58 protein-coding genes (2 of these 58 running past the window's edge) are annotated in these 54,481 nt (G+C 63.8%); 25 read left to right on the top strand and 33 right to left on the bottom strand.

The genetic code is table 11. The annotated features are described in order from the left end of the window. The 3 genes in view from ILT44_RS02130 to ILT44_RS02120 are tightly spaced (each overlapping or abutting the next) and all read right to left on the bottom strand, a layout consistent with a single transcriptional unit that may run on beyond the window. Window positions 1-461 carry the 5' portion of an ABC transporter permease gene (locus tag ILT44_RS02130; RefSeq protein WP_204237906.1) on the bottom strand. It extends 313 nt beyond the left edge of the window, so only the first 461 of its 774 coding nucleotides appear in the window; the start codon lies at window positions 459-461; its stop codon lies off the left edge, out of view. Then, a complete protein-coding gene (locus ILT44_RS02125) occupies window positions 458-1,264 on the bottom strand; it encodes an ABC transporter ATP-binding protein (RefSeq protein ID WP_204237905.1) in 807 nt (268 codons plus the stop codon). The genes ILT44_RS02130 and ILT44_RS02125 overlap by 4 nt, the downstream gene beginning before the upstream one ends. Further along, window positions 1,264-2,238, bottom strand: a complete 975-nt coding sequence (locus ILT44_RS02120; RefSeq protein WP_204237904.1) for an ABC transporter substrate-binding protein — start codon at window positions 2,236-2,238, stop codon at window positions 1,264-1,266. The genes ILT44_RS02125 and ILT44_RS02120 overlap by 1 nt, the downstream gene beginning before the upstream one ends. A 345-nt stretch (window positions 2,239-2,583) precedes the next feature. Between ILT44_RS02120 and minD the strand changes: the two genes are divergently transcribed. From minD to ILT44_RS02100, 4 genes are all read left to right on the top strand, one after another. After that, window positions 2,584-3,393, top strand: a complete 810-nt coding sequence (gene minD, locus ILT44_RS02115) for a septum site-determining protein MinD (protein WP_204237903.1) — start codon at window positions 2,584-2,586, stop codon at window positions 3,391-3,393. Next, window positions 3,390-3,668, top strand: coding sequence for a cell division topological specificity factor MinE (gene minE, locus ILT44_RS02110; RefSeq protein WP_204237902.1), 279 nt, complete (start codon window positions 3,390-3,392; stop codon window positions 3,666-3,668). Before minD ends, minE begins: the two co-directional genes overlap by 4 nt. A gap of 87 nt (window positions 3,669-3,755) precedes the next feature. Continuing rightward, a complete protein-coding gene (locus ILT44_RS02105) occupies window positions 3,756-4,691 on the top strand; it encodes a DUF5996 family protein (RefSeq protein ID WP_204237901.1) in 936 nt (311 codons plus the stop codon). Between the two features lie 235 nt (window positions 4,692-4,926). Beyond that, window positions 4,927-5,622 (top strand): ComEA family DNA-binding protein, encoded by a 696-nt coding sequence (locus ILT44_RS02100; RefSeq protein WP_204237900.1) that lies wholly within the window; start codon window positions 4,927-4,929, stop codon window positions 5,620-5,622. Between the two features lie 113 nt (window positions 5,623-5,735). Here the strand turns inward: ILT44_RS02100 and ILT44_RS02095 are convergent, their stop codons facing one another. Both ILT44_RS02095 and ILT44_RS02090 read right to left on the bottom strand, forming a co-directional pair. Continuing rightward, a complete protein-coding gene (locus ILT44_RS02095; RefSeq protein WP_204237899.1) occupies window positions 5,736-7,400 on the bottom strand; it encodes a tannase/feruloyl esterase family alpha/beta hydrolase in 1,665 nt (554 codons plus the stop codon). Between the two features lie 226 nt (window positions 7,401-7,626). Then, the gene (locus tag ILT44_RS02090) at window positions 7,627-8,796 is read right to left on the bottom strand and encodes an ABC transporter substrate-binding protein (protein ID WP_204237898.1); all 1,170 of its coding nucleotides are present in this window, start codon (window positions 8,794-8,796) and stop codon (window positions 7,627-7,629) included. Between the two features lie 268 nt (window positions 8,797-9,064). Here ILT44_RS02090 and pepT point away from each other — a divergent pair, with 268 nt between their 5' ends. Next, window positions 9,065-10,300 (top strand): peptidase T, encoded by a 1,236-nt coding sequence (gene pepT, locus ILT44_RS02085; RefSeq protein WP_204237897.1) that lies wholly within the window; start codon window positions 9,065-9,067, stop codon window positions 10,298-10,300. 66 nt (window positions 10,301-10,366) lie between these two features. Here pepT and ILT44_RS02080 read toward each other — a convergent pair whose 3' ends face one another. Further along, window positions 10,367-11,788, bottom strand: a complete 1,422-nt coding sequence (locus ILT44_RS02080) for a sensor histidine kinase (protein ID WP_204237896.1) — start codon at window positions 11,786-11,788, stop codon at window positions 10,367-10,369. Between the two features lie 386 nt (window positions 11,789-12,174). Between ILT44_RS02080 and ILT44_RS02075 the strand changes: the two genes are divergently transcribed. From ILT44_RS02075 to ILT44_RS02040, 8 genes are all read left to right on the top strand, one after another. Next, window positions 12,175-12,411, top strand: coding sequence for a hypothetical protein (locus ILT44_RS02075; RefSeq protein ID WP_204237895.1), 237 nt, complete (start codon window positions 12,175-12,177; stop codon window positions 12,409-12,411). Window positions 12,412-12,530: 119 nt separating this feature from the next. Further along, window positions 12,531-13,337 (top strand): class I SAM-dependent methyltransferase, encoded by an 807-nt coding sequence (locus ILT44_RS02070; protein WP_204237894.1) that lies wholly within the window; start codon window positions 12,531-12,533, stop codon window positions 13,335-13,337. Window positions 13,338-13,666: 329 nt separating this feature from the next. Beyond that, window positions 13,667-13,876: a cold-shock protein gene (locus tag ILT44_RS02065; RefSeq protein WP_204237893.1), complete on the top strand. Its 210-nt coding sequence runs from the start codon at window positions 13,667-13,669 to the stop codon at window positions 13,874-13,876. Window positions 13,877-13,981: 105 nt separating this feature from the next. Next, on the top strand, window positions 13,982-14,182 hold the full coding sequence (locus ILT44_RS02060; protein ID WP_204237892.1) for a hypothetical protein: 201 nt from the start codon (window positions 13,982-13,984) through the stop codon (window positions 14,180-14,182). 26 nt (window positions 14,183-14,208) lie between these two features. Further along, a complete protein-coding gene (locus ILT44_RS02055) occupies window positions 14,209-14,556 on the top strand; it encodes a DUF6481 family protein (RefSeq protein ID WP_307826276.1) in 348 nt (115 codons plus the stop codon). Between the two features lie 63 nt (window positions 14,557-14,619). Beyond that, the gene (locus ILT44_RS02050; protein WP_204237890.1) at window positions 14,620-14,814 is read left to right on the top strand and encodes a hypothetical protein; all 195 of its coding nucleotides are present in this window, start codon (window positions 14,620-14,622) and stop codon (window positions 14,812-14,814) included. A gap of 87 nt (window positions 14,815-14,901) precedes the next feature. After that, window positions 14,902-15,207 carry a 30S ribosomal protein S21 gene (rpsU, locus tag ILT44_RS02045; RefSeq protein ID WP_204237889.1) on the top strand — a complete coding sequence of 102 codons (306 nt, stop codon included), beginning with the start codon at window positions 14,902-14,904 and terminating at the stop codon, window positions 15,205-15,207. 152 nt (window positions 15,208-15,359) lie between these two features. Next, entirely contained in the window at window positions 15,360-16,085 is a 726-nt protein-coding gene (locus ILT44_RS02040; protein ID WP_204237888.1) for a lysophospholipid acyltransferase family protein, read from the top strand. Window positions 16,086-16,096: 11 nt separating this feature from the next. Here ILT44_RS02040 and ILT44_RS02035 read toward each other — a convergent pair whose 3' ends face one another. From ILT44_RS02035 to ILT44_RS02015, 5 genes are all read right to left on the bottom strand, one after another. Continuing rightward, window positions 16,097-17,587: a TrkH family potassium uptake protein gene (locus ILT44_RS02035; RefSeq protein ID WP_204237887.1), complete on the bottom strand. Its 1,491-nt coding sequence runs from the start codon at window positions 17,585-17,587 to the stop codon at window positions 16,097-16,099. 3 nt (window positions 17,588-17,590) lie between these two features. Next, window positions 17,591-18,985, bottom strand: coding sequence for a Trk system potassium transporter TrkA (gene trkA, locus ILT44_RS02030; protein WP_204237886.1), 1,395 nt, complete (start codon window positions 18,983-18,985; stop codon window positions 17,591-17,593). 198 nt (window positions 18,986-19,183) lie between these two features. Continuing rightward, the gene (locus tag ILT44_RS02025; RefSeq protein ID WP_204237885.1) at window positions 19,184-19,846 is read right to left on the bottom strand and encodes a DUF6766 family protein; all 663 of its coding nucleotides are present in this window, start codon (window positions 19,844-19,846) and stop codon (window positions 19,184-19,186) included. A 150-nt stretch (window positions 19,847-19,996) separates the two neighbouring features. Then, window positions 19,997-21,010 (bottom strand): magnesium/cobalt transporter CorA, encoded by a 1,014-nt coding sequence (gene corA / locus ILT44_RS02020; RefSeq protein WP_204237884.1) that lies wholly within the window; start codon window positions 21,008-21,010, stop codon window positions 19,997-19,999. A gap of 87 nt (window positions 21,011-21,097) precedes the next feature. After that, window positions 21,098-21,370, bottom strand: a complete 273-nt coding sequence (locus ILT44_RS02015; RefSeq protein WP_204237883.1) for a hypothetical protein — start codon at window positions 21,368-21,370, stop codon at window positions 21,098-21,100. Window positions 21,371-21,696: 326 nt separating this feature from the next. On the opposite strand from ILT44_RS02015, the gene ILT44_RS02010 reads away from it, so the two are divergent. Then, the gene (locus tag ILT44_RS02010) at window positions 21,697-22,236 is read left to right on the top strand and encodes a hypothetical protein (RefSeq protein ID WP_204237882.1); all 540 of its coding nucleotides are present in this window, start codon (window positions 21,697-21,699) and stop codon (window positions 22,234-22,236) included. A gap of 27 nt (window positions 22,237-22,263) precedes the next feature. On the opposite strand, the gene ILT44_RS02005 is transcribed toward ILT44_RS02010, so the two are convergent. The 10 genes from ILT44_RS02005 to ILT44_RS01965 all read right to left on the bottom strand — a co-directional run bounded on the left by ILT44_RS02005 (window position 22,264) and on the right by ILT44_RS01965 (window position 31,451). Next, on the bottom strand, window positions 22,264-22,509 hold the full coding sequence (locus tag ILT44_RS02005; RefSeq protein WP_204237881.1) for a hypothetical protein: 246 nt from the start codon (window positions 22,507-22,509) through the stop codon (window positions 22,264-22,266). After that, window positions 22,506-22,634, bottom strand: a complete 129-nt coding sequence (locus tag ILT44_RS31385; RefSeq protein ID WP_255549657.1) for a hypothetical protein — start codon at window positions 22,632-22,634, stop codon at window positions 22,506-22,508. The genes ILT44_RS02005 and ILT44_RS31385 overlap by 4 nt, the downstream gene beginning before the upstream one ends. A gap of 4 nt (window positions 22,635-22,638) precedes the next feature. After that, window positions 22,639-23,379 carry a Crp/Fnr family transcriptional regulator gene (locus ILT44_RS02000; RefSeq protein ID WP_204237880.1) on the bottom strand — a complete coding sequence of 247 codons (741 nt, stop codon included), beginning with the start codon at window positions 23,377-23,379 and terminating at the stop codon, window positions 22,639-22,641. Between the two features lie 277 nt (window positions 23,380-23,656). Next, a complete protein-coding gene (locus ILT44_RS31675; RefSeq protein WP_204237879.1) occupies window positions 23,657-25,948 on the bottom strand; it encodes a putative bifunctional diguanylate cyclase/phosphodiesterase in 2,292 nt (763 codons plus the stop codon). A 356-nt stretch (window positions 25,949-26,304) separates the two neighbouring features. Continuing rightward, window positions 26,305-27,525 (bottom strand): multidrug effflux MFS transporter, encoded by a 1,221-nt coding sequence (locus ILT44_RS01990; RefSeq protein ID WP_204237878.1) that lies wholly within the window; start codon window positions 27,523-27,525, stop codon window positions 26,305-26,307. A 228-nt stretch (window positions 27,526-27,753) separates the two neighbouring features. Beyond that, window positions 27,754-28,131 carry a hypothetical protein gene (locus ILT44_RS01985; protein ID WP_204237877.1) on the bottom strand — a complete coding sequence of 126 codons (378 nt, stop codon included), beginning with the start codon at window positions 28,129-28,131 and terminating at the stop codon, window positions 27,754-27,756. Between the two features lie 125 nt (window positions 28,132-28,256). Then, on the bottom strand, window positions 28,257-28,505 hold the full coding sequence (locus ILT44_RS01980) for a DUF6894 family protein (RefSeq protein ID WP_204237876.1): 249 nt from the start codon (window positions 28,503-28,505) through the stop codon (window positions 28,257-28,259). A gap of 281 nt (window positions 28,506-28,786) precedes the next feature. Continuing rightward, window positions 28,787-30,214 carry a sensor histidine kinase gene (locus ILT44_RS01975; protein WP_204237875.1) on the bottom strand — a complete coding sequence of 476 codons (1,428 nt, stop codon included), beginning with the start codon at window positions 30,212-30,214 and terminating at the stop codon, window positions 28,787-28,789. Beyond that, on the bottom strand, window positions 30,211-30,873 hold the full coding sequence (locus tag ILT44_RS01970; RefSeq protein WP_204237874.1) for a response regulator transcription factor: 663 nt from the start codon (window positions 30,871-30,873) through the stop codon (window positions 30,211-30,213). Before ILT44_RS01970 ends, ILT44_RS01975 begins: the two co-directional genes overlap by 4 nt. Beyond that, the gene (locus ILT44_RS01965) at window positions 30,873-31,451 is read right to left on the bottom strand and encodes a PepSY domain-containing protein (protein WP_204237873.1); all 579 of its coding nucleotides are present in this window, start codon (window positions 31,449-31,451) and stop codon (window positions 30,873-30,875) included. Before ILT44_RS01965 ends, ILT44_RS01970 begins: the two co-directional genes overlap by 1 nt. Before the next feature lie 143 nt (window positions 31,452-31,594). Between ILT44_RS01965 and ILT44_RS01960 the strand changes: the two genes are divergently transcribed. Both ILT44_RS01960 and ILT44_RS01955 read left to right on the top strand, forming a co-directional pair. Further along, window positions 31,595-32,260, top strand: a complete 666-nt coding sequence (locus tag ILT44_RS01960; RefSeq protein WP_204237872.1) for a hypothetical protein — start codon at window positions 31,595-31,597, stop codon at window positions 32,258-32,260. 173 nt (window positions 32,261-32,433) lie between these two features. Next, window positions 32,434-32,874: a hypothetical protein gene (locus ILT44_RS01955; RefSeq protein ID WP_204237871.1), complete on the top strand. Its 441-nt coding sequence runs from the start codon at window positions 32,434-32,436 to the stop codon at window positions 32,872-32,874. A gap of 9 nt (window positions 32,875-32,883) precedes the next feature. Here ILT44_RS01955 and ILT44_RS01950 read toward each other — a convergent pair whose 3' ends face one another. From ILT44_RS01950 to ILT44_RS01940, 3 genes are all read right to left on the bottom strand, one after another. Further along, the gene (locus ILT44_RS01950) at window positions 32,884-33,357 is read right to left on the bottom strand and encodes a VOC family protein (RefSeq protein ID WP_204237870.1); all 474 of its coding nucleotides are present in this window, start codon (window positions 33,355-33,357) and stop codon (window positions 32,884-32,886) included. Between the two features lie 75 nt (window positions 33,358-33,432). Then, entirely contained in the window at window positions 33,433-34,980 is a 1,548-nt protein-coding gene (locus tag ILT44_RS01945) for an MFS transporter (RefSeq protein WP_204237869.1), read from the bottom strand. 248 nt (window positions 34,981-35,228) lie between these two features. Further along, window positions 35,229-35,366 (bottom strand): hypothetical protein, encoded by a 138-nt coding sequence (locus tag ILT44_RS01940; RefSeq protein WP_204237868.1) that lies wholly within the window; start codon window positions 35,364-35,366, stop codon window positions 35,229-35,231. 195 nt (window positions 35,367-35,561) lie between these two features. Between ILT44_RS01940 and ILT44_RS01935 the strand changes: the two genes are divergently transcribed. Both ILT44_RS01935 and ILT44_RS01930 read left to right on the top strand, forming a co-directional pair. Further along, window positions 35,562-36,149 carry a hypothetical protein gene (locus tag ILT44_RS01935; RefSeq protein WP_204237867.1) on the top strand — a complete coding sequence of 196 codons (588 nt, stop codon included), beginning with the start codon at window positions 35,562-35,564 and terminating at the stop codon, window positions 36,147-36,149. Window positions 36,150-37,713: 1,564 nt separating this feature from the next. After that, window positions 37,714-39,486, top strand: a complete 1,773-nt coding sequence (locus ILT44_RS01930; RefSeq protein WP_204237866.1) for an adenylate/guanylate cyclase domain-containing protein — start codon at window positions 37,714-37,716, stop codon at window positions 39,484-39,486. A gap of 387 nt (window positions 39,487-39,873) precedes the next feature. On the opposite strand, the gene ILT44_RS01925 is transcribed toward ILT44_RS01930, so the two are convergent. Continuing rightward, window positions 39,874-40,125 (bottom strand): hypothetical protein, encoded by a 252-nt coding sequence (locus ILT44_RS01925; protein ID WP_204237865.1) that lies wholly within the window; start codon window positions 40,123-40,125, stop codon window positions 39,874-39,876. A 572-nt stretch (window positions 40,126-40,697) separates the two neighbouring features. Between ILT44_RS01925 and ILT44_RS01920 the strand changes: the two genes are divergently transcribed. Then, window positions 40,698-41,351: a hypothetical protein gene (locus tag ILT44_RS01920; protein ID WP_204237864.1), complete on the top strand. Its 654-nt coding sequence runs from the start codon at window positions 40,698-40,700 to the stop codon at window positions 41,349-41,351. Between the two features lie 320 nt (window positions 41,352-41,671). Here ILT44_RS01920 and ILT44_RS01915 read toward each other — a convergent pair whose 3' ends face one another. Continuing rightward, window positions 41,672-41,995, bottom strand: a complete 324-nt coding sequence (locus ILT44_RS01915; protein ID WP_204237863.1) for a hypothetical protein — start codon at window positions 41,993-41,995, stop codon at window positions 41,672-41,674. 173 nt (window positions 41,996-42,168) lie between these two features. Between ILT44_RS01915 and ILT44_RS01910 the strand changes: the two genes are divergently transcribed. Continuing rightward, the gene (locus ILT44_RS01910) at window positions 42,169-43,164 is read left to right on the top strand and encodes a DUF2865 domain-containing protein (protein WP_204237862.1); all 996 of its coding nucleotides are present in this window, start codon (window positions 42,169-42,171) and stop codon (window positions 43,162-43,164) included. A gap of 143 nt (window positions 43,165-43,307) precedes the next feature. Here the strand turns inward: ILT44_RS01910 and ILT44_RS01905 are convergent, their stop codons facing one another. After that, on the bottom strand, window positions 43,308-43,898 hold the full coding sequence (locus ILT44_RS01905) for a helix-turn-helix domain-containing protein (protein ID WP_204237861.1): 591 nt from the start codon (window positions 43,896-43,898) through the stop codon (window positions 43,308-43,310). A gap of 267 nt (window positions 43,899-44,165) precedes the next feature. Between ILT44_RS01905 and ILT44_RS01900 the strand changes: the two genes are divergently transcribed. Further along, window positions 44,166-45,095, top strand: a complete 930-nt coding sequence (locus ILT44_RS01900) for a DMT family transporter (protein WP_204237860.1) — start codon at window positions 44,166-44,168, stop codon at window positions 45,093-45,095. A 3-nt stretch (window positions 45,096-45,098) separates the two neighbouring features. Here the strand turns inward: ILT44_RS01900 and ILT44_RS01895 are convergent, their stop codons facing one another. Beyond that, window positions 45,099-45,989, bottom strand: a complete 891-nt coding sequence (locus tag ILT44_RS01895) for a LysR substrate-binding domain-containing protein (protein WP_204237859.1) — start codon at window positions 45,987-45,989, stop codon at window positions 45,099-45,101. 216 nt (window positions 45,990-46,205) lie between these two features. Here ILT44_RS01895 and ILT44_RS01890 point away from each other — a divergent pair, with 216 nt between their 5' ends. Further along, window positions 46,206-46,532 (top strand): DUF1127 domain-containing protein, encoded by a 327-nt coding sequence (locus ILT44_RS01890; RefSeq protein WP_204237858.1) that lies wholly within the window; start codon window positions 46,206-46,208, stop codon window positions 46,530-46,532. On the opposite strand, the gene ILT44_RS01885 is transcribed toward ILT44_RS01890, so the two are convergent. From ILT44_RS01885 to ILT44_RS01875, 3 genes are all read right to left on the bottom strand, one after another. Further along, window positions 46,529-47,272, bottom strand: coding sequence for a DUF937 domain-containing protein (locus ILT44_RS01885; RefSeq protein ID WP_204237857.1), 744 nt, complete (start codon window positions 47,270-47,272; stop codon window positions 46,529-46,531). The two genes, ILT44_RS01890 and ILT44_RS01885, sit on opposite strands and share 4 nt — an antisense overlap. A gap of 124 nt (window positions 47,273-47,396) precedes the next feature. Then, window positions 47,397-48,776 carry an MATE family efflux transporter gene (locus tag ILT44_RS01880; protein ID WP_204237856.1) on the bottom strand — a complete coding sequence of 460 codons (1,380 nt, stop codon included), beginning with the start codon at window positions 48,774-48,776 and terminating at the stop codon, window positions 47,397-47,399. Then, window positions 48,776-50,623 (bottom strand): monovalent cation:proton antiporter-2 (CPA2) family protein, encoded by a 1,848-nt coding sequence (locus ILT44_RS01875; protein WP_204237855.1) that lies wholly within the window; start codon window positions 50,621-50,623, stop codon window positions 48,776-48,778. The genes ILT44_RS01880 and ILT44_RS01875 overlap by 1 nt, the downstream gene beginning before the upstream one ends. 500 nt (window positions 50,624-51,123) lie before the next feature. Between ILT44_RS01875 and ispH the strand changes: the two genes are divergently transcribed. Genes ispH through rnhA form a run of 3 tightly spaced genes read left to right on the top strand, consistent with a single transcriptional unit; the run spans window position 51,124 to window position 53,516 of the window. After that, a complete protein-coding gene (gene ispH, locus ILT44_RS01870; RefSeq protein WP_204237854.1) occupies window positions 51,124-52,083 on the top strand; it encodes a 4-hydroxy-3-methylbut-2-enyl diphosphate reductase in 960 nt (319 codons plus the stop codon). Between the two features lie 3 nt (window positions 52,084-52,086). Then, window positions 52,087-53,052, top strand: a complete 966-nt coding sequence (locus ILT44_RS01865; RefSeq protein WP_204237853.1) for a homoserine kinase — start codon at window positions 52,087-52,089, stop codon at window positions 53,050-53,052. Beyond that, window positions 53,049-53,516: a ribonuclease HI gene (gene rnhA / locus ILT44_RS01860; protein WP_204237852.1), complete on the top strand. Its 468-nt coding sequence runs from the start codon at window positions 53,049-53,051 to the stop codon at window positions 53,514-53,516. Before ILT44_RS01865 ends, rnhA begins: the two co-directional genes overlap by 4 nt. 145 nt (window positions 53,517-53,661) lie before the next feature. Here the strand turns inward: rnhA and ILT44_RS01855 are convergent, their stop codons facing one another. Then, entirely contained in the window at window positions 53,662-54,144 is a 483-nt protein-coding gene (locus ILT44_RS01855; RefSeq protein ID WP_204237851.1) for a peroxiredoxin, read from the bottom strand. A 39-nt stretch (window positions 54,145-54,183) separates the two neighbouring features. Next, window positions 54,184-54,481: the end of a protein-disulfide reductase DsbD domain-containing protein gene (locus tag ILT44_RS01850; RefSeq protein WP_204237850.1), read on the bottom strand. 530 nt of this gene lie beyond the right edge of the window; the window shows 298 of its 828 coding nt (coding positions 531-828); its start codon lies beyond the right edge, outside the window; it ends in the stop codon at window positions 54,184-54,186.

Genomic DNA, 54,481 nt, shown 5'->3' with positions numbered 1-54,481 from the left:
ATGGTGCGGGCCGCACGGGCATAGATCGGCGGGATGTTGCGCGCGCCATGGTCGGTGGCGAGGATCACGGACCACACGGTGCCCATGATGACGACGAACAGCATCGCCCCTTCCGTCTGCCCGAACCAGACCAGGGCCAAAGGCACCCAGCACACGCTCGGCAGGGTTTGAAAGCCGAGGGCCAGAGATCCGATCGTATCTTCGAGGATTTGGGTCGTGCTGGTCAGCAGGCCCAGGGGCAGACCGATGATGACGCCGGCGGCATAGCCGATCAAAAGCCGCTTGAGGGTCACCCAGGTGGACTCGAGAAGCGTGCCGTCGAGCAGCGCTCCCCAGATGTACTCGGCCACGAAGATCGGGGAGGGGAGCAGGACAACGGACCATCGGCCGCTGCGGACTGCGAGTTCCCACGCGCCGATGAGAAACGCAAAGAAGAGGAGAGCGACAGCCGTGCGCTTCATTCGAATGCGGCCTCCTTCAGCGTTCCCTTGAGAGCCGCAGCGATGGTGGACGTGTCGCCGGCGAGATCGCGGCTGTTGATGTCGCGCGGATGGGGCAGGGCGATATCGAAAATGGTCGTGATGCGCCCCGGCGACGGCGACATCAGAACCACGCGGTTTCCGAGGCAGACGGCTTCGCGCACGTTGTGCGTGACGAACACGATGGTCTTGCGGCTCTCTATCCAGATGCGCTGGATGTCGTCGTAGAGCTGATCGCGGGTGAGCGCATCGAGAGCGGCAAAAGGCTCGTCCATCAGCAGCACCTGCGGATCGGGGGCAAGCGCGCGGGCCAGTGCCACGCGCTGCTTCATGCCGCCCGAGAGCTCATGCACATGCGCACGCTTGAACTTCTCGAGGCCGACGAGCTGCAGGAAATGATTGGCGATGTCCTTGCGCTCGGCCCGCGTGAGATCGGGCCGCAATTTAAGTCCGAACATGACGTTGCCGAACGCATCGAGCCAGGGAAAGAGAGCTGATTCCTGGAACATCACGAGCCGCTGGCGCCCGGGCCCTTCCACGACCTTGCCGTCGGCGAGAACCCGGCCGGAATCCGGCTTGGTCAGGCCGGCGATGATGTCGAGAAGGGTGGACTTGCCGCATCCGCTCGGCCCGATGAGGCAGACGAATTCGCCATCCGCGATGGTCAGCGACACATCGTCCAAAGCCTGCACCAAGGCTCGCGACGAGGTGAACCGCTTGGAGACGCCCTCGACGATGAGCTTGGCCGGGTTTCCTGTAAGGGAATCCGTGCTGGGAGACTCCATCAAGGCGCCTCTATCAGGCGCGACAGATCGGGCGTGTCACGCAGGAACCCCACTTTCTGAGCGCTCGTCACGAAGGATTGGAACGCTTCGCGCGTCGTGTCCGGCGTGATGACCATGCGGCTCCAGGCACGGGCGACAAGTTCTGGCGACATGTCGAGACGGAACGAGGCCTGCAGCTCCTCGCGGGCGAGGCGCTGGGCCTCGTCGGGGTTCTTTCCGATCCACTCGGTCAGCTCGCGATGGGCCGCCACGAAGCGCTTCGCGAGATCCCTGTTCTTGTCCAGAAACCCGGCGCTCGAGACGAGCACGGTGGTGATGGCCTCCTTCTCCTCGACCAGCACCTTGCCGCCGGCCTCGGATTCGAGCCGCGAGACCCAGGGTTCCACGGTCCAGACCCCATCGAGCTGCTTGCTCTGGAACAGGGAGAGCTGATCGGGATTGCTGGTGGGCACCACATGCGCATCGCCTCCGGTCTGGGTGATCCGCAATCCGCCGGCGACGAGCCAGGCCCGCGCTGCCACGTCCTGCGTGTTGCCGAATTGCGGCGTGGCGATGCGCTTGCCCTTGAAGTCGGCAGGCTTGGACAGGGTGGAGTCTCCTTGCACGACAAGGGCGGAGCCTCCATTCACGGCCCCCGCGACCACCCTGACCTCGCTCCCCCGGGAACGGGCATAGGCGTTCAGCGCCGGGTTGGGGCCGACATAGGTCAGGTCGAGGGAGTTGGCGAAGATCGCCTCCATCGCGCTGGGGCCGGCGTTATAGGTGTACCACTCGATCTTCACCCCAGGGCCGAGCCGTTCCGCGAACCACCCGCGCCCCTGCCGCTCGAAGGCGCGGGCCACCAGGGCCTGGACGTGAGTGATGTTGGGAAAATGCCCGACGCGAACCGTCGTGCCCTGCTGGGCGAAGGCCGGGGCCTGTGCCGCAACCCATGAAAAGACCGACAAGAGAAGAAGCCGCCATCCGTGCCGCATCGGGTGCTCTCCAGTGCCATCGGATCAAGGCTAGGGGTTCCTGCCAGAAGGTCAATGGAGAGCCAGTTAGCGGCCGGAGGGGCAGCTTGGTCCTGAGCAGGAGAAATCTTTCCTTTCGGGCCCTCGGACGTCTCAAAACCCTTGTTTTCCGCTGAAAAATGCATCTTTCGCTGCATTTCTTAACCAGCCGGTAACCATAATGGGCGCCGAATAGCTCCATACCGTTGCGTTAAGAAATCGCGACAGCTCAATCCGCCTCCGCTCTCCGAACATGTTCTGCGGCCTCCCGGAGAACCTGCTGGTGATGGCGTCGCAACAACAGTCTCGAAGGGTAGGAGAATCAGGATGGCAAAAGTTCTTGTGGTGACATCGGGCAAGGGAGGGGTCGGCAAGACGACGTCGACCGCGGCGCTGGGGGCGGCGCTGGCGCAGACCGGCCAGAAGGTGGCCGTGATCGATTTTGACGTCGGCCTGCGCAACCTCGACCTGATCATGGGCGCCGAGCGGCGCGTGGTGTTCGATCTGATCAACGTGATCAAGGGCGACGCGAAGCTCGAACAGGCGCTCATCCGCGACAAGCGCGTCGAGACGCTCTCGCTGCTTCCTGCCTCGCAGACCCGCGACAAGGACAACCTCACCGAGGAGGGCGTCGAGCGCGTCATCAACGGCCTGCGCGAGAAATTCGACTGGATCATCTGCGACAGCCCGGCGGGCATCGAGCGCGGCGCGACCCTCGCCATGCGCCACGCGGATGTGGCCGTCGTCGTGACGAACCCTGAAGTCTCCTCCATCCGCGATTCCGACCGCATCATCGGCATGCTCGACTCCAAGACCGAAAAGGCGGAGAAGGGCGAGCAGGTGGAAAAGCATCTGCTGCTCACCCGCTACGACGCGGCCCGTGCCGCGCGGGGCGAGATCCTGAAGGTGGAGGACGTGCTCGACATCCTCTCGATCCCTCTTCTTGCCATCATTCCGGAAAGCACCGAGGTGCTGCGCTCGTCCAACCTCGGCGCGCCCGTGACATTGGGCAGCCCGAATTCCGCGCCCGCGCGCGCCTATCTCGAGGCAGTGCGCAAGCTGCAGGGCCAGACGATCGTCGAGGTGCAGAAGCAGCGCGGCCTGTTCAGCAAACTCTTCGCACGGAGGGCCGCATGAGCCTGTTCAACTTCTTCAAACGCAACGCAACATCCGCGCCCGTCGCCCGCGAGCGCCTTCAGGTCCTCCTCGCACACGAGCGCACCATCGTCGGCGGTGGTGAGTCCGATCTTGTCGCCATCCTGCGCGAGGAGATCATGGCCGTGATCGCCAAGCATATGGCGGTGCCGCAGGACAAGGTGCAGATCAAGATGGACCGCGGCGCTTCCGTCTCGACCCTGGAAGTCGACATCGAGATCCCGGCGACCCTCGCCACCATGCGTCCGGCCGCCTGACAATCCTGCTCGCAGGCTGCACTGTCCAGCCTGCGAGCCTTCCGCTATGCTCGTCATCGGTGATCCTGCTCCGCATGGAGGCGATTCATGGATGACGCTGTCTGGCCCGAACTCTCCTATCCCGCATGGCGCGAGACGGCTGCGACCCTGCAGCTATGGACGCAGATCGTCGGCAAGATCCGGCTCTCGCTGACGCCATGGCTCAATCACGGCTGGCATGTGCCGCTCTATGTCTCGGCGCGCGGCCTGAGCACTTCGCCCATGCCCGCAGGCCGCGAAATCCTGGAGATCGAGTTCGATTTCATCGCCCATCGCCTGCTCGTGCGCACGAGCCGCGGCGATGAGCGCGCCCTGCCGCTTCGCCCGCAGAGCGTTGCGCAATTCCATGAAGACCTCATGAAACTTCTCGGTGACCTCGGCATCCCGGTGTCGATCAACGAGATGCCGAACGAGGTGCCGGATCCCATCCGCTTTTCGGAGGACCGGGTTCATGCCTCTTACGATGCTGATGCGGCGCATCGCTTCTGGCGTGTGCTCGTGCAGGCGGACCGGGTGTTCAAGGTCTTTCGCAGCAGCTTCCTGGGCAAGGCTTCCCCGGTGCATTTCTTCTGGGGCAGCTTCGATCTTGCGGTCACGCGCTTTTCAGGACGCCACGCCCCGGCCCATCCCGGCGGCGTACCGGGTCTGCCGGATGCGGTCACCCGCGAGGCCTATTCGCACGAAGTGTCCAGTGCAGGCTTCTGGCCCGGCAGCGATGCCTACCCTCACGCCGCCTTCTACTCCTACGCTTATCCCGAACCGCCGGGCTTTCGTGACGCGAAGATCCCACCGGGTGGGCTTTTCGATGCAACTCTGGGCGAATTCATCCTGCCCTACGACACGCTGCGCCGGGCGTCCGATCCCGATGGGATGCTGCTCGATTTCCTGTCCGCCACCTATGCCGCCGCCGCCGATGCTGGCGGTTGGGATCGCGCGACTCTGGACTGCGACCTCGGTCAACCCGCGCGCGTGCGCAGGGTGTAACGGCAAGGGAGCTTCCGTAAGGTGATGACGTTGCCGCTTCGGGCAACCTCACGCGTAAAATCCACACACCTACCCGAAATTGCCGTTGATCCGGCCTGATCGACGCCAATCGCCACGTCTGCGCCACATCCGGCATCTAGCCGTAAGCAGTCGGGCGAAGAGTGGACCTGATTTTTCGCACGACGTGCCCATCAAGAGTGGAGCATCCACCGTCGAGTGAATGTGCGAGGACCCCATGCAGATTGGCAACCTGTCACGAACCCGGACTCCTCATGAACAGCGCGACAGCGCAGTTCAACAGGCGATGCGCGTTCTCCTGGTCATAGGCTTCATGGCCGGTGGATCGATGGTCCTGTGGCACTCCGGGGGGGCCGGCTCTCCCACCGGCGGCATCGTCACCGCCGCCCCGCCGCAGATCCTGACGGGTTCGGTACAAACGGTGCAATTGCCGGCGCGGCGCGTGCGGGTCGCCGATGCGGATCCCGCGGCGCCCATTCGGGCCCTGAGCGCTCCGTCGAACGCCGCTTATGTGCCTGCATCGGGCCCCGACGAGACTGCCGGCGTCCCCACGGTGCTAAGCCCGGCTTCGCCTGCCATCGAACAGGCCTCCGCCGCGTTGCAGCAGGCTGAAGCAGCCCTGGCGCGATCCGCCCGGCCCGTGTCGCCACCGCCTGCCGACATGAACATGACCGGCGCCGTGACGAAGCAGGCGAGTCTTGCGGAGCCTGTTTCGACGACACGCCTTTCCGCTGCCCTTGTCGACCTCAACAGGGCTTCCGTCGAACAGTTGAATTCGCTGAAAGGCGCAGGCTCACTCGGCCGCGCCATCATCAGGGGCAGGCCATATAAGTCCGCAGACGACCTGGTGAAGAAGATGGTCGTGCGCCGCACCGTTTACGAGAGGATCAAGGATCAGGTCACGGTGCAGTAGCATTGAACCGACACTACCGCCGTGCAGTCGCTGGCGGCCGGCACGATGAGAGCACCGTCAGGAACGGAGAGGGCAGGCGGACCACCGGCACTCTCCATCCCCATTGATCAAGCCTATTGTGTAACGCAGCTGAAATTGGCCGCATCGTCCACCGAGCCCGTGCCGCTGTAGCGCGGCCAGGCCGGGTAGAGACACATCGGGCGCGTACGGCTGGCGCCCTGGTTTCCGTCGACCGCCACCAGCGTTCCGGGGGCGCTGCCGCTCTCCACCCATTTGTCGAGAGCTGCCAGCCCGTCGTACTTCGCATTGAAGGCGCCGAATCCGTGGCTGAGGCCTGGGACGACGTAGAAGCGCACGAATGAATCCATGCCGGCTTCGCCCTGCAGCGCCCTGTGGCGGTTGTAGTAGGCAACCGTGTTGTGCGGCGTGATGAAATCGTCCGTCGTGCCATGCAGAAGGATGATCTTGCCGCCCTTCGTGCGGAACGGGATGAGATCGACGTCGGTCACGTCCATGATGTTGCCCGATTCCTGCGTGCGCTCCTTCATGGCCGTCGGCTCGAAGGTGAGCGCATCGAAGGAGGGGTTGCGCGTGAGAATGTACTTCGTGGTCGCCGCACCCGCATTGTAGAGCAGGGCATCGGCCGATGTCGGCGGATTGCCCGGTACAGGGCGCGTGCCGAAGGTGGAACGTCCTTCGAAGCGGGCCCCTTCCAGCAGGGACCAGCGGGGGAATTCCTCCATGCCGGCGATGGCGAAGCCCGGACGATAGGGCGAGGCGATCTTCTCCACGGCGGCGATCTGCGCATCCGAGAGGCACGTATCGCCGGTGTCGGTTCCATTGGCGCAGCGCAGCGTACTCTTCACGGTCTCGATGTTGAAGGCGGCGTTGCATCCCGCGATGTTGCCGATGATGCCGTCCTGTGCGCCGTCGAGACCGTCGCAGGCCTTGTGCACCGCATCGGTCAGCAGCCGGGTCTTGGCGGGATTGATCCATCCCGCTCCGCCGTTGCCGTAGAGCGCCTTGCCCGCATTGAGCGAACCGAGATGGAGCAGGGTGACGTTGTAGGCCGGATAGTTGGCGACGACGCCGTCGTAGTCTGACGAATAGCGCGCCGCAGCATCCAGGGCTTCGTGGCCGCCCTGCGAGTTGCCGATGAAGTAGAAGCGGCGCGGAGCCGTGCCATAGCGCGCCTTGACGATCGCCATGGCCACATCGTGCGTCTTCTTGACCGAAAGCTTGCCGAAATTGAGCAGGGCCTCGTCGTTCATGCCGAAGGTGCCGTCGAAGCCCGGAGCGCCTTTGTGGCCGCCGTCGCTGCCGAGCGTGACGTAGCCCGCCTTCAGCGGCGTGGGAATGCTGGCCGGCTGCAGGCCGGCCATGCCGAGGCCGGTGACGAGCGTGCCGTCATAGCCGCCTCCGCCGAGCTGCAGGGCCTTGGAGTTCCAGCTCGTCGGGAGGTTAACCTGGAACTCCATGTTTGGCGCATCGGCAGAGGCCGGAACGATCAGGCCCTTCACCGCGCAATATTCGCCGTTCTGGTTGTTGGGAGTCTCCGCCGTGACGAAGGTGGCCGACTGCACCACGGCGCCGGAGGTCGGCAGGCCGATGGCCCATACCGGAACGAAGAGGTTCGCAAGGCGGGAGCAGGCTTCCTGCGGCGACCGCGTCTGGGCGGATGCATCCGCGATGGCGGATGCGCCCGCATAAAGCGCCGCGGCGCTGAGCGCAGCAGCTTTCACGAATGCAGCAGAATGGATCACCGGCCGTTGCTTCAAGTCGTCCTCCCTCAATCGTTCGCGCTTGTTCCATGCAGGTGGTGCGCCGGCACGGCGCGCCAAGAGCAGGATGCGGAAGATGTCGGAAGCAGGCTGCAACGGATCGGCAAGAAGCCGCAAATGATTTGCTTAGAGCTTTTGATGAAAATGCTGCATGGATCGTATGCCGCCTGAGACGGCAGAAAAGCGCCGCGTTTCAGCGGCGCCTCACTTGCTGTTGTTGCGCTCAGTTGGCCTTGGCGGCCTTGACCGGATCCTTGACGTTCGGGATCGTGGCGAACTCCACGTTGTAGAGCTCCCCGTCCTTGCGCTCGACTTTCCGCACATAGATGTTCTGGATGATGTCGCGCGTCTGCGGGTCGATCGAGACCGGCCCGCGCGGGCTGGTCCAGCTCATGCCCTTCATGGCATCGATCAAGGCCTGACCGCCCTGGCCGTTGGTCTTCTTCAGGCCCTCGTAGATCAGGTGCATGCCGTCATAGCCGCCCACCGCCATGAAGTTCGGACGCATGTTGTTGGCCTTCTTGAAGGCTTCGACGAAGGCCTTGTTCTCGGGACTGTCGTGGGCGACCGAGTAATGATGCGTGGTGATCGCACCGAGAGCGACGTCCCCGATGTTGTTGAGCACTTCGTCATCCGTGACATCGCCGGGTCCGATCAGCTTGATGCCGCTCTTGTCGAAGCCGCGCTCCACGAACTGCTTCATGAATTGCGCGCCCTGGCCCGCGGGCACGAACACGAACAGCGCGTCCGGCTTGGCGTCGGCCACCTTCTGAAGGAAGGGCGAGAAGTCGGGGTTCGCCAGCGGCACCCGCAGGCTCTCGACCTGGCCGCCTGCCTTGGTGAACACGCCGACGAAGGCTTTTTCGGAATCGATGCCGGGTCCGTAGTCCGAGACCAGGGTCACGACCTTCTTGATGCCGTTCTTGAAGGCCCAATCCGCCATGGGCTCGGTGGCTTGGGGCAGGGTGAAGCTGGTGCGCGTGATGAAGGGCGAGGCTTCCGTGATTGTGGCCGTGCCGGCCGCCATGACGACGGTTGGTATCTTGGCTTGGGTGGCCAGAGGCGCGGTGGCAAGCGCCAGCGGCGTGAGGCCGAAGCCCGCGAGCACGTTCACCTTCTCGTTGACGATGAGATCCTGGGCGATGCGCTTCGTCGCGTCGGCGACGCTGCCGTCGTCCTTGACCAGGAGCTCGATCGTCTGCCCGGCGACCGTATTGCCCTTCTGCTGCATATAGAGCCTGGCGCCCATTTCGACCTGGCGGCCGATGGCGGTGAAGGGGCCGGTCAGCGGCAGGATCAGGCCGATCTTGACCGTCTGCTGCGCCTGGGCGCCCGAGACGGCGGCCAGGACCCCGGCGGCACCTGCGGCAAGGATGAGCGTTCTGCGTAACATCGTCGTTCCTCCCAAAATTCTTCTTTTGCCGTGCTCTGCTTGGCTTGGCGCAGGATGAACAACGATATTCCGTCAGCTCACGGATAAAGCAAGCGGGAGATTGGACGAATAGACCATGGAGGGGAGGCCGCAGGCATCGGCCACACCAGCCTCGCCTGGAGCCCTCCAAGCTGACTTTCGCCCAAGGAGAATTATCCGATAGCCCATTCCCGAGACGGCTTCGCCCCGCTACAAGGTGTCCGTCCCTTCGCGATTTGGATCTCTCCCTATGGCCTCCAGCGTTACCGACCGCTTCCTCCGCTACGTCGTCATCGACACCCAGTCCGACGCCAAGTCCCCGTCCCAGCCTTCGACCGAGAAGCAGAAGGACCTCGGCCGCCTGCTGGTCGACGAGCTCATCTCCATCGGAATCTCCGACGCGCATCTCGACGAGCACGGTTACGTCTATGCCACCATTCCCTCGAACACGCCCAAGAACAACGTGCCGGTGATCTGCATCTGCGCCCACATGGATACGGCGCCGGACTTTTCCGGCACGAACGTCAGGCCGCAGATCGTCAGGAACTACCAAGGCGGGGACATCCGGCTGCCGGGCGATCCGAGCCAGATCATCCGCGTTGCCGACCATCCCGTGCTCAAGGACATGATCGGCCACGACATCGTCACCTCCGACGGCACGACGCTTCTCGGTGCCGACGACAAGGCCGGCATTGCCGAGATCATGGCGGCGGCCGAGTTCCTGATCAACAATCCGGACGTCAGGCACGGCGCGATCCGCATCCTCTTCACCACGGACGAGGAGATCGGCCGCGGGGTCGACGAGGTGGACCTGAAGAAGCTCGGCGCCGATTTCGGCTACACGATGGACGGCTCCACGGCCGGCACGATCGAGGACGAGAGCTTCTCGGCCGATGCGGTCGAGATCGCCATCAAGGGCGTGGCGATCCATCCGGGCTATGCCTACGCCAAAATGGAAAATGCCATCCGCATTGCCGGCGCCATCGTCGCGAAGCTGCCGAAGGATATGGGACCCGAGACCACCAAGGGCCGCGACGGCTTCATCCATCCGACCGGGATTTCCGGCGTGATGGAAAAGGCGCAGTTGAGCCTCATCATCCGCGACTTCACGGAGGAGGGCCTGAAAGCGAAGGAGACGCTCCTGGACAACATCGCCAAGGACGTGATGAAGGATTATCCGGGCTCCAGCTACACCTTCACGGTCAAGGAACAGTACCGCAACATGAAGGTCGTGCTCGACCGGAAGCCCGAGATCGTCGAATACGCGGTGGAGGCGATCAGGCGTGCCGGCATGGATCCCGTACGCAGCAGCATCCGCGGCGGCACGGACGGCTCGCGCCTCTCCTTCATGGGGCTGCCCTGCGCCAACATCTTCGCCGGCGGCCACGCCTTCCATTCCCCGCTGGAATTCGTCAGCAGCCAGGACATGGAGAAGGCCGTGAACACCATCGTCGAGCTCGCCAAGCTCTGGGAGGAGCGCGCCTAAAGCGCTTCCTCGCCTCATCAGACCCGTCCGAGTCGGCGCGGGAGGGCCGGGGAAAGCGGGTCGATCCTATATCGTCGTGCCGTCCTGCGCTAACGGGAGCCAGGCCACCAGTCGTATGTTGCGGTCCGACTCCGCCTCCACGATGATCGTGCCGCCAATGCTCTCGATCTGGTCCCAGAGGCCTGCCAGGCCGAGATGGAGAGCGTTCTCGATGGCTTCCAAATCGCCTGAGCCTTGAGACTCGGCCATCACTTCGACCTGGAGCCCTCCGGCATCCGAGCGCGCAGATACGATGGCGCTTCTGATATGGTCGTCCTGGTCCGTGCTGTTGAGGCACACCTGAACGAACCGGAAGGCGCAGATCTTGATGAACTCGGGGATGTCGCACGGAGCCGGAATGTCTATTCTGCAATCCACGGCCATGCCTGACTGGCGCTCGTGATTACGGACGATCATCTGCAGGGCATCGGCGGGCGACAGGTTCTTGACCTCCGGCAGCTGGAGCCCGGCACAGATGTCCCAGATATCGCACAACGCCTTCGAAAGGGCATCGCGCACGGCCGGCAGCTGTTCTCCGGTCGGAGCCTGCCTGTCCAGATTGTTGAGCTGCAGGAGAGCAAAGCTGATGGATTGCGCCGGGCCGTCGCGCAGGTTGAGGGCGACCCGCGGCATGAAGCCTGCATTGGCATCAGGCCCGCCTTGTCCGGAACGCTCGACCCGCGCCCGCAGAACCTCATTCTGGCGCAGCAGTTCCTTGAGCTGCATGATCCTGTGCGACAGCGAGCCCCGCATGTGGTCGATGGCCTTGCTCCCCTCTGAGACGATAGAGAAGAGGGCTCCAATGATGGCAACGGCGACCAGGGTCGTCACGGCCCAACTTTGCCATTGAGCATGGGAGAGTTGAGCCGTGAGGGCCTGAGCGTCCTCGTAGAATTCAAGAACCCCGATCACCTCGCCGCTGCGGATGTCGCGGATCGGGGCATAGACCTCCAGCATGGGGATCTCGATGGCGCGTTCGGTCTCATTCTCCTCGTGCAGCAGGTGATCGACTTCCGTTGCAACGGCGCCGGCCCAGGCTGCGAGCTGGTGCGAGCTTGGAGGGAATCTCTTGCCGACAAGATTTCTGTCGTTGCTGTAGACGATGAGGCCATCCTGCTTCCAGACCTTGATCTTCAGCACATGCGATCGGACAGCGGGCTGAACCAGCGCTTCATTGAGCGCCTGGATGCTCGCGTCCGACAGGGAGTCGCCCTGAGCGAGCTCCTGAAGGTGAGGAGCGAGGAAGGTATTGATGTAGAGGGCTGCCGAGGCGCCTGCGACCTCGGAAACGCCGTTTTCGATTTTCCGCGAAACCCACGTTCCGAGGATAACCATGGCCACGACGAGCGCCGCTGCCGCAACAAGGACGAACTGCCTCGCAAGCCCGTGCTGGATTCTCAGGAAGCTCTTGAGCTCGTAGCCGTCAATCTTTCCCTCTTTGGCGCGCACACGTTTTCTCCCCTTAGAGCACCGTCAAACGCAACTCGGACCGAAGCCCTTCGGTGTGCCGCAGTTCTTGTTTCTTGTAGTGAGGGATATGCGGATGATCGTTATTGCTCGGCTATGCTTCGATCTCCGCAGTCGACCTTATTCCTAAGGTTATCCTCAGTCTTTCCCTTGCGGCAATACGGACCGGTCAGGAAACGGCTCCCTGCGCGGGGGAATTGGAGGTACTCCGGTCTGTGTATCAGGAGGAGGTTCGAAAGCCCCACTGCGCCCCGGCCTGCCGGGCGCAGACCTGGCAAGGCGGCAGGAGCCGCGGATGGAACGCCTCGGCTTGACGGGAATTGCCTTGGGGAGGTGGTGATGAAACCGCCCCTGGAGGAGTTTGCCCGATGCCCAACCGCATGCAGGATGGTCAACAGCCAGAGGCTTTGCGCTCCCTGAAATCAGCCGCGAAGGCGGGAAGCCGCAAGCCCCAGGACCAAGGTCTCGAAGCCCAAGGCGACACCGCGCCGATCCCCGCCTCTCCCGAGCAGGAACAGGATGCCGCCGCGAAGGTGCTCAGGGAGGGCGTGAAGAAGAACCCGCAAGGGATGGAGCAGGCCGCCAAGAAGGCTCCCCAGCGCTAGTCTCTCGGACGGAAGATCCGCTCGACTGCCGCTCGTCAGGATGAGACGCTGTTCCACCCTGCTCGGCGATCGGGTGCCGGCGTGATATTCTGCCATGGCCGTTCAGGGAGTGCTGGGCCATGGGTGAGCAAAACCGCCACGATGCCTGGAATGCGGGTGACAGCTATGACCGGTATATGGGGCGCTGGAGCCGCCTGATCGCACCGCGTTTCCTCGCATGGCTTGCAGCTCCCGGTGACAGCGAATGGCTTGAGGTCGGTTGTGGGACGGGGGCCCTGTCCAAAGCCATCCTGGACGGATGTGCGCCGCGGCGCCTGACCGCCATTGAGCCGTCGGAGGGTTTTCTGGCGCAGGCCAGACGCAACGTGCCCGACCCCCGCGTGGAGTTCCGGCGTGGCGATGCACAGGACCTGCCGGTCGAGACGGACAGCCAAGATGTTGTCGTATCGGGCTTGGTGTTGAACTTCGTTCCCGACCGGCTGAAAGCTTTGTCCGAGATGAAGAGGGTCGCGCGTCGAGACGCGACGATCGCCTTCTATGTGTGGGATTATCCCGGTGGCGGGATTCAGTTCATGCGCGCGTTCTGGTCCGCCGCGACAACGCTCGATCCGAGTGCCTCGGACCTCACCGAGGACAAGCGGTTTCCTTTCTGTACCCGGGAGCGGCTGACGGAGCTGGCCCGGGAGGCCGAATTGGCCTCCGTGGAGGCCACTGCACTTGAGGTGCCCACCGTGTTCACGAGCTTCGAGGATTATTGGCAGCCCTTCACGCTCGGGGCCGGCCCTGCGCCAGGCTACTGCACCAGCCTCGATCCCGAGGCGCGGCAACGCCTGCGGCAACAGCTTGAAGCAACGCTGCCCCGTGAGCCGGACGGGTCCATTCACCTGAGGGCCCGAGCCTGGGCCGTGAAGGCCCTCGCTTCATGAAGGGGAGAGCGGTCACGGCTCCATAGTCATGCTGCGTGGAGCCAACGTTTTTCTCAGGAAATAGTGATAGCTGTCCAAGGCGGAAGCCGAGGAAGTTCTTTCAGGACCTTCATTTCTGAATGTAATATTAAAACAGAGACTTGTAAAAATCTGAACATAGCTTATATATTCTTTATCGACTTTGGCCGGGCAATCGGGCCGTTTCGCTTTTGGCTTGGCCAGGCGCACGTTCGGACTCTCTTTCCAAACTATCGACGAGCCGAGCCAAGGCTGCGTTTTCGCGCGCCTTGGCTCGCGTGCATCTGCATCAATCGCGAAAGGTTAACCCCATGATTATGGGCACTGTAAAATTCTACAACGACATGAAGGGCTTCGGCTTCATTCAACCCGATGACGGCAGCAAGGACGTGTTCGTTCACGCCACCGCTCTTGAGCGCGCCGGTATTCGCGGTCTCGTCGAAGGTCAGAAGGTTTCCTTCGACACGGCCGAAGACCGCCGTTCCGGCAAAGTGGCCGTCGAAAACATCAAGACGGCCTGATGATGGCGGGTGCCTCGCAGGCACCCGCACGCGAGGCCGCTCCCAAGGGGGCGGTTTCTTCTTTTTGAAACTCCATCGAACGATGGAGCGACCGGCGAGGAAGCGATGAACACGTTTCGAAGAGCCAACCCTGCGAAATCCGTGATGTTCGTGGTGGATTATGACGATGCCCGCAGGGCCTATCTGTGGGTCGACAATCCCGCGAAAGCCACTGATCCCCGATCCGTCGGGATGATCGCGCGAGCCCAGCAGGAGCAGGGCACTCTGCCAGGTGGCAGCATCACCAGCATCCGGCGCGTCCGGTAACGACTGAATTAGGATCAATGAGCGGAATGAAGCATCAGGATTTTGGCGAGCGGCTCAATGCTGCCAAGGACGCGAAGCAGGCGATGGCGGCAAAGTTCCGGCAGCGCCCAGGCCTCGACGATCCGGCGGTTGCGGAACGGCGCGCCGCCCGGGAATCGGTGAGCGTTGCGCGCGAAGCCCGGTTGGCCGAGCGCGAGGCAAAGCGCATCGCCGATGACGCTCGCATGGCGGCCGAGCGCGAGGCTCGTGCGGCCGAGCAGGTGGAGCAGGACGAGCGGATGGCCGCCGAGAAGGTAGCGAGCGACGCAAGGCTCGAGGCTGACCGCAAGGCCGCGCGCGACGCCCGCTATGCGGCCCGCAAGGCCCGCCGGTAACGTTCAAGCCGATGCAGTCTGGCGATTGCACCAGTTTGGCTGAAACAGCGAGGAGATCGATCGATGTCTCACAAATTCAAAATTCGACAGATGGTCCGGCTGATGCAGCCCGGATTTTCTGACAATCGGACCGGTTCCGGCAGTGTCTACGAGGTTGTGCGGCTCATGCCGGCCGACCAGACCGGGGAATTGTCGTACCGGATCAAGTCTGGATTGGCCGAGAGGGCCGTTCGCGAGAGTGAAATTCGCGGCGCTTGAGCCTCCGGGCTTCGAACGCCTCGCTGATCCCGATCCGCCGAGCCGATGCCGAGGCGGAGCAACATCAACATAGAAGAGGAACATCCTTTGCAGGTTCTGGTGCGCGACAACAATGTCGATCAAGCTCTCAGGGTTCTCAAGAAGAAGATGCAGCGGGAGGGTATCTTCCGCGAAATGAAGGCGCGGAAAGCTTATGAGAAGCCATCCGAGCGCAAGACGCGGGAGAAGGCGGAAGCCGTCCGGCGCAATCGCAAGGCCGCTCGCAAGCAGGCGATCCGCGAAGGGCTGATTGCGGCTCCCAAGCCGAAGCCGCGTTTTGCCGCCGGCGCCCGTCGACCGATGTCGGCTCCCGGCGCTGCACCCCGCCCCGAGGCGACAGAGCCGAAGGCCTGATCGAACACAGGGCTGCGACGCAGGAGCGCCTGTTCCGGGCTTGAAGGCGGCGCGTGATCCATCGCGTGCCGTTTCGTCCCGATCCAACATTTTAAGCTACCGCTCACAGCACCTGTCGACCGCACAACGAAACGATTCATCTGAAATATTCCATGTCCTTGCAGCGCATCCGCTCAAAATTCTTCGATATCTTTCTGGCTCTCTGGACCGGGCTCTTTGCGCCTGTTCTGGCCATTCTGTGGCTGTGCGGCTCCCCTGAGCGCGGCGTCCGGCTGGCCTCCCGGTTGTGGGCGCGCGGTATCCTCAAGGGCCTGAGCTGGCTTGTCGGCCTGACCTATGCCGAGCGGGGACAGCACAACATTCCCGACGAACCCTGCCTGATCATCGCCAATCACCAGTCGACCTGGGAAACCATGGCTTTCCTGGCGCTCTTTCCCGATGTGGCGATCGTTGCGAAACAGGAGCTTTTGACGATCCCCGTCGTCTCATGGTTCCTGCGCAAGTCGCCGATGATCCTGATCGACAGGGAGAGCGGCCCGAAGGCCGTCCGGAAGATGGTCGACGAAAGCCGGGCCGCCCTGGCCCAGGGCCGTTCCGTGCTGATCTTCCCGGAAGGGACCAGAAAATCGGTCTCCGAGCCCATCGCGTTCAAGCGCGGCGTCGAGCTGCTTTACGCGAAGCTCGACCGGGTGGTTCTTCCGGTGGCCTTGAATTCAGGTCACTTCTGGGGACCGGACCGGTCCTTCAAGCGGGGCGGGACCATCTCGGTGTCCTATCTGGACCCGATCGAGCCGGGCCTTCCCGGCAACGAATTCACACGCAAGGCCGAGCAGGTTCTCGAGGCGGAGAGGCAACAATCCTGGCCGCAGGCCGCCTAACGTCAAAAGCGCTAGTCACGCCAGAACTGGGGAAAGAACAGGATCAACACCGTAAACAGCTCCAGCCGTCCCAACAGCATGCCGAAGCAGAGAAGCCATTTGGAGGCGTCGGGCAGTGCCGCGAAGTTGCCGGCGGGGCCGATGATCGGCCCCAGTCCCGGCCCCACGTTCGACAAGGCTGCCACGGCGGCGCTGGCGCTGGTCAGAAAGTCGAGATCAAATGCCATCATGGCCACCGTGAGCCCGCTGTAGCAGATGAAGTAGAGCGAGAAGAACACCACCACGGAGCCGATCACATCGTCCGGCAGGATCCGGCCCGCATAGACCCGGGGAAACACGCCCCGCGGATAGAGCAGGCGCAGGAACTGGCTCTGGAGCATGCGGATCATCACCTGGAAGCGGAAGATCTTCATCCCGCCTGCGGTCGATCCCGTGCATCCGCCGACGAACATGAGGCCGAAGAACACGCCGATCATCAGGTTGCCCCATAGGGTATAGTCGGCCGTGGCATAGCCCGTCGTCGTCACCAGCGAGACGACATTGAAGGATGCCAGCCGAAGTGCGTCGGCCGCACTGTGCGTGCCTGCCAGAGTCAGCCATGCCGCAACGGCGATGATCACGACGGCGAGCAGACCGAAAAGAAACAGCACCTGGCTGTCGCGGAGCGCATCGCGCTGTCCCCGAAACAAGCGAAGATAGAGCACGAACGGCACGGCGCCGGAGAGCATGAACAGCGTCGCGATCCAGTGCAGGCTGGCATTGTCCCAGCGCGCCATGGAGATGTCGGAGGTCGAGAACCCGGCGGTCGAAACAGTTGTCAGCGCATGGGCGAGCGCCTCGAACGCCGTCATCGCCACCAGCCAATAGGCAAGCCCGCAGGCGACCGTGAGCGCCACGTAAATCAGGACGATGCCGGCTGCGATCTCCCGCACGCGGGGCATGACTTTCTCGGAACGGTCGGAGGACTCCGTCCGGAACAGCTGCATGCCGCCAACGCCCAGGGTGGGCAGAATTGCGATTGCGACACCGATGATGCCGATGCCGCCCAGCCATTGCAGAAGCGCGCGCCAGAGAAGGATACCCTGTGGAGCGGCATCCAGGCCGACGATCACGGTTGCTCCGGTCGTCGTCAGGCCCGACATGGATTCGAAGAAGGCGTTGGTGAAGCTGTCCCTGAACTGGGCATAGTCGGAGATGTAGAGAGGGATGGCTCCGAACAGAGCGATGGTCGTCCACGACAGGGGCGTCAGGAGAAAGGCCTGGCGCAGGGTCAGCCCCTCGGACAGACGGCATCGCGTCATGTGGGTCAGCCCGCCGCCGCAGGCGAAGGTGATCCCGCTGGCCAGGAGGAAAGCCTTCCAGTTCGGATCGCCGGCGAAGACATCAAAGACGACAGGCAGCAGCATGGCCGCCGCGAGCGCCAGCAGCATGCGGCCTGTCAGGTGGAAAACCGGACGGGTGTAGGGCGGGGCCCATGCGCCGGGAAAACGTGCCTCACGCATGCTCTATGAACCCTCGTCGACTGTCGCGTTCGCCGAGCCGGCCAGGATCGCCTCGGCCTTGCGCAGGGCCCGATAGGCCACGACGGCGATGATGCTGTCACCGGGATGCACCCGCGACGAACTGGTCGGAATGATCACCTCTCCATTGCGGACGATGGCTCCGACCAGCATGCCCTCCGGCAGCTTGGCGTCGCGCAGCGTGCCCCTCACCAGCCGTGAGCCCTCCTGCGCCGTCGCCTGGATCACCTCGCCGAAATCCTCCCGGAGCGTGTAGAGGGCCGAGACCGAGCGGTGGCGAACATGGCGCAGGATGGTCGAGATCGTGATCGCGCTCGGACTGACGACCGCGTCGATGCCGAGCGCCGGCAGCACGTGCTCGTAGGAGGTCTTGTTCACCAGGGTGACGGCCCGGGTGCAGCCTTCGCGCTTGGCCAGAACCGATGCGAAGATGTTGGTCTCGTCGTCGTTGGTGACGGCAATGATCGTCTCCGCGTTTCGGACATTGGCCTCGATCAGCACGTCCTTGTCGAGCGCATCCCCCTGGATCACGACGGCGGCGTCGCCGAGCTCGCGCGAGATCAACTCGGCCCGCTCCCGCGAGTGCTCGATCAGCTTGAGCGAGACCTGCGGGGCGTTGCGGGCGATCCGGCTGGCGAGGTTCAGACCGACATTCCCGCCGCCCACGATCACGATGCGGCGGGCGACCTGCTCCTCATGGCCGAGATAGCCCATGACACGCTCCACATGCGCCGTCTCGGTGATGACGTAAATGTCGTCGCCCTGCTGAACCTGATCCTCAGCCCGGGGCACGAAGGCCTGCCCGTTGCGCACGATGACGCCGACAACGATGCCGGACCCGCCCGATGCCGACAGCTCCTTCATCCGCCGTCCGACCAGGGAGCAGGCGCCCGTGTTGCAATGGACGCCGAGGAGGTGAACGCGTCCGTCGGCCAATGCCACCGTGTCGAAGGCGCCAGGGGTCTTGAGGCGTCGCACGATGCCGTTGGCGACTTCGGCCTCAGGCGAGATGATCACGTCGATGGGCAGCTGGTCGGAGGCGTAGAGGCCCTTCCAGATCGGCTCGAGATAGCCATGATGACGGACGCGGGCGATGCGTCTGCGGACGTTGAAGAGCGAGTAGGCTACCTGGCAGGCGACCATGTTGACCTCGTCGGAGCGGGTCACCGCGATCAGCATGTCGGCATCACGCGCGCCGGCCCGTTCGAGAACCTCGGGATGGGCGGCATGGCCAACCATCCCGCGAACGTCATAGCTCTCGTCGGCCCGTCGAGCCAGTTCCGGTGAGAGGTCCACCACCGTCACATCGATTCCTTCGGTCGCGAGATGGCGGGCAATGGTCGAACCGACCTGTCCGGCACCACAGACGATCACTCTCATGACGACCTCGTCATTCAACTGCCCTGGGCATCCCTAGGATCTAGGGCACTGACCCGCGGAAGGCGCAAATCGGCACCGGGCAGGTTGATATAGGGCTGTTTTCTCGAAACCGTCGTTGATCGCGCCGAATGTCACGCGGGGCTCCATGCCGGGGAACCGGGAGTTCTGCCTGTCGACATAGGGCTTGGGCCGCGCTCGTCAGTGGCCGGTGACGCCGTGGGGAGCGGCCACGGGCTTGGATTCCGGTGATCCGCGCTCCCGCAGGAAGATGCCCAGCACCAAGAGCACCCCGATCGACAGGAACTCGCTCTGCCAGTTCTGGAAGCTCTCGTACCAGAACTCCGGATCGACAAGGGTGTCAGTCATGGTCTGCTGCGGCTGATGATGCTGGAGCGCCTCCCCGTTCATCCGCCGTGTGCTCCCAGCCAGGTGCAGCCAGAAGGAGGCAAGAAACAGCGTCACCAGCGCGATGCTGAGGGAATGCGAGTAGAGCTTCAGCAGCAAGCCACCACGGTGGACAGGCCAAGGGGCATTCGGATCGTTGCGCTTGGCGGATGGCGATTCATCCTCGGGGTTGTCTTCATCGGGCTTCTTGGACTCCGAGGCGCCCTTCTGGAACAGGAAGATGGTCAGCACCACGTAAGCCGCCATCTGGAGGAACTCGCTTTCCCAGTTCTCGAACACCGCTGAGATGAAGTGGCCGCTGGCCAAGTAGTCCGTGAAGCCGATGGCGGGGAGCTCGTGCAGGCGCAGTTCTTCGGCCTGGGCTCTCCATCCGGTGAGCGCCTGGCCGACCAGGGAGATCAGGAACAGGGCAAACAAGGCTACCGATAGCCCATTGTCTCGCAGAAACCGACGCATACGCCTGACCTCACTCAAACTGCCACGGTTTGACAACGCCGCACCACGCGCTCCGGTTTCCGATCCAATCCTGCCGACGGTGAGCCGATCGGCACGAGGAGAGCGTCCAGCTGGGAGGGTCGATAAAGGGCTGTCTTCACAAAGCGTCGTTCACAGCCAGCCGTTCTGGCGGAAGCGCCAATACAGCCAGCCGCACACCGCGACGATGACGATCAGCACGAGGACGTAGCCGTAGTGCCATTGCAGCTCGGGCATGTTCTCGAAGTTCATGCCGTAGATTCCGGCCACCGCCGTCGGCACCGCCAGGATGGCGGCCCAGGCCGCCAGCTTGCGCGTGATCTCGGTCTGCTGCGCCTGTCCGGTCATGAGGCTGGTCTCGAAGGCGAAGGCCAGCACCTCGCGCAGGGACTCGATCTCCTCCTGCACCCGGCGGATGTGGTCGGACACGTCGCGGAAGAGCGGGGACATGGAAGGGTCGATCCCCGGCAGACCCGGCTGCTCGAGGCGTCGGCATACCTCCACGAGCGGAAGCGCTGCATTGCGCAGGCGCAGGAGATCACGGCGGAGCTGGTAGAGCCGTCGGACCTGGAGCTGGCCCGATGTTTCCTCGAGGATGTGGTCCTCGATCTCCTCCACCTCCGCCTGGATCGTCTCGATCACGGGCATGTAGTTGTCGACGATGAAATCGAGAATGGCGTAGAGGATGAAGTCCTCGCCCTCCGAGAACGCCTTCTGCGCCGCCTCGCAGCGGTCGCGCACCGGGGTGTAGGAGGTCGAGGCGCCATGGCGGACCGAGACCACATAGCCCTTCCCGGCGAACAGGTGCGTCTCGCCAAAGGCGATGCGCCCGTCCAGCATCTGGGCCGTCCGCGCCACGACGAACAGAGCATCGCCGTATTGTTCGAGCTTCGGCCGCTGATGCGCCTTGAGAGCGTCTTCGATGGCCAGTTCGTGCAAGTTGAACTCTCTCTGGAGCTGACGCAGCAGACCCAGATCCGGTTCGTGCAGGCCGATCCAGACCACGTGACCCGGCTTGCGCGACCACTCGCCGGCGTCCTCGATTGGAATTTCGGCCACGCGGCGCCCACCTGCATATACGGCGGAGGCGACCACCCCGGGGCGGGGCTCGATCGGAGCCGGCACGAGCTTGAGAGAGTTCGTCATGATCAGTCAACGCAGAACCGTCCCGTCGGTGCCGCCTGGCTTCGCCAAAGCAAGGATCCGCTCGCGCGGCCCTTTGGGTCCGATGCTTCAGTGCAGCCCCGACGTGATGCGCCGGATGGTGGCCTGGAGCAGCTCGATCGCAGGTTCCTTGCGGTCGTCGCTTGCGAGCATCGCGAGGGAAGCCTCGCCCCGGCCGATCATCGCCGTTTCGAGCACGGCGTAATAGGCAAGATCCCGCGTCCGGCCGCTTGCCTCGTCCCGGAGAGAGCTGATCGCTTCGATGATCCCGAGGTGCTGCCCGTTGCCCACAAGATCGCAGGCCTTCCTCAGCACGCCGAGGACTGTTGTACGAGAATCCATGAATTGACCCCCTCGTCGGCCAGATTGGGCCCCAGCCTCGTTCAGTTGTGTTCTGGCGGGCCCGATGAACCTGGAGCCTCGCCGTCAGACTATATCATAGGGATTCGGCACCCGCCGATGCGTCGTGTTGCGTCAGGTCCGGGACGCAGTGCGTCTGTAGGAGAAAGCCGCTCGCGACCGCCTCGCTGCGGGATTTTAAAACATGGTTAACCATAATCGCGAGAAGCGGGACTTATCCCATGCGATGGCGGGAATCCTGCGCTAGGTTAAGGGTGTTCCGGAACAAGCCATTCATTTCGCACGATTTCGCGCAGGCACGATTCATCATGCTTCGAGTGCTCATTCTCCTGACCCTTGTCGCCGCTTTCGTCTATGCGTACGGGCCCGTGCTGTTCAGCCGGGCGCCGCTATTGAGCAAGCTGAAGCGCATCCCGATCCAGACCGCGATCTTTGCCGTTCTGGCGCTCGCGGCGGTGAACGGCTTTCGCGGCGATCCGGAGGCCGCCGCGCCTGGATCCCCCGAGACCAGCGCCGTCCACGATGTGGTGGCGACATCCGCCATCGCGCAGCCCGTTGCGCCGGAGCCCCTGCAGCCGAGGGAGGCCGCGGCCGCTTGTGTCGAGAACGCCCTGAATGAAGCCCGCGCCACCGACGATGTGGTGGGCCAGACCTGGCTGTCATCCGTCGAAGGCTTCCTCGAGACGGCGCCAGGTGAGGTGACCGTTCAATTCGCCGTCGGGCCGAGGGCAGGGCCCCCGAAGGGACCGCAATGCCGCTCCGAGGCACGCCTTACCTGCGCCGTGACAGGCCGGGACGTCAAACCCGTCACGCCCGTTCACATGACGGGGACGCCAATCGCCTGCTGAGCGGGCGATTGGATCGCATCCGATGCTCTACTTCCCTCCGGCGAGGCGCTGACTGATCCCCTCCCGGGCTGCGTCCAGATCGGCATAGGTGGGGTGATCCGGTCCATCCAGCCGGCCGAACCCTGCTTCCAGGTACCAGTGCCCTGACGCACCGTCGTAATTCTCACCAAGGTGAGTCAGCACGGCCACAAGCCGCTGCTCCTCGTCGAAGACCAGCATGCCTTCTTCATCGCTTCCGGTGCCAACCCGCACCGGCCGAAGGGTGAGGCTCATGCGGCTGGGCCCTCCCGCACCAGATGGAGATGGGTCGTGTCGAACTCGCCCACCTGCTTCAACTTCTTCCAATCGGGAATGTTCAGCCGAGTCCCCTTGGTTTCGATCAGGCCGTCGGCCCGCATCTGCTCAGAGGGCTTCCTTCTTCACCAGGTGAAGGTAGGTCGGATCGAATTCGCCGGCCCTCTGCAACCCCTGCCAGTCCAGCACCTTCAGCGTGTCCCCGCGCCAGGTGATCAGGTTCTCGGCCCGAAGGTCCTGCAGCACGCGATTGGCATGGACCGCCGAGATCCCGAGCGCATCGGCCAGCTCGCCCTGGGTGATCGGCAGCGTGAAGGCATGATCCTCCACCAGCTCGACAGCCCTCAGCCGCACCAGCAATTCGCACAGGAGGTGGGCGATGCGACTATGCGCCTCGCGCCGCCCGAGCCCCACGATCCACTGGCGGAACACCGCCGCGTCGATCAGCGTGTCGCGCCAGAACAGCTCGCCGAGACGGGGGTGGCTGCGCATCAGGGCGTGCAGGTCTTCGTGCCGGATGAAGGCAAGCTGGCACGGGACCAGCGTTCCCAGGCTGTGATCCATCGTCGTCAGGTGCAGGCTTTGCAGGTCGGGAATGTCGCCGCTGATGTGGAAGGACAGGATCTGCCGCTTGCCTTCTTCGGTGAGGATGTAGCGGCAGGCCAGGCCATTGACGACGAGGCAGCTCTCGCAAGGCCTGTCGCCTTCGCTGACGATATCCTGATGGGCTGGAACGGATTTCAGCCGCAGAGGCAGGCGCAGCAGGGCGGCCTTCTCCTCCGGCGCAAGCGGGGCAATGCTCTCCAGCTTGCGGATCAGCGCGGCCGTGTGGTGGTGAATACCCTCCAAGACAGCCTCCCCTGGCTCTTAAGGCGGGAGCACTGGTCTCTCAGTCGCCAGCGCCAAAGGCTCGGATGCCGACGATCTCCGGATTGTCCTACGTTAATGCGTTAGGAGCAAGGCCGAGGTTGATCGCTCCCGTGACCGGGGACCTGAACGAGGAGCTCAAACGCCTGAACGGAAGCTGAAAGGACAGCGCTTAAGCCGCAGACATGGACTTGGGGCAGGGGGCATCACGATACCTCGCCCGCGGGGGATGGCGTCGCTGCGGTGATTATCCCTACGTTCAGGCAACAGCCCGTGCGGGAACGGACTCGTCCTGCGGTGTCTGCTGAGCCCTTTGGCCATCCCCGATGAAGGCTGCGATGGCCTCGCGGTCCATCGGCTTGGCGATCAGGTAGCCTTGGGCCTGGGAGGCGCCGGCCAGGCGCAGGGCCTTGAGCTGCTCCTCCGTTTCGACCCCTTCGGCCGTCGTGCTCATCTTCAGATCGTTCGCAAGACCGATCGTCGCCTTGATGATCGCGCGGCTGTCCGACGATTCCATCATGCCGCGCACGAACGACTGGTCGATCTTGATCTTGTCGAAGGGAAAGCTTCTGAGATAGCTCATCGATGCATAGCCGGTGCCGAAGTCATCGAGCGCGATGGAGGCTCCGAGACCTTTAAGCCGCTTGAGCGTTGCGGTGGCTTCCTCGGTCAGCTTGACCGACTCGGTGATCTCCAGCACTAGGCGGCGGGCCGGCAGGCCGGACGCGTCCAGGGCCTTCTTGACGCTGGCGAAGACGTCCCGGCGCTGGAACTGCACCGGGGAGAGATTGACCGCGACCTTCAGGGGCCGTTCCCAGGACATGGCCGTGGCGCAGGCTTCCTCGAGGATCCAGTCGCCGATCGAGGCGATGAGCCCCGACTCCTCGGCGGCCGGGATGAATTGCAGGGGCGGGACCATCCCCTTCGTCGGGTGCTTCCATCGCACCAGCGCCTCGCAGCCCCACATCTGGTTCGTCCCCAGATCGAGGATCGGTTGGTAGAACAGCTCGAACTCGGTGTTGTCGAGGGCGCTCTTCAAGGCTCCCTCAAGGGCGCGACGCTCCGCCCGCGTATCCTTGATGTTCACGTCATAGAGCCGATAGCCGCCGGGATCGGACTTTGCCGCATGGAGGGCAACATCGGCCGCTCTCATGAGCTCCGTCGGTGTCTTGCCGTCGGAGGACGCCAGGGCAGCCCCGATGGAAAGCCCGACATCGATCTCCGTGCCGCCGGCGGTGCAGGGAATCTTCATGGCGTCCTGGACGGCCGTGACGAGGTCCCGGACCTGCTGGCGGCCTCGGATCGGCCTCTGGATGATCGCGAATTCGTCGCCGCCGATGCGGGCGAGCAGATCGCTCTTCCTGAGGCGCTCGCGCAGGCGCCGGGCGACCGTCTGGATGAGCTCGTCCCCTGCCGCATGTCCGTAGCCGTCATTGATGTCCTTGAACCGGTTGAGGTCGAGAAGGTGCAGGGCGAAGTCCCTGCCGGATCTCTGCGAGACGACGAACGTGCGCTTCAGCTCCTCCAGGAAGAGCATTCGGTTGGGAAGCCTGGTCAGGATGTCATGGCGCGAGAGATAGCTCTCGCTGGCGGCCCTCAGGATTCCGGTCCGCACATGCTTCAGACCGAGCAGGCTCGCCGTATCGATGACGACATCCATGAGATAGGCGATGAACCCGATCAGGCGCGCCTCAAAGCGCCGTCCGGCCATGAGCTCCGCGATGGTCCTGCTGACGGCGATGCCGCCCGGATAGCCGGCGAGGGGATGAAGGGCGACCAGCCGCTCCTGCCTGTCGATCCAGCTGACGTCGCGGATGAGCGTCGGGCTGTTCTTGGCGATCATGCGCTGCAGGGGCGTGTCGGGCTTCCAGATCCGCCGTCCGAGGACCCTCTCCGGGTTCGGACCATGCGCGAGGATGATGCCGTCGCGCCGGTAGAGCGTGATCGCCAGGGAGCGCGCCTTGAGGTGGTCCTTGTAGAGCGTCTCGAAATGAGCGAGATCGATGGTGGAGACGATGAGGCCGAGGAAGTTGCCTTCGGTGTCCTTGATGCTCTGGGCCAGCGAGAGAACGCGCCTGCCGGTCGCCCGGATCCTCATCGGCTCGCTCAGATACAGGGCGAGCGACGGATCGGCGGAGAGAGCCTGGTAGGCGGACGTGCCGGTGAGATAGATGGGGCCATCGATGGCGCGCGGGTTCGACGTGCCGACGAGCCGCCCGCGGGCATTGACGAGATCGATGCGGATGATCGCAGGCAGGGAGCAGGACGCTCCGACCAGAACGGCCTTCGTCGCCTGCGAGGCTGCGAACCCGTCGAACTCGCCGGCCCTGAGGCAGGCCTGCGGAATGCGCCCGACCACGTCGTGCAGAACGCCTTCGATGGACTTGAAGAGGCCGTCCGTCCGTTCCTGCAGCGCAAGGGCGAGGTTCGCCAGATCGCCCTCTGCCCTGGCGAAGTCGTCCGTGTGCCCGCGCACGACGAGGACGCCGGCCCCGATGAGGGCGGCAAGAGCGGTCAGGAGGCCGAGGGAGATGAGCACGGTGTCTGGCACAACGGGTGACGCTCTAAAGCATCGGACCCAAAAGTGGACTTGCACTTTTGGGATTGATCCGATGCTTCCTCTTTGAATGAGAGCATCGTTGGCGCGGAAAACCGGATCCACTTTTCCACACGATGCTCTAGCCCCTACGCGACGATCTGCGCCAGCATTCGCCGGTAAACGTGGTTATTCCGTTAACTTCCTCGCCGGGATCTGGGAAAAGGCACAGCCGCGGAGTGGGTTTGGCGCCGGTGCAAAGAGAAGCAGATGCCAACGCTCGAGAAGCAAGGCGCGGCTCGCCGTGCAATGTGTCCGGCGGGCGGCCCGGCTGAGGCCGCTGACGCGGACCTTCGGTTCCGCACGATGCTTTAGTTGCCTGTCGCAGGCCTGCGCGGGCCTGCAACCAGAGCCAACGAGGCAATCGCCAGCAAAGAGCAGATCGTCATGATGGTGATCAGCGGCCAGACCGTTGAACTGAGTGCTGCGCCAACGACGGGAGCGACAAGCGCGCCAAATCCAATCTGGAAGCTTCCCGACAGGCCGGATGCGGCTCCTGCGAGATCCGGCCTCACGCTTACAGCACCTGCAATGCCGCTCGGGAGGACCAACCCGTTCGCCACGCCGATGAAAAGCATTGGTCCAAACAGAGCCACCGGGTGCAGGAGGCCTGAAGCGACTGCAATCGCCATTGCTGCAATCGCAGCCAGAGACAGGAGCGTGCCCGCCAGGATCATCCGGTTGGGGCCCATCGTGCCTGCGATGCGGCCCGTGACGAAGTTGCCCAGCATGTAGCCGCACGGCACCATGGCAAAATAGAACCCGTACTCAGCCGGGCTGCGCCCCAGAAGCTCAATCATCACATACGGCGCGCCCGCCAAAAAAGCGAAGAACATGGCCGACACGAAGCTGGTCACAAGCGTGTAGCCCCAGAATTGGCGGGACCGAAAGAGGCTCCCGTAGCCCTGCAGGAGTTCGCGGGCAGCTTCACCCGAGGCGCGATTGTGGTTTGTCTCGCGAAGCCGCCAATACGCAAACAGGAGGGCAAGCCCGCCGAATCCGATCAGAAACGCGAACGAGGCCCGCCATCCGAAAAACGTCTCGAGCACGCCGCCGATGGTTGGCGCAACCATGGGAGCGACGGCCATGCCCATGGTGACATAGGCGATCATGCTGGCCACCTGGTTGCGCCCGTAGAGATCGCGCACGATGGCGCGGCTCAGGGTGATCCCCGCGCAGCCTCCTATGGCCTGCACGATGCGACCGAAAATCAGGACGCCGATGCTCTGGGCCGACAGGCAGATGACGGAGCCCGCCACAAACGTCAGAAGACCGATCAACAACACGGGCCTGCGTCCGAATCTGTCGGACAGGGGGCCGATAATGAGCTGTCCCAGGGCCATCGCGCCGAGATAGAGCGACAGGGTCAGCTGAATGGTGGTGAAATTGACGCCAAGCGCCCGCGCCATTCCAGGCATCGACGGCAGGTACATATTGATGCCCAGCGGGCTCACGGCGGAGACCGCGATGAGCAGCGCAATGAAACCAGGCTTCACGGTGGGCTGCGCCGGTGCGGCGGTGATATCGTTCATGCGTTCAAGATCGTTTCCGGCGGTGCCCGCAGATAGCCTGGCAGACGAGCGGTCCTTATGGCACAAGCTGGGTCCTGTGTAAGGTCATGACGGTGCTCCGGCTCTTTAGCAGGTGCAATACTGCTATGCGCATCGCACCTGTGGGCGCACGGGTCACGGACATGGGTGTCATCTCCATCCAGGCATGGCTTCACCGTCCGGGTGCTGGCAGCGTCCCGGCAGTTCCGGTCAGATCCGATGGTCTGGCGACACGGACGGTATCACGGGGCTCTGCGCGACGGTCCTGTCGCTCGGCAAAGGCTGGGGTGGGAGGCTTGTTTGACCGGCCGCGAGACGTTTCTCCAAGGCAGCGACCTGCCGCGCCAGATTGTCGATGGAAGCTTTGAGAGCAAGGACGTCAGCCGCATCCGGAATGGTCGACACCGCGGCTGCTGCCGTCTGGGGAACAGGCGGCTCGATACGGGTATTGCCGGCTTCGTCGGCAAGGGAAGGCTCCAGCCGCCGCCTGCGGGGTGTTAGAAGACGACGGAACACCCGCCACATGAGCCAGAGGACACATACAGCCAGAAAGAGCGCGAGCAACGCCGCCGGCAGACTATCGAACATGGTTGTCGTCATCCCTGCGCATGCTGATGAAAGTATCAGGCAATGCCACAGCAATGCTCATCGTTCCGCAGCCCTGGCTCTCGGGCTTGTCGCCAGATGCATCTTCCGCATGTCCGCCGGACGCCTCAATGGGACTGCCGGTCGAGCGGAATGGCCTCGAGGAAGGGGAACTCCAGGACGATCTCACCGAGATCGTCCTTCACCTCGATATGGGACGAGGCCCAGTTGACGGGCTGCTCGAACTCGGTGTTCATGAGGTTCCGAGCCATCACCTTCGCCACCTCCCAGGCCTGATCCGCATCGCGCAGATCCTGCCCCTCGGGATCGACAAGCGCGGCCTCACCGATATGCACGTTGAAGAAGTAGCGCGGCATGGGCGTCCCTGAAGCTTGAGTTGATAAAGGCCAATCAGGCCGGATGCGATCGGTTCCGGATGGTCTCCGGAATTGCCGGTCATTGTCGGGCGCTCTGTCAGTGCCGCTGTCACCTGCAGGTCTTTGCCCGGGCCAAGCCGAACCGTGCCATTCCGGACATTCGCCCATGAACCGGCGGCAATTAGAACTGATCCCCATCAAGCATGCGCCTGACCTTGGAGGCCACCAGCCGTTCAGGACCGTGCGAAGCCTCACGCACCCGGAGCCCGTGGCCGAAAGGCTCAGGCTCTCGTGATCTCGCCCGGCCAGGCGCCCGAGGCCTGTCCTTCGTGGGATCGGGCCTCCTGGGAGGCAACGATGGGTTTCTCCGGGCACAGGGGAATCTCGAATGAGATGCGGAAGCGGCCATCGCCATCGATGTCCAGGCTGGTTCCGTACTCGGCCAGGATGTCCTCCACGATGCCGAGACCCAATCCGCTCGAGGTCGCATCGGATCGTCCTGTCATTCCCCGTTCAGGGCGTGCGCCATCCGTGCCCGAGAAGCCCGGGCCATCGTCCTCGACGACGATACGGGCGTTCTCCCCCGTGCGCTCCGTGCGAACATCGACCCGGGTGTCGGCCCATTTTCTCGCGTTGTCGAGAAGATTGCCCATGACCTCTCCAAAGTCATGAGGATCCATGTCCACGGCCAACTCGGTCGGAATGCCGGTCTGCCAGACAAGCTGCTCGCCCCTGGGCAGATGCTGCATCAGCCGCAGAAGGCGCGCGACGGTCTCGTCGACCTGCGTATAGGCGCCGCATGCCACCGATGCGCCGCTGGTGCGGGCGCGCGCGACCTCGCGCTCCACATGGGTGCGGATGATCTCCAGCTGCTCCTGCATACGCTCCGCGGCGTCGAGCCTGCCCGTCTGTTCGAGATGGCGCACCTCGCCGCCGAGAATGGTCAGGGGCGTTTTGAGTCCGTGAGCCAGGGCGCCGGCCCGGTCCCGCGCCTTGCGGACGAGGTTCTCCTGCCGGTCGAGCAGCTTGTTGATGTTCTCGACCAGCGGCGCGACCTCGTTGGGAAAGCGGCGCGTCATGCGCCGGATCTGGCCGGTCTGAACCGCATTCAGGTCTCGCCCCACGGCCCGCAACGGACGCAGGCCCAGCGAGACCTGCAGCCAGGCAAACAGAACCAGCACCGCCGCAATGGGGAGCAGGACGCGGGTCACGTCCCATCCGAAGGCCTGGCGCAGCTCCACCACCTGCGCGTGATCCAGGGCCACCGCGAGGCCGAATGTGCGGGAGCCCTGCTTGCCGTCGATCGTGACCTCCCGCTCGATCACGTAGAGCTCGGAGCCGTCGGGCCCCTCGACCTCGAAGGCCTTGTCCCGATCGGCACCCTGGCGCGGTTCGCCCGCGGGGAGGGTCTGATCCCAGAGCGAGCGGGACCGCAGGATCGGCCGCCCTCCCTCGGTGACCTGCCAATAGGCCCCGCCATAGGGCTGATGATAGCGCGGATCCGTCAGCCGCTGGCTCAAGCCCGCCTCGCCCTCCGTGCCGAAGGCGGTGGCGAGTTCGGTCCAGTGGATGTTGAGGTCCTGCTCCACATAGCGGAGCACCTGGCGCTCGAAGAAGACGACGAGGGAAGCGCCCGCGACGGCGATCGTCACGACGATGGACGTGATCGCCACGATGAGCAGCCGCAGCCGGATCGAGTTGCAGGTCATGACGAGGGCGTCTCCATGATGTAGCCGTGGCCGCGGCGGGTTCCGATCGTCTCCGATCCGATCTTGCGCCGCAGGCGCGCTACCAGGGCCTCGATCGTGTTGCTTTCGGGCTCGTCCGATCCGTAGACGTGCTCGACCAGCTCGCTTTGGGCGACCACGCGATCGCGATTGTGCGCCAGGTAGCGCAGCAGACGGAATTCCAGCGGGGACAGCTCGATCGCCCGGCCGTTGACCATCACCCGCAGCCGCCGCGTATCGATCCTGAGCGCGCCGACCTCGATCAGGGGCGTCACGTGACGCCCGACGCGACGCAGCAGGGCGGCAAGGCGGGCGAGAAGCTCCTCCATCTCGAAGGGTTTGGTCAGATAATCGTCGGCACCGGCATCGATCCCTTCGACGCGCTGCAGCCAGGAGCCGCGGGCCGTGAGCACGAGGATCGGAACGGTGCTGGCCTCCTCCCGCAACCGGCGCACCACCGACAGGCCATCGAGCTTCGGCAGGCCCAGGTCCAGGATGATGGCATCGTAATCCTCGGTCGAGGCACGGAACCAGCCGTCCTCGCCATCCCTGGCGATGTCCGCCACATAGCCGGTCTCGCCCAGGGCACCGGCGATGTCCCTGGCGATGGCCGCTTCATCCTCGACGAGAAGGACCCGCATCAGCGTCTCCTGACCTGAAGGACTTTGTTCCGACGGGCATCCACCACGACCTCCTGGTAGCGGCGATCCTGGGTCAGGACCAGGAATTCGTACCGCCACTCGCCGCCCCAGGCTTGACGCAGGTCGACCTCCAGCACCTGGCCCGGAACCGCCTTCGAGACAGTCGGAAGGACGGTGCTCAGGGCCAAGGCCCAGCCCTGGGAGACGGCCTCGCGGGCATTGTCGGAGGAGGTGCTGCCCCAGCCCGCATGCGCAGCGGCCCGGGCATCGTCGCCGCCTCGGCCGCGTCCCCGTCCCTGGCCGTCGTCGTCGCCTCCGCGACCCCGGCCGCGGCCGCCGCCATCGTCGCCCCGGTTCGATCCCCGGTCATCGCCGCGGTCGCCGACGTCCCCGCCGCCACGGCCGCTGTTGCCGCCGCCGTCGCGGCCGCTGTCGTCACCGCCGCCGCGGCCGCTGCTGTCTCCGCCGCCACCCCCGCTGTCGCCGTCCTTGGCAAGGGCAGCACTCATCCAGGAGCCTTCGACCGGGGCCAGCGCCAGGGGGAGCAGAAGCAGCGCGATAAGGTGACGACGCGTCATAGAGCCTTCCAAAGGACCCCAGCATAGCACGCCCAATCTGATATTTCGCTGACATGGCCCGTCAGGTTCCGATGCCCGCCTTGGGCCAGATTGCTCCTGCATCGGCGCTGAACTGCTTCGCGCCGGATGAATGGAGGAAGACGATGCTGAAGCCAATCAAGAACGGTCCGAGTGTTCTGGTCCTGGGTGCCATGCTGGCCTCGCTCACGGCAGCGGCCGTCCCGGCGATGATCGCGAGCGCAGTCCTGTCCCCCGCTCTGGCGCGCGGTGGCGACGATGGCGGCGGCCGCGGCGGCGGCGATGACAGTGGAGGCCGGGGAGGCCGCGGCGGAGACGACGGCGGCAGCCATGGCGGCGGACGCTCCGGTGACGACAGCGGCGGGCGTGGAGGCCGCGGTGGAGACGACAACGGCGGGCGCGGTGGCCGCAGCAGCGACGACAGCGGACGCAGCCGGGGTGGGGATGACGTGGGACGGAACGACGATCGTGGTCGCGACAGGGCGGACGACCATGGCGGCCAGGGACGGGGACGCGGCCGGGGCGGCGACGATCATGGAGTGGCCCGGGCCGAGGATGGCCGGCGCGGCCGCGGAACGGATGACGGCATCCTGATGGGCGGCGGGACAAGAACCCAGACCCGGGACCAGCACCAGACCCGCACCCGTGGTGCCGATCACGTGGCGGATGTGCGCCGCGCCCGTGGACGTGGAGCCGACGATCCCGCTTCCGCTGCAGACGACAACGGCGGCCGCCTCGACCGCGACAAGCGCTTCGAACCGGGAGACGATCGCCGCGTGAACGGCCAGTGATGCGGGCCGGTTCGATGCTGCCGCGGAGCCCCTGGCTCCGCGGCAATCCGGATTGACCGACAGTGCTCTTCCTCGCCATCCCCGCCACCAGGGGATTGACAAAGAAGCGGCCCGGCAGCCTATCGGGTGATCCATGGACTTCCGGGACGGCGAGTGTCTTCGGGAAGTCGAGCATGTGGATCGGCTTGGCGGGCGTGCCGGGTTTTGCGGCAGGCCGATGCGAGGCGCATCGGGAGGGTTGGATTTTGGTCAAGCGGATCGGTTCAAAGGCGTGGCGCGTTCAGGTCGCGAACGACGGCGCCATCGTGGTCCTGGGCATTCGCACCGACACGGGCAGGGAATACGAGATTCTTCTCGGCGCGGTGGACACGACGCCGATCCTGACGGACCTGCTCAACGACATGGTGCGCACCCACCAGGGCAAACCGCCCAGGTCCTTCGCCGCCGATGCCGGGCCGAACCATGCGAAAAGCGTTCCGGTGCAGCCCTTGAGGACCAGTGTCGACCGGAGCGGCGAGAAACCCGTCCTGGTTCTGGATTTCGGCGGAACCGTCCTGAAGGTGGCCATCGACCCCGCTCAACTCCAGCAGGCGCTGTCCGCGCCTCAGGGGTGAGCCCGCATCTCAGCCGCGCCGCGCCGCCTCGATGGCGGCGACGTCGATCTTCTTCATCTCCATCATCGCCTCGAACGCGCGCTTGGCTTCAGCGCCGCCTGCCGCCAGCGCCTCCATCAGCACGCGCGGCGTGATCTGCCAGGACACGCCCCACCTGTCCTTGCACCAGCCGCACGCGCTCTCCTGGCCGCCGTTGCCGACGATGGCATTCCAGTAGCGGTCGGTCTCCTCCTGATCGTCGGTGGCGATCTGGAACGAGAAGGCTTCGCTGTGCTTGAACGCGGGACCGCCGTTGAGGCCGAGACAGGCAACGCCCGCAACCGTGAACTCCACCGTCAGCGCGTCGCCCTGCTTGCCGGACGGGTAGTCGCCGGGGGCACGGTGCACCGCATGCACCGCGCTGTCAGGAAAGGTCTCGCAATAGAAGCGGGCGGCCGCCTCGGCGTCCTTGTCGTACCAGAGGCAGATCGTATTCTTCGCCATGGTGTGTTCCTTAATCCTTCTGAAGCCGATATTCCGGCGGGTTCACATGGTTCTCGACGGTCCGACAGGCGTAGCCTAGTGAGGCATCGCCGCGGTCTCGTCGAGATGGGCGCTGGAATAGATCTTGTGCGCCAGAGCGGCGAGACCGAGCAGCGTGACCGAGGCGAGGGCGCAGCAGGCCGCGAAGCCCAGCGAGAAGCCGCTCCGGGCCGCCTCCAGCCAGGCCGGCGCGGTTTCGCCCATCGCCTTGGCGGTCTCGACCGCGCCGGCGAGCGTGGTGGAGACAGCGAGCTGCTGAGCGGCATTCAGCCCGCTCAGGTCCACGCCGTCCATCGTCATGCGGTAGACCAGTGTCCCGAGGCTTCCGAGCAGTGCAACGCCAAGCGCTCCGCCGAACTCCGCGCTCGTCTCGGAGATGGCGGAGGCGGAGCCTGCCTGCTCCGGCGGCGCCGTCCCGACGATCAGGCCTGTTGTGGTGAGGACCACCGGCACGAAGCCGAGGCCGATGATCATGCTGGCCCCAAGAACGCCGACCAGGCTCTCGGCATAGGCTGCTGCTGCCATCGCGGAAACTCCGATGGCATTGACGAGAAGGCCGAGGAGAACAGTCTTGACCGGCCCGAGCCGGTTCGTGAACCGGTACGCCTGCAACGACATGATTGTGAACACGAACGCGGACGGCACGGACCACAGGGCCGCCTCGAGCGGCGACAGGCCGAGAACCAGCTGCAGAAACAGGTTCTGAAACAGGAACACGCCGAACACGAAGAACATGCCGGCGAGATTGACGATCAGCGAGGCGGTGAAGGCGGGAATACGGAACAGGCGCAGGTCGATCAGCGGATGTGCGAGGCTTTTCTGGCGGCGCACGAACAGCACGCCGACCAGCAGGCCGGCCGCGATGGCCACGAGCTGGCGCGGCGCGAAGCCGTCCGCCGCCATGTGCTTGAAGCCGTAGATGATCGGCAGGACCGTGCCGAGCGACAGCGCCACGCTGATGAGATCGAGCCTTTCGCCGCCTTCATTCTTGTATTCCGGCAACAGGAAGGGCGCGGCGATCAGCAGCGCGACCATGACGGGGATGTTGATCAGAAACACCGATCCCCAATGAAAGGATTGCAGCAGCACCCCGCCGATGAGAGGCCCCACCAATCCCCCTAAGGCGAAGGCCGTGCCCCAGATGCCGATCGCCCGGTTCCGCTCGGCCTCGTTCGAGAACAGATTGACCACCAGGGACAGGGTCGACGGCGCGATCGTCGCGCCGGCGATGCCCAGCAGCGCGCGCGCCATGATGAGCTGCTGCGCCGTGCCTGCAAAGGCCGCCAGCGCGGAGGCCAAGCCGAACGCGAAGGCGCCGATGAGCAGCACGCGCCGGCGCCCGATCCTGTCGCCGAGCGTGCCCATCGTCACGAGGAAGCCCGCGACCATGAAGCCGTAGATGTCGTTGATCCAGAGAAGTTCCGATGCCGACGGATCGAGATCCGCCACGATGGCGGGCATCGCCAGAAAGAGGACCGACAGGTCCATCGAATAGATCAGGCAGGCGGTCGACAGAACGCAAAGCCCGATCCACTCGCGACGCCCCGCGAGCGGCTGGTCTTCAAGGGTTGCCCGTTCTTGCATGAACCGCCTCTCACCTTGGCAGGGCGGGCACTGTCATGCGCTCGCGAGGATTTGGCAAGACTTGAATCGTCCGGAATGGCCCGTCGACGCAGCGCGCCTTGACGCGTCACGAGCGCTCGTGCCGGATCCCGGTTCCCGCGCGGCCGGGTGTTGCAGACGGATTGAGGCGGCAGCCCGGGACGATGCCGATGGCCCCGGTTCCTGAAGAAGCCGTTCGACCGGCTTTCCTTCTCGTGCCTGGTGTCCGGCTAACCGTGGCGGTTGGCGTAGCGCCGTTTTTTGGTGAGGTTCCTCTGCCCTTCGAGCACCTTGGCCGGGGCGACCACCGCCTTGTAGCGGCGGGTCTGTTTCTTGAACGAGGGTCTGGTGCGCGCTTTGCCGGCCATAGGCTTCGGTCCTTTTCTGATGGAGGTTGAGCTTACATGGAGCCGGGGAGAGGTCAACGCCGATCCCAAGCCCCAGCCTGCCATGCGGGCGCCACGGTGGCACAGATTGAGCCGTGCCGGAACAGCCCTTGCAGCCTTGGCGTTACAAGGATGACGATTAACGACGGACCCGCCCGGGCGTCCTGGAGAACTCACATGGTGAACCCCCCTCATGCTGGCAGCCCATCCGCTCCTGGAAGGGACGGGAACAAGTCTGCAAGGCAGCCTTTGGACAACGATCTGGCCGAGAACTCGCAGGAGAACCTCGATGCAAGGCTCGACCACGCCATCGAGGAGACCTTTCCGACAAGCGACCCGGTCTCCGTGACCGTCACCAAAGGCCCCGCTCCCGAACGGGAAGCCCGCCCGGCGGCGGGTGACCGCCAAAGCGGTCAGCCGCAGGCCTCGACCGAGCATATTCTGAATCAGGTGCGGGACGCCCTGCACGAGGTTTCGGATCAAGCGTCGGGCGTCGCCCGCGACGTGTACGATCGCGGCGAGCAATACGCACGACAGGCACGGGAGCGATATCCGGAGGCGGAGCGGTACTTTCGCCAGGGCCAGCGGGCCGTGACGCAGCAGGTGACGGGAAACCCGTTGCTCGCGCTGTTCATGGCGGCAGCGGCCGGATACGCCCTGGCCTGGCTGATCCACGGGGAGAGGAGAAACCGGGAACCTGACGTGCCGGATTACGGCCGAACAGGGCGCGGATACGCACCCCATCGTGACAAGCTGAAGCCTTGACGGGCGCTGACGCTGTCGGGTGATAGCCTGGTTCGAGCCGAGACCCTTCGCATGGGTCGATGCGCTTGAACTCTGTTGCCGCATCGGCCAGCGGAAGGCATGATGCCTGACGGCTCCGACCCGCATCACGGCGATCCTGCCCCTCGGGATCGGCGAGGACGCCCTCGCCGATAGGCCCGTTGAAGAAGGTGCGGGGCAGGGGGCTTCCTTAAGGCTTTCGGTCGAGCAAGGCCGATCAGGCTGGAGGCGGTGGATTCCGTGTGGAACCCGCGAAGTGCCAACGCAGAGCCGTCGCTTCGGTGTCACTGTCGAAAGGCAGACTCTGTCAGAGCCAAGCCAAATTGTGTTCGACGCCATTCGTTTTTGAAGTGCTGAATGCCGGGAGTGGAAAACCATCGACCTCGACTTCCGCTTCCCTCCCCAATGTCTGTTTTCACGCAACCGGCGACGCTGGGTTCAGGTAAGGAAACTGCCGGGAGCAGACCTTCCTGGTTTTCTCGCCTAGTTTTCTCGCAATTCGCAGAACTCCCTTTCTGAAACACGGATCTGGTGTGTCGCATCGGATCAGAAAAAGCCGCGACAGCCGGGAATAGTGACCTCACATCAGGTGTCTCACCTATGGTCAGCCGGTCCCGTTAGTTGCCAGCAGAACGCGGGCTGCCGACAACGCGGCGCGGATGCACGCTCCTTGCGCAATCTGCGAAGGACCGATCAAAGGTACCCATCACCAGGGAGGTGGCACATACGGTGGCCACCTTATGCCTGACCACGCGGAAGTGGAACAAGGGGGCCTTGCGGCGAAAGCTGACGCCATGAAGGCCCTGCCGGACATCGTGAATGACGAGGTTGGACATGACCCCTTGCAAGTCACGCTCCCGATGGCCGTGGAAAGCCTGTTGTGAGGCTCAAACGCAGCCGCTTTGCGGGATCATTTTTGGTATGGGCGGCTTCTGCAGAAGGGATCTCCATGAACATCAAACAAAGCCAAATACTGGGCATCGGCGCTCTGATGCTTCTCTTCGCCTCGGCTGTGGTCGTTGTCATACTGACGGGTTGAACGCTGCCAATTCAAGGTGCAGCTAAAGCGATATCATTTGCGCGTAAGGATGTTTTTAGGGAGCTTCTATGGGCGCTTGGGACATGAGGCGGTAAAGAGTCAGCCTATATGGCCGACCCGCTCGGCCCAATATGAGCATGAATTTAAAAGTTCACTCGAATGTAGAAGAACCCTTGAGGAGCCGCTGGCGCCAACCCCGCTGCCAGCGATGGTGCCGCACATAAGCCGTATGATTCGGATTGCCTAAAGTCGGCTCCGGCTCATACCCTTACAATCTGACCGCCTCACAAACGTCGGCGCTTAAGCGCGCTATTCGGCAGCAGACCACCGGGCAGCCAGTAAGTGCTTGGATAGAAGAGAGATTTCGATTTTGCAAGGCACCGCTGGCAGGGGCCGATTCCGAACCTCACCGTCCCGAAGCCGCCGAGCGATGCCACCATATTGCCTCTGGACGGAGCGCGTCCGGCGAAGCACGATCGTCGCTCGACACCTGCATGGCTGTAGAGGATGGCGATTCCTGCGGATCAGAAGACCCAAAGGCGCCTTGCGGCGGTCCTCGCGGCTGACGTGGTGGGCTTCTCCGCCCTGATGGGACAGGACGAGGAAGGAACCCTGGCGAGGATCAAGGACCTGCGCCGAGAGGTGCTCGAGCCGAAGGTCAATGACCACCAAGGGCGCGTGGTCAAGACCACGGGCGATGGCATCCTGGTCGAGTTCTCCAGCCCCGTCGAGGCCGTCCGATGCGCCACAGAGATCCAGGAGTGCCTTGCCGCCACGGGCTCTCGGGAATCTCCCAAGGCCCTCCAGCTCCGGATCGGCATCAACCTGGGCGACATCATCATTGAAGCCGACGGGGACATCTACGGCGACGGGGTGAATGTCGCAGCCCGACTGGAGCAAATGGCGGAGCCTGGAGGAATCTGGGTTTCGGGCAAGGTCTACGAGGAGGTCCGGGACAAGCTGCCGTATTCCTTCGAGGACCGGGGCGAGCAGCAGGTCAAGAACATCGCCAGGCCGGTGAGGATCTATAGCCTTCAGGCCGCTCCTACGGACACTGCTGCCCCCGGTACACGGCCGGCCTTGCCTCTTCCTGACAGACCATCGTTGGCCGTCTTGCCCTTCACCAACATGAGTGGCGACCCAGAGCAGAAGTACTTCGCCGATGGAATGGTCGAGGAGATCATCACTGCCCTGTCCCGCGTGCGCTGGTTCTTCGTGATCGCCCGGAACTCGTCCTTCACCTACAAGGGCCGGTCCGTGGACATCAGACAGGTCGGCCGGGAACTCGGCGTGCGCTACGTGCTGGAGGGCTCCATCCGAAAGGCCGGGAACAGGGTGCGGGTCACGGGGCAATTGATCGAAGCGGCCAATGGGCGGCACATCTGGGCTGACAGGTTCGACGGCGAACTCGCCGACATCTTCGATTTGCAGGACCGCATCACGGAGAGTGTCGTCGGAGCTATCGAGCCGAGCATCAGCCGGGCTGAGATCGAGCGGTCCTCCGCGAAGCCGACCCATGATCTCGACGCCTACGACCTCTTCATGCAGGCAATGGCACATTTTTATGCGCTCACCAAACCTGCGAATGAGGAGGCCCTGCGGCTGCTCGGTCGCGCGCTGGAGTTGGACCCGAACTATTCCTCGGCCAAGGCTTTGGCGGCACTGCTCCATAATGTTCGAGTTATCCAGAACTGGGGGGACCAGACGGAAGCCGAGACGGGCATCCGCTTGGCCCGAGAGGCGTGGGCGGACCATGGCGACGATCCGACTACCTTGGGCAGGGTGGGGATCGTGCTGGCGTATCTGGCGCGTGACTACGAGACAGCACTCGCCGCGACCGACCGTGCACTCTTGCTGGACCCGAACTCTGCGGTTGCTTATAGGAATAGCGCCTGGGTACGCATGTGGGTGGGTGACTGGCAGGTCTCGGTCGATCACTTTAAGAAGGTGATCCGCCTGAACCCTCTTGACCCCGATATGTATGGGATCGAAACCGGACTGTGCTTCGCACTGCTGGTTGGTGGTCGCCCTGACGAAGCATTGCCGTGGGTTCAGAAGGCCATCCAAGAAAAACCTACGTATGGAGCAGCCCTGCGGGGTCTCATAGTGGCTTTGGTAGAGCTTGGCCGGTTGGAGGAGGCGCGAGTGGTCGGGCAGAGGCTGCTTGCCCAAGATCCACAGCAGACGATCACACTCGCCAACCGCCAGCACGCGGTACGAGATCCGCAGGTTCGCGAGCGGATCTTCGCGGCTTTGAGAATGGCCGGAATCCCGGAATAATACTCGACAGTCCATCGATGGACTCCGGAAATCTAAGGCAGCTTGTTGTCCCGGCTCCAGGAACGAAGGCGGAGATCAGCCGACGGGCTGGATCAAGTCTGGTGGTCTTTGCTGCCGAATGCCGCTTAAGCGCCGACGCGGGCCAAGCGCTTACGTCGCAGGAGTGCCACTAGAGCATCGGATGTGAAAAGTAGATTTGCACTTTTGGGATTGATCCGATGCTCATCCTCTGGGGTTGCGCATCTTTGAGCGCGGAAAAACCGGATCCGCTTTTCCCGCACGATGCGCCAGCAGGATACCGCCCTCGAGATGAGCGAGACATGATGCGCAGGAACGGCAATAAACGGGTCGTGGCAGCGTCCAGGATGGAGCGCAGCCATTGCTTGGTTACAGGTACGCGAACCCAAAAACAGCCAGGGTCAAGACGGCCAGCGTCAGGAGCAGAGCGACAGCCAGCCAGCGATCCAGCACCACAAGAACCAGTGCTGGCACAACTCCGACGATGCAGAGAATTGCCGCGAACCGTGCAAGAGGGCTCGTCACCTCAGCCGAGGCGCCATCCAGCCAATAGAGGGCACCGAGAAAGGCAAAAAGAAGGGCCTCGACCACGGCTATGTACATGACAATAAAACGAAACATCAGACGGCTGGGGTTACTACATAGCTTGAAAAACACTTATACGCTCAGGTTAACCTTGGCAGCGGCACACAGAACCTGTGCCCGATGAGTGGAGTTGCATCAATCAGTAAGACTCATAGCTTGAGAATGATGGCTCTCGAGACGCAAATGGCAAGTCCTTGCCGCCCTGCCGTTAATTCACAATCAGGTCCGAGCATCTGTCCGACACCCGCTACGACTGCCCCGGTGCCTGAAGGATGAGCATCCCGCAACAATGGGTTGTAGAGCTTGCGGATTGCCATGCACCTCACAAAGCAGGACTGGCTGCTACAAAGGTTAACCTTGGCAGCGCAAATGGCTCCGAGAGGCAAGGATCCGCATGGCGGGAGGAGGGGTGAGTCGCCTTACTTCGGCGATCCGACGCGACACCAACTCGCCAAGTTTCCGCCCAATCTCCGGAAAATCCCCTAAGTCAAGAGATTATATTCCGTCAGTCAAATGTGGCACAAAGTCAGCAACTACGGACGTCACAGGATGAACACATTTAGAAGTGACCAAGTATTAAGGGGCACGTAGTAAAGGGGAACTATGGGATGGAACAACTTTACCTTGTGTTATTATCATCAGATCAAGCATCGTTGTTGAAGACAGGGATCAAATTTTCTCATTTGATTGGCATTGTCGTCGGCCTTGGCGCTGCAACGGTCCTTGATCTGGTGATTTTACGCTTTGTCGCGGCGGGCAAGATCGCCCCTGAGCATGCGTCGATCATCGAGTTCTGCTCGAAGGTCGTGACCGCTGGACTGCTCGTGCTTTGGGTATCGGGCGCAGCCTTCCTGCTCCACTACTATGCCTTCGATCCCGCCAAACTTGGCAATGAGAAGGTATGGGCGAAGATCGCGATCGTCGGGGTTCTCACCCTCAACGGGGTCTTCATTCATAGGACCGTGCTGCCGCTCGTCAGGGCGCGCGTCGGCCAAAGCCTGTTTGAGGGAATGACCGTCCTGCAGCGCTCATTGCTGATCACGTTCGGCGTCGTGTCGGCCACCTCGTGGTATGTGCCGCTTCTTCTCGGTGCTATGCCGCAGCTCAACTTCGTCGTGCCGGCAACCACAATCCTGCTGGCCTACGCCGTGGTGCTCGGCGTCGCGATCGCCCTCACTCAGATCATGGCGCATGTTCTCTTCAGTGAAGCCTCGCCTTCTGGTGTGAAGGTTCGATCGCTGCACAGCCGTTCAGCCCATTGAGCGTCGCCGGATTGTGACAGGGCATTGCTCCCTGACGGGGCCGGCCGCATCGGCCGGCCCTGCTTGATTGCAGATTCATGGCTCCGTCAGCCCTTATCGCTATGAGGATGACGATGATTGGCCAATGCCCAAGACATCAATGCTGCCGAACTCGTAGATCGCCGCACCCGTCAGCAGCGCCAGCGCCAATGCAGCAGCACAATGTACGGCAGGAGTGGCGCAGCAGAGCAAACGCAATGTCGAACTCAACTGCTCCCGGGAACGCGATAAGTGTTTAAGGTTCGCTGATGTTCTTGTTCCAAACCTTCGTTTGATCTTCCTCAAATCCCCGCCCCATTCTCGAACGTCCATCGATAGCGCTCGTCGTATTCCTTCTCCTCGCGCTCGATGCGTTCCAGATGGGCTACGAGTTCGTCGCGCAGCTCATGCAGGCTGCGGCGGGGCTGGTTGTCGATCTCGTATTCTCCCGGGGGCAGGGGCGGGTGAGCGTGCTTGTCCATCTCGCCGAGGGTCCGGGTGAGGCGGGCCAGGGGCTGGAGGGCGCGCTGGGCCTGTGCGATGGGCTGGTGCTCCAACTCCTCCGCATGGCGCTCGGCGAGGCGCCAGAGCTTCTCTGTGATCTCCTCGCGCCGCTCGCCCGTCACGGGGCGCGGGGTTGCGCCGGCGCTCCCGTTTCCGGGAACGCAAAAGCATTAGGTTTGGAACCGGAGCAGCGGTTGCCCGCTTGATGATCGACCAAGCGTCGCAATAGGCTGCCGCCGGGCAGGGTCAGGGCTCCGTCCATGCGATGCTTCAGCACCGGAGGAGAAGGACGTCGATGCGTATCACCCGCCGCAAGGCATCCGTTCTGATCCTCGGCATGGCGATCCTGCCGCTGCTGTTCATCAGGCCATCGGCGGCTTTCGCCCAGGCCCAGGCCTGCGAGCGGTACAAGGCCGAACTGGCCTCCCTGAACCGCAGCGGCGCCTCGTCCCGTCAGGCCGAAGCCAATGCCCAGCGGCATGCGCGCGAGATCGAGCGCCTGGCGGGCTACTATCGTTCCATCGGCTGCGACCGCAGCGGCTTCTTCTTCAGCGCGCCGGCGGAATGCGGCCCCATCGCCGGGCAGATCCGCGCCCTTCAGGCGAGCTACCAATCCCTCGTCGGCCAGGCCGTGGACCCGTCGGCAGCCGCCGAGCGGCGGCGACAGCTCAGGGCCGCCATCAGCCGCGCCTGCGACGGCGCCGAGCCCGAATCCCTTCCAGCCGCCAAGCTGGACGGCAACTCTCGCCTCGTGTGCGTACGCTCCTGCGACGGCAGCTACTTCCCGCTGGACGGCGAGCCGAAGCGGAATGGGGGCGAGGCGGCCCTGTGCAGCGCCCTGTGCCCGAACACGGAGGTGAGGGTCTTCCTTGCGCCCCGCGAAGGCGGCATCGAGGAGGCCGTGTCGCAGACGGGCGAGCCGTACATGAAGCTGCCCAATGCGCTGCGCTACCGGAAGGCTTATGATCCGAGCTGCTCGTGCAAGAAGCCGGATGAGAGCTGGGCGCAGGCCCTGCGCAAGGCCGAAAGCCTGATCGACCGCAAGAAGGGCGACATCCTGGTGACGGCGGCCATCTCCCAGCAGATGACGAACGCCGCCCTGAAGCGGCCCAGAACCAGACGGGACAAGGCCGACGGCGCGATCGTGACGGCAGCCTCGAGCCTCCAGGCGTCCATCCCGGCGGATCCGGAGACCACCGGGAGCATCGGAGGCAACACGCCGCCATCCCCTGGAGAGGGCCGGCGCATCCGGGTCATCGCCCCCGACATCATCCCGGTCCCGGTGCGGTAGAGCCGAGCGTCCGTCGATGGGGCGAGGGTGGAGACCCTCGCCGGGCCAAGGCGGCTTCTCACGAGGGCGCCTCGACCCTGGCCGGTGGCATCGACGGCGACCTTCGTCGTTCCTCTGATCCCTTCGCCTCAGATCCCTTCCCCTCAGATCCCTTCGCCATGGCTGAACCACCATTCCCGGATGTCCCAGTGCCGGCCCTCCTCGCGCTCGATGCGCTCCAGATGAGCCACGAGTTCGTCGCGTAGCTCGCTGAGGCTGCGGCGGGGTTTGGGCGCGTCGATCTCGTATTCGTGCGGGGCTTGAGGCGGGCGGGCGTGCTTGTCCATCTCGCCCAGCGTCCGGGTGAGGCGGGCGAGCGGCTGGAGGGCGCGCTGGGCCTGTGCGATGGGCTGGTGCTCCAGCTCCTCCGCGTGGCGCTCGGCGAGGCGCCAGAGGCTCTGGGTGAGCCGCTGCCGGGACCGGGCCGTCGAGGCCGGGGAGAATGCCGGGGCAGGCGGCCGCTGCCAGCCGCCCTCCGCCACATAGCGGGACACAGTGGCGATGGACAGGCCGAGCTCTCCGGCAATGCGCCGGTAGGGCCAGTCGGTGCCCTCCACCAGCTCCCGCATCCGGGCCACCTCATCGGGGCTCAGCTTGTCGCGCAGCCGCACCGGCTCCCTGGCGGCAGGATCCGGCGCGGTGGAGGCGGGGTTCTGGCCGGAGGGCAGGGCCGGGAGAGGGGGCAAAGACGGCATCGCAATGGTTTCTTCAAATTAGAACAAAAGAAGAACATTATGCCGTTCATGGGATAATTGTCAAGGTTGATGGTGGTGCCCTTAGGGGATGTAACAGCTTGGAACGCTGTTCCAGGCTGTTCCAGGGTTTGTTCCAAGGGCGTTCCAGGGCGGGAGCCCGGAATCGGCGTGTTCCATCACCGTTCCAAGGGAAAACGATCAGATATCATCATTTGTCCTCATAGTTTGGCGGGCGTATTCGGGTGGTCCCAAGAGGACGAAGACGCCATGAGCCACGCCACCGCCGCCATGCCCGCGCAGAGCCTGAACCGGATCGACGGGTCGAGCCTCGGCCTCTACGCCGCCACGGTCTTTCTCTGGGGCGTGAGCTGGATCGGGATCCGGGCGCAGCTGGGCGTCGTGGCGCCGGAGATGTCGGTGCTGTGGCGCTTCCTGCTCGCGGCATTGCTCATGTGGGGCTGGGTGCTCGCCACGGGCCACAGGGTGCGCTTCGCGGCGTCCGACCATCTGCGCTTTGCGGCGGTGGGGGCCTGCCTGTTCTCGTGCAATTTCGTGTCGTTCTATTACGGCGGCCTGAGCATCCCGTCGGGCCTGCTCTCGGTGGTGTTCTCGCTGGCCTCCGTTTTCAACCTCGTGCTCGGGTTCGCGATCTTCCGGCAGAGGCCGGAGGCGCGGGTGGCGGCGGGCGGCGTGATCGGGGCTGCGGGAATCGTGTTCCTGTTCTGGCCGGAAATCACAGGTGCTGGCTTCAACGCGGCGGCGCTGAAAGGTTTGGGGCTCTGTGTGATGGGCACCCTGTTCTTCTGCTCGGGCAACATGATCTCGACCATGGTGCAGCGCCGCGGCGTGCCGCTGCTCTCGGCCACCGCCTGGGGCATGACCTATGGCTGCGCGGTGCTGCTGGCGCTGAACCTGTTGCGCGGCAACGAATTCATCATCGAGCCGACGGTCAAATATGTCGGGTCGCTGCTGTATCTGTCCATCGGCGCGTCGGTGCTGGCCTTCATGTCGTATCTCACCCTGCTGCGGCGTCTCGGAGCCGCGCGGGCGGGCTACGCCACGGTGCTGTTTCCCATCGTGGCGCTCACCGTCTCGACCTTGATTGAGGGCTATGCGTGGACGTGGCTCGCCGTCATCGGCGTCGTGCTGGCGCTCGTCGGCAACGTGCTGGTTCTGCGCAGGCCCACTGCCAAATAAGGGTTATTCGGCCGCGATCGGCTGCACATTGCGGGTCGAACCCAGGTTGTCGAGGGACTGCTTGATGTGGAAGCCGAGCGCGTCCGCGAGCGGGTTCTCCTCGCCGCGGGCGCGGATCAGGCCGATCTTGCACGAGGGCAGGGCCGGGAAGCCGTCGGACGGCCCCAGGATGCGCATGCCGGGGCGTACGGCGCTTTCCGGCAGCACGGAGACCGCGAGCCCCGCCAGCACCGCGGCGCCCACGGCGGTGGAGTGCCAGCTCACATAGGCGATGCGGAAGGGCCGGTCGGCGCTCTCCAGCGCCTCCGTGGCGGAGTGGCGCCAGCCGCAATTGGGGCGTCCCAGCGCCAGGGGAACCGGCGTCTCCTCGTGCACCCCGTGGCGGGCGGAGGTCACCCACAGCAACTGCTCGATGCGCACGATCTCGGACGGGCCGCGCCGGTCCACATGGGTGATGATCGCAAGATCGAGGTCGCCGTGCTGCACCCGCTCGATCAGGTTGTGCGTCGGCTCGCACATCACCGTCACCTCGGCCTTCGGGTTGGAGCGCGAGAAACGGGCCAGGATCTCCGGCAGGTAGCGGTCGGCGTAATCGTCGGGCAGGCCGAGGCGCACGCGGCCGGTGAGCTCGTTGTCGTTGAAGGAGGCCATGCATTCCGTGTTCAGGCGCACGATCCGGCGGGCATAGTCGAGCAGGCGCTCGCCCTCGTCGGTGAGCTTCGACAGGCGCCCGTCGCGCTCGAAGATCGCCTTGCCGACCCGGTCCTCCAGCCGCTTCATCTGCATGGAGACGGCGCTCTGCGTCTTGTGCACGATCTCCGCCGCGCGGGTGAACGACCCGGTATCGGCAATGGCGACGAACGTCCTCAGCTGGTCAATGTCGAGCAGGTGCATGCGCAAACCCCATCATCAATCCCGTTGATGATACATATCTCAAACAATCGTTTCAAGTGATGAAACGTTCCAAGTATAGTGTTCCAAGAAAACATGAAAATAATTCATTAAAATCAATGATTTATATGGTTTTCTTCCTGTGAAACGTTCCTGGAACGCCTTGGAACGGCGTTCCAGGAGCCGACGGCTTGAGAGTGAGATTAAGGAGATCTAATCATGAACCGGTCGATACTATCCGCAGTGAGCTTCTCTGGCGCGGCCGCTCTGCAGCAGTTCGTCCGCTCGCTCACGAATCTTGTCAAAGCTCTCAGGCATCGCCGCGAGATCAAGCATCTTGCCGAGTTCGACGACCGCATGCTGAAGGACATCGGACTCACCCGGAATGATGTGTCGAGCGCCTTGTCCGAGCCGCTCACCCACAACCCATCCTGGGTGTTGGTTCGAAGTGCGGAGCGACATTCTCGGAGTGAGATGGTCGATCACTCGGCTAAGCCGGCCCGACCAGTCGTTCCATTCGTGACGCCGGTAAAGCGCTGCGCCTAAGCCTTGTCGCTGTCGGTCTTGCCGGCATCGGTGAAGATCGATTGGAGGGACGTGAGATACTGCATCTGCATCTCGCGTCCCTTTTCCATCATCTCATCAAGCGAGGACATCGGCGCCTGGATCTGCGGTTCCGGCGTCGGCGGCTCTGCCGGCGGAGGCATCTGGAAGAAGCCGGCGAACATTTCCTCGAACGGATTTGCAGGCTTCTTCTCGGGCGAGGCGGCCTTCATCCAGTTTGTCCACAGATCGGCCCAGGGATTGGCTGCTGGCGTAGCCTGCTGGCTATCCTTCGAATTCGCCAAATTCTGAAATACCTGCGTGTGAGCCATCATCCACTGGGATGTGCCGCCTGCCAGGATCCCGGCGAGCACCGGCAGCAATTGCTGCATGGTATCGGCGTTGATGCCTGCGTAGCTCGCCGCCTGGTGCGCCACGCGTCGGCTGACCTCGTCGGAGCCAAAGAGCTGGTCGAGCAGCTGGCGGCCTTCCTGTTGCGCCTGGGGCGTGAAGGGGTTTCCGGCAGCCTGCCAGAAATTCTGATAGGCCCCTCCCATCATGGATTGAAGCACGCGGGTCGGATCGCTCGATGCCATGGCGTGCTGGAGCCCCATGGCAAAGGCCGGCATGAAGGCGGCCATGGTTCTCTGGGGCTGGTCGCCGGAGAGGTGGAACTGCCGTGCGAGTGCGTCCAGCGCTGCACTGGTCTGGGCCTGCCGCATCAGATCGAACCAGTTGAACATGGCAGCCTCCTCACTAACGAAATGTCAGAGCATCGGACTCAAAAGCGGAATGCACTTCCGGGAGCAATCCGATGCTCGTTCCTTTCTCTAACGCATCGTACGAGACGATGCGCACGCCTGGATGTCAGGCGACCGGAACAGCTTGCCTCTCAAGACGCCGGATTGTCCAGAACGCCGTAATGACGGCGGCGATGCCGAACGCCACCGAGCCGAGCCCGATCCCGACGAGGGCGCCCTTGGGGCCTGCGATCTGGGCACCGAAATAGGCGAAGGGGATCATACCGAGCGTGGCCCGGCCCCAGTTGAAGAAGGTCGAGAGCAGGGGATAGCCCAGGTTGTTGAAGGAGGCGTTCGACACAAGAACAAGGCCAATGAAGAGCCAGATCAGGCCGCTGAGCTGACAGAAGAACTGCACGAGCTCGGCCGTCTGCGCGGGAGCGTTGAAGGCCTGGGTCAGCAGCCCGCGCACGAGGAACAGGATCAGCCACACGCAGGCGACATAGACGACCGTGACACTGAGGGCGTCCTTCAGGATCTGCTTCATGCGGTCATAGCGCTGCGCACCCCAGTTCTGTCCCAGCACGGGACCGATGGCGCCTGCGAGCGCGAACAAACCGGCAAAGGCAACCGGCGTGACGCGGTCGATGATGGCGGAGGCGGCGATGATCTGATCGCCGAACCGCGCGACGACGCCTGTGAAGAAGGCATTCGCAGCCGGAGCGGCGATGTTGGTCAGGATGGCCGGAACCGCAATGGCGAGGAAGGGACGCGCATCATGGAGCATACCGCTCCAGCTGGGTGCCGCCAGAAGATTGTGGATGCGCGTAACATAGCGGAAGCTGACATAGGCCGTGACGAGCCGCGCGATATTGATGGTCATCGCCGCGCCATCGGACCTCATATCGAGGCCGAAAATCAGGATCGGGTCGAGAAACACGGTGACGACGGCAACGGAGAGCGTGGCATACATGCTTCGCTTGGCATCGCCCGCTGCCCGCAGGACGGTGGAAAGGCCCATGCCGAGCGCCATCACCGCATTGGTCGGCAGGGCGATCCAGAGAAAGCTGAGAGCGACGTCATAGGTCCGGTCATGCGCACCCAAGGCCTTCAGGATCACAGGCAGCATGACCAGGACGACCGCGCTGATCGCCGCGGCGATTGCGGTCATGAGAATGCTGCATGAGGTCGCCAGACGTCGCGCGTCATCCGGCCGGCGCGCTCCCAGAGCCCGCGAGACGAGCGCTCCGACGGGGATCATCAGACCCACATTGATCGAGATCGTGAAGAACATCACGACGGTAGCAAGGCCGACGCCTGCCGTCATGCTCGGGTCGTTGAGCCAGGAGATGTAGAGAAGCGACACCAGATCGACGATGAAGATCGCAACGAGGCCGGCCGCTCCCGTTCCCGTCATCACGAGAACGTGGCGCATGGTGGAGCCGGTGACAAAACGCGGCGTGTCGGCCCTTCTGCCTAAATCGTCTTTCGAAGGACTTGCGTCCATTAAATGACCCCTTCGCCGAGGATGTCGCGTGTCTCGGGACTGAGGGCTCTCGCCCTGCTGGCGGGAGCGGTGAGCGGCTCGGGGGTAATCTTGGAGCCCACCACGAGTTCCGCTCCGCCCATCGCGCCAACCTCCTTTTGCAGAACGAGGCGGGCGATATCGCGCTTGCGGACATCGCTGGCGGCGGCAGCTGCCGTTTCCGGATCGGTTCCGAGCTCCTCGAGCGCGGCACGTCCGAACACGATGGCGGATTCGAAGACCTCGCGGATCTGATAATCGACGTCGCGATTCATGAGCTCGATTGCATGGATGCGGTCGAAGGCGCGCACGAAGCTGCGGGCGTTCTGGAAGTTCTCGTGAATGATCTCGATGATCTTCACCATCGCTTCCTGATCGTCGATGCAGATGCAGATCATCTCGGCCTTCTCGGCGCCTGCCGCGCGGAGCACGTCGAGGCGGGTGCCGTCGCCATAATAGACCTGAAGGCCGAAGCGCCCCGCATCACGGATGCGCTCGACGTCCCTGTCGATCACGGTTGCCTGAATGCCCTGTGCCAGGAGGACCTGGTTCACGATCTGTCCGAACCGGCCGAAGCCGATTACGAGAACGCGGCTTTCGAGTTCGCCCTCAGGGCTATGAAGCCCATGCAGGTCCGGTTCGTCTTCGCTAGCACGATTGTTGCTGAGGAGCTTCTCGACAAAGGTCGACAGGAGCGGCCCCAGCAGCATGGTGATGGCGGCAAGCGCCGTGAGGGGCTGCGCCTCAGCCTGCGACATGAGACCCAACCCCGCCGCAACGGGAATCAGCACGAAGGCGAATTCGCCCGCTGTGCACAGAATCGTTCCGGACCGCAGGCCGTCACGCCAGCTTGCGCCGAACAGCCTTGAGAGGACGGCGATGATGAGGGTCTTGCCCACAAGCACAACCGGCGCGGCAATCGCCAGCAGAACCCATTGCTCCCGAACGAGGGCAAGATCGATCGACATGCCCACGCTCATGAAGAAGAGACCCAGCAACATGCCGCGGAACGGCTCGATATCGGCTTCCAGCTGATGCCGGAAGTTGGACTCGGCCAGCAGGAGCCCTGCCAGGAAGGCGCCCATGGCCATAGACAGGCCGACCTCCTGCATGAGGAGAGCCGCGCCGAGAACGACAAGCAGCGCGGAGGCGGTCATGACCTCGCGGGCGCCGCTGCGGGCGAGAATGCGGAAGAACGGATTGAGCCCGTAGCGGCCGATCAGGACGACGGCCGCAATGCCGAGGAGGGCCTCGCCGACGGCAAGGACGCGGTCCAGGAGAGAATCCTGTTCCGCGGCCCCTGAGGCGAGAAGCGGCAGGATGGCGAGCAGGGGGACGACCGACAGATCCTGGAAGAGCAGAATTGCGAAGGAGCGCTGACCGTAGGGTGTCGGCAGATCGTTTCGCTCCCCCAGCATCTGGAGGGCGATGGCCGTAGCCGAAAGCGCGACGGCAACCCCGGTGACGAAGGAGGCCGGAGGCGAGAAGCCGATGGCCATGGCGGCACTGCCGAGCAGGATCGCGGTGACGGTCAGCTGGGCGAGTCCAAGACCAAAGATATCCCGCTTCATCTCCCAGAGATGGGACAGCTTGAGCTCGAGTCCGATGATGAACAGAAGAAGCACGACCCCGAGTTCGGCCACGGTGGCGATGGTCTGCGGATCCTCCACCAGGCTCAGGCCCGACGGGCCTATGGCGACGCCGGCTGCGAGGTAGCCGAGAACCGCACTCAGGCCGATGAGCCTGAACACCGGCACGGCCACGACCGCGGCCGCGCAGAAGGTCAGAATGGGAGGGAGAAAGCTGACGTGGGAAGCCGTGGATGCCATGGGTTTTCAGGGGAGGTAAGGGGCTGTTGCACCGTTGTAGGGATTCTTGGGCGTAGGCGCGAGTGTTTCTTGACGGGGCCGCCCCGTCTCGTGCCTCATCGCACGCGCTCTTCCCTCCCCCTTGCGGGGAGGGGCAGGGGTGGAGGTGGTGCGACCGGAGGAAACCTGAAACCAGCATGACGCTTCTCCCTCTCCCGGGCGGGAGAGGGTTGGGGTGAGGGCAGGACAATGCCGGAGGAGGCGCGACGGAGTCCGTGTTGCGGCGGAGGCGACAGTGCCAAGCTGGTTAAACCCCACACCCTCACCCCTCTCCCGTTCGGGAGAGGGGATGCGTTGTTAGAGCCTCATGCTATCTGGATCATTCACATAGCTCCGACTTTTCGACCCCCACCCTTCATCTCTCCCCGCAAGGGGGAGGGAAGAGCGCCTCATCGGCCTGCCGCGAATAAGCGTCGCTCCCGCTTGACAGGAAGGGCCTCGTCTCGCCACATCGCCAGATCATGACCAAGCCACCCCTCGACATTCTGCTCTGTGCCCCGCGCGGCTTCTGCGCCGGGGTCGTCCGTGCCATCGATGCCGTCGAGAAGGCTCTCGCGATCCATGGGGCTCCGGTCTATGTGCGTCATGAAATCGTGCACAACAAATACGTCGTGGAGAACCTGAGGCGTAAGGGTGCGGTGTTCGTCAGGGAACTCGACGAGGTGCCCGATACCCAGGCGCCGGTCATCTTCTCGGCCCATGGGGTCGCCAGGTCGGTTCCCGAGGCGGCCAATGCCCGTAATCTCTTCGCCATCGACGCGACCTGTCCGCTGGTGACCAAGGTTCACCGAGAGGCGCAGGTCCATCACAAGCGGGGCCGCCACATCGTCCTGATCGGCCATGCGGGCCATCCCGAGGTCGTCGGCACCATGGGCCAGCTGCCCGAGGGGGCCGTCACCCTGGTCGAAACCGTGGACGACATCGCCCGCCTTGAGCCGGCCGATCCCGACAATCTCGCCTTCGTGACGCAGACGACCCTCTCCGTCGACGATACCCAGGACATGGTGGACGCCCTCAAGGAGCGCTTCCCCGCCATCGTCGGCCCGCATAAGGAAGACATCTGCTACGCCACCACCAACCGGCAGGGCGCTGTCAAGCGCGTGGCGCCGCAGGTCGATGCGATGATCGTGGTGGGCTCGCCCAATTCCTCCAATTCACAGCGCCTGCGCGAGGTTGCCGAGCGGGAGGGCTGCCCCCTGGTTCGGTTGATCCTGCGCGCCGAGGACATCGATTGGAGCTTGTTCGGCACCATCCGGAGCCTGGGCATCACCGCAGGCGCCTCGGCGCCCGAGATCCTGGTGGAGGAGATCATCGACGCCTTTGCGGCGCGCTACGAGGTGTCGGTCGAGAGCGTGTCGACAGCGGATGAGAGCGTGTTCTTTCCTTTGCCGCGCGAGTTGCGTGAGCAGGCGGCGGAGTAAACGGTGGCGGTCTATACGGAAGTCAGCGACGAGGATCTCTCGGCGTTCCTCGAAACCTACGACATCGGCACGGTGCTCTCCTACAAGGGCATCGCCGAGGGCGTGGAGAACACCAATTATTTTCTCCACACCACTAGGGGCTCCTACATCCTCACCCTGTACGAGAAGCGGGTGCGGGAGGACGATCTGCCCTTCTTTCTCGGCCTCATGCAGCATCTGGCCCGAAAGGGGCTGAACTGCCCGCTGCCGGTGAACAATCGCCGGGGAGAGCCCTTGGGGAGAGTGGCCGGGCGGCCTGCCGTCATCATCACGTTCCTGGAGGGCATCGCCGTTCGCCGCCCGACGGCCCAGCATTGCGGGGCTCTCGGCGGCGCGCTGGCGAAGCTGCATCTTGCGGGTCGGGATTTTGCCATGCACCGGCCCAACGCCCTCTCATTGGAGGCTTGGGCGCCGCTCTTCGCGCAGGCCGAGGCCCAGGCCGATACGGTCTCTCCGGGATTGGCCGAGCGGACGCGGCGGGAGCTGGTGAACCTGCAGGAGGCCTGGCCGCGCGGCCTGCCCACTGGCATCATCCACGCCGATCTCTTCACCGACAACGTGTTCTTCATCGGCTCGGAAGTCTCGGGGCTCATCGACTTCTACTTCGCCTGCACGGATTCCTTCGCCTATGATGTCGCCATCTGCCTGAACGCCTGGTGCTTCGAGACCGACGGCTCGTTCAATCTCACAAAGGGTCAGGCAATGCTGGCCGGCTACCAGGCTGTCCGGCGCCTTGACGCCGACGAGACCGAGGCCCTGCCGATTCTCTGCCGCGGTTCGGCCATGCGCTTCATGCTGACCCGGCTGGTGGATTGGCTCAACGTGCCGCCGGGTGCGCTGGTGAAGCCGAAGGACCCGCTGGAATACGACCGCAAGCTCAACTTCCACCGGCATGTGAGGCACGCGCGCGAATACGGGCTCGAGGCATGAGCGGATCCGATCGCGTGATGATCTACACGGACGGCGCCTGCTCGGGAAATCCCGGGCCGGGCGGCTGGGCGGCGATCCTGTTCTTCAACGGACGTGAGAAGGAGGTTTCCGGCGGGGAGGCGCACACCACCAACAACCGCATGGAGATCCGCGCCGCCATCGAGGGATTGAATGCCCTCAAGCGCTCCTGCGCCGTCGATCTCTTCACCGACTCCCAATATGTGCGCCAGGGCATCACCCAATGGATGCACAACTGGAAGCGGCGCGGCTGGCGCACCACCGACAACAAGCCGGTGAAGAACGAGGATCTCTGGCGGGAGCTCGATGAGGCAGCCTCCCGCCACGATGTCGCATGGCACTGGGTCAAGGGTCACGCGGACGACCCGACCAATATCCGCGTCGATGAACTGGCCGTCGCGGCGATGCAGCCGTTCAAGAAGCAAGGCCGGAGGGCCAGCGTTTGACCTTCCAGCACAAACCTTAGATGTCATGGCCGGGCTTGTCCCGGCCATCCCGATGAAGTGAAGCGTCGCGCTCTTCCTAATCGGGATCACCGGCACAAGGCCGGTGATGACCAAGCAGGCGGCTTTCCGACTTTTCCTGAGAAGATCAGAGATCCTTCAGGAGGTTCTCGGCGCCGGAATGCTGCGCCTTGGAGGGGGCGTCCTCCACGTTGAGCGCCTTTACCACGCCGTCCTCGACCACCATGGAATAGCGCTGCGAGCGGGTGCCGAGGCCGAATCCGGCACCGTCCATGGACAGGCCGATCGCCTTGGCGAAATCCGCATTGCCGTCGGAGATGAAATCGATGCCCTCGGCGCCGGAGGACTTGCCCCAGGCCTCTAACACGAAGACGTCGTTGACCGACGTCACCAGGATCGCATCCACGCCTTTGGCCAGGATCTCGTCCTTCTTCTGCACGTAGCCCGGCAGGTGATTGCGGTGGCAGGTGGGCGTGAAGGCGCCGGGGACGGCGACAAGAACCACCTTGCGACCCTTGAAGAGATCGTCCGTGGTTTTCGCGACAGGCCCGTCGGCCGTCATGACGCGGAAGGTGACCTGGGGCAGGCGTTCGCCGACCTGGATGGGCATGGGCAGGGTCTCCAAACTGTGCGGGTAGGTGCCTCTTTCCTAGCGCGGTGTTCCGTTGGCGTCGAGGCTGACTTCTGTCTCTATGGCCTTGTCCCCGGCAACCAGCGTCAGGCGCAAGGGAACGGAACCCGACGCATCCTTCGGCTTCTCCTCCACCGTCACGGTGAAGCGGTTGGAATCGTCAGGATGGGAGGTCGAGAGAAACCAGTTCTCCGGCCCTTCGGCGAAGAGGGCAGGTTTTGCGCCGGACGGCGCGCGGACGGTCACGGAGAAGGCCGGCTTGTCCTGGGCGAGGGGAGCGATGGAGAGGACCGACACATCGGCCTGGTCTCCCAGA

It is taken from the genome of Microvirga arvi (assembly GCF_016892765.1).
Classification (GTDB): Bacteria; Pseudomonadota; Alphaproteobacteria; order Rhizobiales; family Beijerinckiaceae; genus Microvirga; species Microvirga arvi.
This window is presented reverse-complemented; position numbering and strand designations above follow the sequence as displayed.

Excerpts from the sequence above, each read along its gene's own strand:
- ILT44_RS02125 (WP_204237905.1), bottom strand. The coding sequence starts at position 1,264 with ATGGAGTCTCCCAGCACGGATTCCCTTACAGGAAACCCGGCCAAGCTC.
- ILT44_RS02120 (WP_204237904.1), bottom strand. The coding sequence starts at position 2,238 with ATGCGGCACGGATGGCGGCTTCTTCTCTTGTCGGTCTTTTCATGGGTT.
- minD (WP_204237903.1), top strand. The coding sequence starts at position 2,584 with ATGGCAAAAGTTCTTGTGGTGACATCGGGCAAGGGAGGGGTCGGCAAG.
- minE (WP_204237902.1), top strand. The coding sequence starts at position 3,390 with ATGAGCCTGTTCAACTTCTTCAAACGCAACGCAACATCCGCGCCCGTC.
- ILT44_RS02105 (WP_204237901.1), top strand. The coding sequence starts at position 3,756 with ATGGATGACGCTGTCTGGCCCGAACTCTCCTATCCCGCATGGCGCGAG.
- ILT44_RS02100 (WP_204237900.1), top strand. The coding sequence starts at position 4,927 with ATGCAGATTGGCAACCTGTCACGAACCCGGACTCCTCATGAACAGCGC.
- ILT44_RS02090 (WP_204237898.1), bottom strand. The coding sequence starts at position 8,796 with ATGTTACGCAGAACGCTCATCCTTGCCGCAGGTGCCGCCGGGGTCCTG.
- pepT (WP_204237897.1), top strand. The coding sequence starts at position 9,065 with ATGGCCTCCAGCGTTACCGACCGCTTCCTCCGCTACGTCGTCATCGAC.
- ILT44_RS02075 (WP_204237895.1), top strand. The coding sequence starts at position 12,175 with ATGCCCAACCGCATGCAGGATGGTCAACAGCCAGAGGCTTTGCGCTCC.
- ILT44_RS02070 (WP_204237894.1), top strand. The coding sequence starts at position 12,531 with ATGGGTGAGCAAAACCGCCACGATGCCTGGAATGCGGGTGACAGCTAT.
- ILT44_RS02065 (WP_204237893.1), top strand. The coding sequence starts at position 13,667 with ATGATTATGGGCACTGTAAAATTCTACAACGACATGAAGGGCTTCGGC.
- ILT44_RS02060 (WP_204237892.1), top strand. The coding sequence starts at position 13,982 with ATGAACACGTTTCGAAGAGCCAACCCTGCGAAATCCGTGATGTTCGTG.
- ILT44_RS02055 (WP_307826276.1), top strand. The coding sequence starts at position 14,209 with ATGAAGCATCAGGATTTTGGCGAGCGGCTCAATGCTGCCAAGGACGCG.
- ILT44_RS02050 (WP_204237890.1), top strand. The coding sequence starts at position 14,620 with ATGTCTCACAAATTCAAAATTCGACAGATGGTCCGGCTGATGCAGCCC.
- ILT44_RS02040 (WP_204237888.1), top strand. The coding sequence starts at position 15,360 with ATGTCCTTGCAGCGCATCCGCTCAAAATTCTTCGATATCTTTCTGGCT.
- ILT44_RS02035 (WP_204237887.1), bottom strand. The coding sequence starts at position 17,587 with ATGCGTGAGGCACGTTTTCCCGGCGCATGGGCCCCGCCCTACACCCGT.
- trkA (WP_204237886.1), bottom strand. The coding sequence starts at position 18,985 with ATGAGAGTGATCGTCTGTGGTGCCGGACAGGTCGGTTCGACCATTGCC.
- ILT44_RS02025 (WP_204237885.1), bottom strand. The coding sequence starts at position 19,846 with ATGCGTCGGTTTCTGCGAGACAATGGGCTATCGGTAGCCTTGTTTGCC.
- corA (WP_204237884.1), bottom strand. The coding sequence starts at position 21,010 with ATGACGAACTCTCTCAAGCTCGTGCCGGCTCCGATCGAGCCCCGCCCC.
- ILT44_RS02015 (WP_204237883.1), bottom strand. The coding sequence starts at position 21,370 with ATGGATTCTCGTACAACAGTCCTCGGCGTGCTGAGGAAGGCCTGCGAT.
- ILT44_RS02010 (WP_204237882.1), top strand. The coding sequence starts at position 21,697 with ATGCTTCGAGTGCTCATTCTCCTGACCCTTGTCGCCGCTTTCGTCTAT.
- ILT44_RS02005 (WP_204237881.1), bottom strand. The coding sequence starts at position 22,509 with ATGAGCCTCACCCTTCGGCCGGTGCGGGTTGGCACCGGAAGCGATGAA.
- ILT44_RS31385 (WP_255549657.1), bottom strand. The coding sequence starts at position 22,634 with ATGCGGGCCGACGGCCTGATCGAAACCAAGGGGACTCGGCTGAACATT.
- ILT44_RS01990 (WP_204237878.1), bottom strand. The coding sequence starts at position 27,525 with ATGAACGATATCACCGCCGCACCGGCGCAGCCCACCGTGAAGCCTGGT.
- ILT44_RS01985 (WP_204237877.1), bottom strand. The coding sequence starts at position 28,131 with ATGTTCGATAGTCTGCCGGCGGCGTTGCTCGCGCTCTTTCTGGCTGTA.
- ILT44_RS01980 (WP_204237876.1), bottom strand. The coding sequence starts at position 28,505 with ATGCCGCGCTACTTCTTCAACGTGCATATCGGTGAGGCCGCGCTTGTC.
- ILT44_RS01975 (WP_204237875.1), bottom strand. The coding sequence starts at position 30,214 with ATGACCTGCAACTCGATCCGGCTGCGGCTGCTCATCGTGGCGATCACG.
- ILT44_RS01970 (WP_204237874.1), bottom strand. The coding sequence starts at position 30,873 with ATGCGGGTCCTTCTCGTCGAGGATGAAGCGGCCATCGCCAGGGACATC.
- ILT44_RS01965 (WP_204237873.1), bottom strand. The coding sequence starts at position 31,451 with ATGACGCGTCGTCACCTTATCGCGCTGCTTCTGCTCCCCCTGGCGCTG.
- ILT44_RS01960 (WP_204237872.1), top strand. The coding sequence starts at position 31,595 with ATGCTGAAGCCAATCAAGAACGGTCCGAGTGTTCTGGTCCTGGGTGCC.
- ILT44_RS01955 (WP_204237871.1), top strand. The coding sequence starts at position 32,434 with ATGTGGATCGGCTTGGCGGGCGTGCCGGGTTTTGCGGCAGGCCGATGC.
- ILT44_RS01950 (WP_204237870.1), bottom strand. The coding sequence starts at position 33,357 with ATGGCGAAGAATACGATCTGCCTCTGGTACGACAAGGACGCCGAGGCG.
- ILT44_RS01945 (WP_204237869.1), bottom strand. The coding sequence starts at position 34,980 with ATGCAAGAACGGGCAACCCTTGAAGACCAGCCGCTCGCGGGGCGTCGC.
- ILT44_RS01940 (WP_204237868.1), bottom strand. The coding sequence starts at position 35,366 with ATGGCCGGCAAAGCGCGCACCAGACCCTCGTTCAAGAAACAGACCCGC.
- ILT44_RS01935 (WP_204237867.1), top strand. The coding sequence starts at position 35,562 with ATGGTGAACCCCCCTCATGCTGGCAGCCCATCCGCTCCTGGAAGGGAC.
- ILT44_RS01930 (WP_204237866.1), top strand. The coding sequence starts at position 37,714 with ATGGCGATTCCTGCGGATCAGAAGACCCAAAGGCGCCTTGCGGCGGTC.
- ILT44_RS01925 (WP_204237865.1), bottom strand. The coding sequence starts at position 40,125 with ATGTTTCGTTTTATTGTCATGTACATAGCCGTGGTCGAGGCCCTTCTT.
- ILT44_RS01920 (WP_204237864.1), top strand. The coding sequence starts at position 40,698 with ATGGAACAACTTTACCTTGTGTTATTATCATCAGATCAAGCATCGTTG.
- ILT44_RS01910 (WP_204237862.1), top strand. The coding sequence starts at position 42,169 with ATGCGTATCACCCGCCGCAAGGCATCCGTTCTGATCCTCGGCATGGCG.
- ILT44_RS01905 (WP_204237861.1), bottom strand. The coding sequence starts at position 43,898 with ATGCCGTCTTTGCCCCCTCTCCCGGCCCTGCCCTCCGGCCAGAACCCC.
- ILT44_RS01900 (WP_204237860.1), top strand. The coding sequence starts at position 44,166 with ATGAGCCACGCCACCGCCGCCATGCCCGCGCAGAGCCTGAACCGGATC.
- ILT44_RS01895 (WP_204237859.1), bottom strand. The coding sequence starts at position 45,989 with ATGCACCTGCTCGACATTGACCAGCTGAGGACGTTCGTCGCCATTGCC.
- ILT44_RS01890 (WP_204237858.1), top strand. The coding sequence starts at position 46,206 with ATGAACCGGTCGATACTATCCGCAGTGAGCTTCTCTGGCGCGGCCGCT.
- ILT44_RS01885 (WP_204237857.1), bottom strand. The coding sequence starts at position 47,272 with ATGTTCAACTGGTTCGATCTGATGCGGCAGGCCCAGACCAGTGCAGCG.
- ILT44_RS01880 (WP_204237856.1), bottom strand. The coding sequence starts at position 48,776 with ATGGACGCAAGTCCTTCGAAAGACGATTTAGGCAGAAGGGCCGACACG.
- ILT44_RS01875 (WP_204237855.1), bottom strand. The coding sequence starts at position 50,623 with ATGGCATCCACGGCTTCCCACGTCAGCTTTCTCCCTCCCATTCTGACC.
- ispH (WP_204237854.1), top strand. The coding sequence starts at position 51,124 with ATGACCAAGCCACCCCTCGACATTCTGCTCTGTGCCCCGCGCGGCTTC.
- rnhA (WP_204237852.1), top strand. The coding sequence starts at position 53,049 with ATGAGCGGATCCGATCGCGTGATGATCTACACGGACGGCGCCTGCTCG.
- ILT44_RS01855 (WP_204237851.1), bottom strand. The coding sequence starts at position 54,144 with ATGCCCATCCAGGTCGGCGAACGCCTGCCCCAGGTCACCTTCCGCGTC.